Below are 57,671 nucleotides of genomic sequence, written 5' to 3'. Positions count from 1 at the left end.
GATTTTTTATCAGACGAAGATTTTGAATTTTATAAAACTCACATTCCTATCTATTTTCAACATGTTTCTCTATATGTTTATAGAAATCAGGAGGGTATCATTAAAGGATTTCTAGGTATAAGTGATGATAGCATAGAAATGCTTTTTGTAGAGAATGAAAGTAGGGGAGAGGGTATAGGTAAAATCTTGATGGACTATGCTGTAAACACACTGAATGCTCGAAAAGTGGATGTAAACGAACAAAATACACAAGCCTTGGATTTTTATTATCATTTAGGTTTTAAAGAAGTGGGCAGAGACGAGTATGATGGAGAGGGAAAAGGCTATCCCATATTACATTTAGAGAAAAGCTAATATTTTAAAATACGAATCATTAACATTTATTTTTATGAAAAAACTACTAATTGCCTTAACACTAATTTTAATATGTTCTCACACTGCAAATGCGCAGCTGGGAGGACTAAAAATTAATAAAAAGCATCTTGACGCAGCTACTAAAACAGCAAAGGCATTAACACTTACCGACGAACAAATAGCTACCTATTGTCAGGAATATATTGACTGGATGGATGCTCATAACCCGGTTTGTAAAACAACCGACTCTGATCCCGGAATGAAAGCCGTAGCAGATCGTCTCGAAAAAATAAAAGCAACAATGCCTTCAGATGTAAAACTTGATATTCAGGCTTATTATGTTGTAGATCAGAATGCTTTTGCTTGTGCAAACGGAAGTATCCGTGTATTTGCGGGCTTAATGGAATTGATGACAGATGATGAAATATTGGGAATAATAGGTCATGAAGTAGGTCATATCGTTAATAAGGATTCTAAGGAAGCATTCAAAAAAGCATTGCTTACTTCTGCTCTTAAAGATGCAGTAGGTTCTACCGGAGATGTAGCAGCCACACTGACCGACTCTCAGTTGGGTGAACTTGGCGAAGCACTAGCCGGTGCTCAATTTTCACAGAAGGCAGAGTATGCCGCTGACGATTATGGTTATGAATTCTTGAAAAAGAGTGGTAAAGATCCGATGGGAATGGTAACAGCTTTACGCGTTATTCAAAAATTGTCTGACGATGCAGGTGTAGACAAAAGCAAGGCTAAACAATTGTTTTCTACTCATCCCGAAAGTGGCAAAAGAGCAGACAAACTTGAAGCCAAATATAAGAAGGAATATAAATAAGAAATTATAGGCTACGATATCTTAAAAACGGGGACATCATCATGTTTCCGTTTTTATTTTATGATGATATATAGCAGGATTCCCAATAAAATTATCTTACTTTGTTCAGTTTTTATTATTAGCTAATAGTATTAATAAAATAAAATGGCAAAAAGTAAAATAACAACCGTACTGTTTGGTTTAGATGGTGTTGTCGTAGACACAGAGCGCGCTTATGATGAGTTTTGGAGTAAGATAGCACAAGAGAATGAGTTGAAAATTAATAACTTTTCGGACGTAATAAAGGGAATGACATTGAGTTCTATCATTGAACTTTATTTTACGATTTCAACTCTCGAAGAAAAACAAGCTATAAGAGATGCATGTTCGAAAATGGAACAAGCCATCGATTATAAAAAAACGGTTATTCCTGGCGTTCTTGATTTTATCAAATACCTTAAAGATGAAGGTTATAAAATAGGGCTTGTTACCAGTTCTCCTTCTAGCAAAGTAAAGGTTGTATTAGACCAGTTGTCTTTAGGCGATACTTTCGATACAATAATTACATCTGATAGTATAAAGAAAGGAAAGCCCGACCCGATGGGATATGTATTGGCTAAGACAAATCTTGGAGTACAATCGGGAGAGTGCATCGTATTCGAAGATGCATTTACCGGTATCAAAGCTGCTACTTATGCATTTATGCGTGTAATAGGTGTATCTACAACCTTATCTGTCGATTTCCTGAAAGACTATACATACGGTGTGATAGCTGATTTTACTGATACAGAAAAGCTAAAAAGTTTGATGGCTTAAATAGTCTATAAAAATATAATAAAGAAGAGAGAGCATCTGAATGATGCTCTCTTTTTGTTAGTTTTCAATAAATAGCAAGTTTGGAAAAGTAACAATATTGCACTATATATAATTTTGTAACAGAAAGTTATAAGTATGAAGCAGAAAATATCAACTAGGGAAGATTATGCGAAACGTATTAATATCATTATCGAATACATAGGCAATCATTTGAATGATGAAATGGATTTGAAAGAATTAGCAGAGATATCAAATTTTTCGGAATTTCATTTTCATCGTATTTTTAAAGCTATAATTGGAGAATCTGTAGGAGCATTTGTTGTAAGAATGCGCATCGAGACTGCAGCTCGTTTATTAAGATATTCCAATCTTTCGGTACAAGATATTGCATATAATGTAGGATATAATACCCCTTCTTCTCTTACAAAAGTTTTTCGCCAGTACTATAATATTTCACCATCAGATTATAGAAATAACAAAAGTTATAAAATTATGAAACCATTGCAAGTATCTTCTGATATACAACTCAAAAATCCAAAAATAGTGGAGCTCGACTCCAAAAAAGCTATATACCTGCGTCTTCAGGGTGATTATCGTACTCTTGATTACGGAAGTGCATATAGTAAACTATGGTCTTTTGTAAAAGAAAATAAACTGTTTACCGCAGGCATCGAACATCTTGCTATGTCTCATGACGACCCTCATGTAACGGATTCGGATAAGCTCATAACAGACGTTTGTCTTGTAATCCATAAGAAAGTGTCACCAAAAGGAGAAATAGGCGTAAAAAACGTTTTAGGGGGTAAATTTTTAGTATTTACTTATATTGGACCTTATAATAATTTGTCCTCTGTGTTTGACACTATTTTTAGATGGCTTCCTGATAATGGATATGAATTACGCATCGATCAGGGGTTTGAGAAATATTTAAATAATCCGGATCGTACAACTCCGGATAAATTGAAAACAGAGATTTATATTCCTATTCAATAAGTAAAAGAGCAACTTTAAGGAAGTTGCTCTTTTATTAATATACTCTTTTTATAATATAATCTACTGTGGCTTCGAGTGCTTCACGCACATCAGAATCAGGAATAGTTTCTATAATTTTTTCGGCTTGTTCCTTAAATTCTTCTATTTTCCTGTATGCATAATCTATTCCTCCATGCTCTTTGGCATAGTTGATCAGATGCTGAATATTTTCGTCTGTATAGTTATAAGAATATACGATAGATAGTATTTCCTTTTTTTCTTCTTCCGAAGCATTTTTAATAGCATACAGAAGCGGTAAAGTTATTTTCCCTTCACGTATATCATTTCCTGTTGGCTTGCCAATAGCATCGGTAAAATAATCGAAAATATCATCGCGTAATTGAAAACACAATCCAAATAATTCTCCCAAGCGGGTAAATTTTTCTATTTCTTCTTCCGAAGCACTTACAGATATTGCGCCTATACGCATACATACCGACATTAGAGAGGCGGTTTTTTTCTTTATTACCTGAAAATACTCATCTTCGTCAATAATTAATTCTTTTACCAGCGAAAGCTGATTAAGTTCTCCTTCGGCCAAGTCGCGCCCTAAGTCAGATATATTGGATATGATTTCTATATTGCCTGTCAACACGCTCTTTATAAGAGCAGTAGATAAAAAGTAATCACCTGCCAGAACTGCCATTTTATTATCATAAATAGCGTTCAACGAAGCTTTTCCCCTTCTTATTTTCGATTCGTCTACCACATCATCGTGTATAAGCGAAGCTGTATGCAAAAGTTCTACAGTGATAGCAGCGTTGTAAGTAATATTATTGATCTCGCCACAGGCTTTAGCAGCCAGAAGTAGTAAAATGGGACGGATTCTTTTACCATCCGATTTCATAATGTGATCTATAATTTCCTGAATCCTTACATTATTGCAAAAAACAGAATCTTTGTAATAAGTATTGAATATTTTTAATTCTTCCGCTACAGGTTTAGCTATTAAAAGCTTTTTATCCATATCTTGTTTTGTTGAGTTGCAAATTTAAGAATATTTCGGCTTTAAGCATTATATATGCGTAACTTTACATACATATAAGGAATTTTTTAAAGAATAATTGCATTTTTATGTTTTTGAATTCTTTTTTAATACTTAGTATCCTCAAATAGTCCTTGATATTTGGTTCTATTACTCTGTTTTTTTACTTTTTTGTAAAGAAGAATATCAATAAGTAAAGCTGTTTATTTTTTTCTTTCCCCCTCGGTTACGGATAGAGGGTCTTACGGTGAAGATTGATTATCTATTTTAATTTGTCTCTTTTGTAGTTCATCAGTTTTTCCTTAACTTTCCACTGTTTTATAATATAAATATATTCCCCAATGAAATTATTCCTATTAGACGCGTATGCGCTCATATACCGTTCTTACTATGCATTTATAAAGAATCCGAGGGTTAACTCTAAGGGTCAGAACACATCTGCTGTGTTTGGTTTTGTGAATACATTAGAGGAACTTCTTCGCAAAGAAAACCCGACACATATTGCCGTCGCATTCGATCCTCCGGGAGGAACGTTCCGTCATGATGCTTATGAGAAATACAAAGCGCAGCGTCAGGAGACTCCCGAAGATATAAGGGCGGCCGTTCCTATTATCAAGGAGATTATTGCAGCTTATAATATCAAAGAGTTGGAAGTTCCTTATTATGAGGCTGACGATGTAATTGGTACTATTGCGAAGAAAGCAGAAAAGGAGAATATAGATGTTTATATGATGACTCCCGACAAGGATTATGGTCAGCTTACATCCGATCATATATTCATGTACAAACCAAAGTTTGCAGGATCGGGATTTGATGTATTAGATGCTAAAGCCATCATGGAGAAATATGAGCTATCTTCTCCCGACCAGATGATCGATTTACTCGGTCTTATGGGTGATGCTTCAGATAATATACCGGGATGCCCGGGAGTGGGCCCTAAAACTGCTCAGAAACTGTTAGAGGAATACGGAACTATCGAAAACCTCCTTGAACATACATCGGAGATTAAAGGAGCATTAAAACAACGACTGGAAGATAATAAAGAGCAAATTATATTCTCAAAATTTCTGGCTACCATCAAGACCGATGTACCTGTCGATTTCAACAAAGATGAATTTGCTCGTAGAGAAATAAACGCTGAAAAAATAAGTGCTCTTTTTGAAGAGCTTGAGTTCAGAACACTTATCAGCAGGGTTCTCAAGACTGATGGTATCCCATCAAACCCTGTGAGAAATACGACAACGCATGAAGCTATACAGGGTGATTTATTTGCCGAATTATTGCCACCTGTAGACTCTTCTTCAGATAATACAACCGTTAACTATTCAGCCTTACAGGAGCTGAAAGATATACCCCACTCTTATCATCTTGTGGAGGAAGAGAAAGAGATTTTGGAACTGATAAGTACTCTTTCTAATCAGGAATCTTGCTGTTTCGATACCGAGACTACAGGTCTCGATCCTATAGTGAGCGAACTGGTAGGGATGTCCTTTGCCTTCAAAGAGGGAGAAGCTTATTACGTTCCCGTTTCTGCCGACTTTGACGAAGCGAAGAAACTGATAGATAAATTCCGTCCGTTTTTTGAAAATGAGAAGATACTGAAAATAGGACAGAATATAAAATACGATATTATTGTTCTCAAAAAATATGATATTCATGTGCGAGGCAAATTGTTTGATACAATGATTGCTCATTACCTTATCAATCCTGAGTTGAGACACAATATGGATTATATGGCAGAAACATATCTGAAATACAGAACAATACATATTGATGAGCTGATAGGGGCTAAGGGTAAAAATCAGTTGAATATGCGTTCTTTGCGTCCTGATCAGATTAGTGATTATGCATGTGAGGATGCGGATGTTACATTGAAGCTGAAAAGTATACTTGAAAAGGCGATTGAGAAACAGGATTTAAGTAAATTATTTTACGAAATAGAGTTACCTCTTATCTATGTTCTTGCAGACATGGAATTTATAGGAGTAAGATTGGATACGGTTGCTTTAGGAGAGTATTCTAAGACTCTTACCTTCGAATTGCAGAATATCGAATCGGAGATATATAAGCTTGGAGAAACAGAATTTAATATAAATTCGGCGAAGCAGGTAGGAGAGGTGCTTTTCGACAAATTAAAGATTGTAGACAAGCCCAAAAAGACTAAAACAGGACAGTATGTAACCAGTGAAGAGACATTGGAAAGCATTAAAGACACGCATCCGATTGTAAATAAAATATTAGAATACAGAGGTCTTAAAAAACTTCTGAGTACTTATATTGATGCACTTCCGCTGCTTGTTGACCCCAAAGACGGGAAGATACACACATCATTTAATCAGACAGTAACAGCTACCGGAAGACTAAGTTCTACGAATCCCAATCTTCAGAATATTCCTATACGCGATGCACAGGGAAGAGAGATTCGGAAATCATTTATTGCCGATGAGGGATGCTTGTTTTTCTCTGCCGACTACTCTCAGATCGAGCTCCGTATTATGGCACATCTTAGCCAAGACCCATCGATGGTAGAAGCTTTCAATAGCGGGGAAGACATACATGCTGCAACGGCTGCCAAGATTTATAAATTGAAGATAGATGAAGTAACGAGTGATATGCGTCGAAAGGCAAAAACAGCCAACTTTGGTATTATATACGGTATTTCTGTTTTTGGATTGGCCGAACGACTTACCATTCCAAGAGGAGAAGCCAAAGAGCTTATTGACGGTTATTTCGAGACTTATCCGAAGGTGAAAGAATATATGGATAAATGCATAACTGATGCACGCGAGAAGACCTATGTAGAAACTGTTTTTGGACGAAAAAGATACTTACCAGATATCAACTCACGAAACGCAACTGTACGTGGTTATGCCGAGCGAAATGCCATAAATGCTCCTATACAAGGGAGTGCGGCTGACATCATAAAAGTGGCGATGAATAATATTTTTAAACGCTTCGATAAAGAGAATATCAAATCGAAGATGATTCTTCAGGTACATGATGAGTTGAATTTTAATGTTCTTGAAAATGAACTTGATAAAGTTCAGAAGATAGTAATTGAAGAAATGGAAAATGCATATAAACTGGCTGTTCCACTAAGAGCTGATTGCGGAAAGGGAAAGAACTGGCTGGAAGCGCATTAAAGTATTATATGGTTTTAATAATAAAGAGGTTCTTGGTTTTTTACTCACAATGACAATTTAGATGTATAAAATAGTGAAATAAATCTTTCTGATTATCTTTACCCAAATTTACTTGGTTTATGAATAATCTTTTAGAAAAAATAATGCAAAGCAAAAGGTATCAGTTTTTGGTATTTTTTGCTTTGTTGGTTTTTCTGTCTTTGTTGATGATGTATTTTTATCAGCCCTTATGTCCGGGGCAGGATTTCTTTTTTCACTACAGGAGGCTACAGGCATTGATGGATGGCATGAAAGATAGTCCGTGGCTTATTTATCTCGACTATAGTGCCATCGATGGTTATGGCTATCTTACAAAGGCTTTCTATCCCGACTTTATACTTATACCTTTTGCTTTGATTGGTAATCTTACCGATGCTGCGTTTGCATATCAGTTTATGATATTTACCATGACTATTTTGTGTGGTGTATTCACTTACATAACAGTCAATACCATTTATAAAAGTTCGTATGCTGCTGCAATAGCAGCACTGTTATATACATTTGCTGCTTATCGGTTGCTTGATATATATCACAGGGCTGCAATAGGAGAGGCCTTGTCTTTTACTTTTGTACCTATTGTCTTTTTGGGATTGTACCATATTATCAAGGGTGATTATAAGAAATGGTACGTTTTGGCTATAGGTTTTAGCCTGATGATATTTACGCACCTTATATCATCGGTTCTGATGTTTGTGGCTATACTTATCTTTTTAGGGATTTACTATAAATCATTGCTAAGAGAGCCTAAACGTATAAAATATCTTGTTTTGGCTGGCGTTGCAACTTTGATTGTAACCGCTTACTATATTTTCCCGATGATGGAGCAAATGCTTTCCAATACGTTTTATTATGAGAGCAGGGGATTGATGTCTAAAGCTCAGGATTCTGCGCTCGGACTGCATTGGATTATCTGGGGAATGTTTGTAGGAATAATTATTCCGGAGCAAGCTCTTATTCCCGGTGTAGGTCTCTTGCTTACATTTGGTATCATTTTGCGGTTGTTTGTATATGAAAAGTCGAAAGAATTAAGGAGTCTTGATATCGCCGTTATTGTAGGTTTTATCTATATTATTGCTTGTCTGCCGATATTTCCCTGGTCGGTATTTCCTTTCAGCTTGTTGAACTTTATTCAGCTGCCATGGCGTTTGCTTGAATTTTCGTGTTTCTTTTTTGCAGTGGGAGGGGGATATTATTTATCACGAATTTTAAAGACGAATAAGCGATTTTTGGCTGGGGGGATAATGATTGTTGCCGGAATAGCTTTGGTGCTTGTAAATGATGCGCAATCATACAAAAACTATCGTTGTGGGCGACCTGTTACTCAGAGTGCAGATATTTCGAATGATTATCATTTAGGAGGACTGGAATATATTCCCGATAGAATACCTTCTGTAGAATATCTTCATCAGAGAGGGGACAGTGTGAAGTCAAATTATGGAGGGATGCAGATATCTGACTTTAAACGGTCAGGAAGAGTAACGGCTTTTAACCTGAATGCAACCAATGGAGAAGCTCTGGAATTGCCATTGATTTACTATAAAGGTTATACCGCCCGTCTTGATGGGAAGGCTATTCCTGTTTCGGAAAGTTATAATGGATTAGTTCAATTATCAGGTAATCAATCGGGTAGGATAGAAGTATATTATGGGGGAACTATTATACAGAGAATAAGCCTGTGTATAACAGTTTTGAGTATATTGAGCTTGTGTATTTTTATATTTTTACAGAAAAGAAGACAAAATGAAGCTGGATAGCCTTATAGCAGATAAGAAATATCACTTTTGGATTTTCTTCTCTGTTTTATTATTTCTTTCTGTTTTGTGTTCTTTTGCATACGGAACTCAGTTTTTGGGTGGCGATGACTATTACTTTCACAATGCTCGCTTCGAGGCCTTGATGCAAGGATTGAAAGACGGAACATTTCCTTCCTATATAGACTATCAGGGGCTTTATGGCTATGGCTACCTTGTAAAAACATTTTATTCCGATTTTATTCTCATTCCATACGCTCTATTAGCTAATTTGACGAGTAAGGATTTTGCCTATTGGTTCCTTTATTTTTCTATGACAATGATGTGCGGAACTTTTATGTACATTTTTATTCGTAGAGTTTATAAGAGTGCGTATGTGGCATCTATGAGCTCGATACTGTATACTTTTTGCTTATATCGTCTGCTCGATTTATATTATAGAGGAGCATGGGGCGAAGCCTTTTCATTTACTTTTCTGCCGATTGTTTTTCTAGGACTTTTTTACATCATTAAGGGTGATTATCGGAAGTGGTATGTTATTGCCATTGGATTTTCTTTGATGATTTTTACGCATGTCCTTTCCACTTTGCTGTTGTTTATTACAGCAAGTATCATACTGTTTGTTTATTATAGAGACATGATAAAAGAGCCCAAACGTATATACTATTTGATTTTGGCAGGCGTGGTTACAATCGTTTTGACGAGCTATTATTTGTTTCCGTTTTTTGAACAGCTCTTATCCGATACGTTTTACTTTCAGAAGTTTAAATACTCGCCTTACACTACTGCACAGAGCAGGCTCGATTGGTTGACCATCTTGAGAGGTTCAGTTGAAGGCTTTACGCTCGGTCAGAAATCTACAGGGATAGGGTTGTTGCTCCTTGCTCCGTTATGCTTGCGCTTTTTTGTGAGAGGAAATAAGGAACAAAAGAAATATATAAGAAGTATCGATATCGGGGTTCTTATCGGGTTGTTTTATATTGTTCTCAAATCCACTTTAACACCCTGGACACGCTTCCCTTTGTCTTATCTGAGTCTGATACAGTTCCCGTGGAGGCTATACGAGTTTGTTGTTTTCTTCTTTTCTGTGGCAGGAGCTTATTACATATACTTGCTGTGTAAAAAAAGGAATATTCAGCTTGCGGCGTTTTTATTATTGGTCGTTTTAACTTCGGTTGTTATTGTAATTGATGCTTCAACGTATAAAGAAATAAAGGTAGAGGCTCGTTTATCCGATAAAGATTATTTGAACGAAACCACTCATTATACAATGGCGGGAATGGAATATTATCCTTCAAGAATGCCCTATCCTGATCCATTTATCCTACAACGTGGAGATAGTGTGGCGTCTCAGCTAAAGGAAATAGAAGTATATAACTTTGAAAGATTTGATTATATTACCCGGTTTGATATAAAAACCAATGTGAAAGACAGTATCGGATTACCTCTCATTTACTATAAAGGATATGTTGCGTCCCTCGACGGAGTAAGTATTCCTGTTACAGAGAGTAGCCAAGGTCTTGTGCAGATCCCTATCGATCGATCGGGTAGGGTAGAGGCTTATTATAAAGGAACTTTGGTACAAAAACTAAGTTTTTATATTACTATTCTAAGTATATTTGTGCTGTGTTCATATATTTTTCTTCAAAGAAGAAAGGACAAACATTTTAAATAATAACGAGTATGCGTAATTTTATTTATCTAGATCTCTTATATCCTGTCTTTATGTTTATTTTCGGTATTATAATGATATCGAGCCCTCGCTCTTTGATGCGTAAAGCAAAATACGACGAAGAAAGCCTCAAAACCGAGTCGTGGGTAAAGAAACTCGGGATAGGACTGTGTGTATTTGCTGTTGGTTTTGGGATATACATATTCTATAAGTTGAAATATGCTTGACGGATTTGTAGAGTATGGCTACATAGGTCTGTTTTTGGCATCCTTTCTTGCGGCTACTATATTACCTTTCGGTTCCGAAGTCGTTTTTGTAGGTCTTATTGCAGCCGGTCTTAACGGTTGGTCGTGCGTTCTCATCGCTTCTGTGGGAAACTGGTTAGGGGGAATGACTAATTACTATTTAGGACATCTCGGAAAGGTAGAATGGATAGAGAAATATCTGAAAGTAAAGAAAGATAAAATAGATAAAATGCAGCGATGGTTGGAAGGGAAAGGTGCGGCGATGGCATTTTTTAGTTTTCTGCCCGTTGTAGGTGATATTATAGCCCTTGCCTTAGGCTTTATGCGTGCCAATGTTTATATCGTAAATGCAACCATGTTTGCCGGTAAGTTTGTGCGCTATGTACTGATAATGTATGGCGTAAATTGGATTATCTAATTCTGTAGATTCCTATTTTTTCATGTTGAATAAAATGCCCCGTTAAGTAAACAGAATTCCTCTCTATTTCTGTTTATTCTCAAAAATTATCTATTTATATCTATTCTCTTATCATGCTGAGGATGGAAAGATCAATTATTATAAATTATATGAAGGAGAATATAAAGTGACAAAATAAAGCAGCTAAATAAGTGTCACTTTTGTCACCTTTTTATATTTAATATGCATTATATCAGTTTATTATGTATATTTCTGGTTGTCACCTTTTGAAGCAAAATATTGTTGTTCTTCGTTTCATGTGGAACAAAAAATGGAATTTGTTAATTTTTAGGTCTTTATTCTCGCTGTATATCTTATTTCTGTTAAAACTCCAAGATTGTAGAACTGAAAAATCAATATGTTTATGTTGCAGAGAGTGATAAAGCAGTAACTTTGTATATTATTAAAAATTAGAGCTTAGAATAAAATAATATGTCGACAATATTGTTTCATGAAATAGTGTTTGGTCCTATACACAGTCGTCGTTTAGGGTCATCTTTGGGTATGAATTTGCTTCCGTACGATGGCAAGTTATGCTCGTTCGATTGTATCTATTGTGAATGTGGGTATAATGAAAATTTCAGGACAAAGACTAAATTGCCTAGTCGTGAAAATGTTAAAGCTGCTCTGGAAGACAAGCTGATGCATTTGCAAAAAGAAGGAACAGCATTGGACGTAATCACTTTTGCCGGAAATGGAGAACCGACGATACATCCTCAATTTGCTGAAATTATTGATGATACAATCGAACTTCGGGACAAGTATTACCCTCAAACTAAAATCAGTGTGCTTTCGAATGCTATGCATGCCGGAAAGGAGAAAGTGTTTAATGCACTGAAAAAGGTAGATAATAACATACTTAAGCTTGACTCGGCCTGTATTGATACTGTGCGGTTGATAGATCGTCCTAATTCGCCTGAGTATAGTATAGAAAAGCAGATAGAACTTTTTAAACGCTTCGAAGGCAATTTTATTATGCAAACAATGTTTGTAAGAGGTAGTCATAAGGGTAGGGTAGTGGATAATACAACAGAGGGTGAAGTTTCGGCTTGGTTAGAGGCTGTTAGAGCGACAAAACCCCGTGAGGTAATGATTTACACTATCGATAGAGAAACCCCTGAAAAAAACCTTGAAAAAGTGCCTGTGGAAGATTTAAGAAAGATAGGAGACCGTGTGGAGGGGCTTGGTCTTGGTATTGAAGTTTTGGTTACGGCATAAATTTGAATTATATAAATAAAAAGATATGGTAACAATCGTTTTTGCTCATCCTTGGCATGGTAGTTTTAATAAAGCAATATTGGATGCAATTATTGACGAATATGATAATAATAATGTGGCTTATGAGGTATTAGATCTCCATAAAGATAACTTTAATCCGGTGTTTACAGAAGATGAATTGTCTGTATATAACAAAGGAAAAGTACTTGATCCATTAATTCTTAGATATCAGCAAGTGATAAAAAAATCTGACAAAATGATATTTATTTTCCCTAATTGGTGGAATACTATGCCTGCTATTTTGAAAGGTTTTTTTGACAAAGTGCTGTTGAAAGATTTTGCTTTTAATTACGAAGGAGGCTTCAATGCTCTTTTAGACATAGAGCAATCCCTTATTATTACTACGTCTGAGCATCCGAGCCCTAACTTTAAAAATACGATCGAAAATGGCCTTATTGGGGATATGCTCAAGCCGGTTGGTATCCGTAACAGTGTTTGGTTGAGCTGTGAAGGAACATCAAAAGGAACTGACGAGATGCGAAAATCCTTTATTGATCGTGTAAGACAAGCGATTAGGTAATGCTTTGTCGGACTTTTATAGGCTACTATTTTTACTTTTGATAGTAGATTTTGACATTTTGATCTAATTATATGTTAAATTAAGTTTTTTTCAGATTTTTTGATTGATACAGTATCTATTTTTATTTTGTAAACAGTGCATTTGTATACCTTTTAAACGAAGAAAATATTCTTTAGTAATACTTACACAAAGTGGCTTTTTTTTTAACGCGGTTTAACCTGTGTTAATTCAAAAACCAGCATACATTTGTTGCGTATTTAAACAGTATAGTTTAACACTTTTAATTAAGTATTATTTATGAAAAAGATTATTCTTTCAGGTATCATGGCTATCGCATTAATCGCCTCTACCAGTGTAATGGCTCAAGATGTAAAAACAGCTAATCAAGCAAAAAAAGCCCCTAAAACAGAAGTTAAGGAAGCCAAACAAGCAGCTAAAACTGAAGTGAAAGAAGCTAAAGAAACTGCAAAAACAGAAAAGAAAGCAGCTAAGACAGAAGTGAAAGCAAAAAAGGAAGAAGCTAAAGGTAACGTGAAAGCAGCAAAAGCTGAACTGAAAAAGTAAATAGCTCACTGTGAACCTTTTCACAGTTATCAGAATCTTATTCTGAAAATAAAAGATCGGTACGATTTTCGTGCCGATCTTTTTTATGTGTCTGGTGATAGGTATGGCCTACTTAATACTTTCCAATAGGTTGTTAGCTAATCTGCTTGCTCCTATACGGAAATATTCTTTATTCAGATATTCATCGCCCAGGACTTCTCTTACTATCGTATAGTACTTTACGGCATCTTCTGTTGTAGAAATACCTCCTGAAGCTTTAAATCCGGCTTTATTCCCTGTTTTCTGGTTATATTCTTTAATTGCAGTACACATAACGTATGCTGCCTCGAGAGTAGCACCTTCATATACTTTTCCTGTTGAAGTTTTTATAAAATCAGCACCTGAGTATAATGCAAGAATAGAGGCTTTCATAATATTCTTAGCGCTTTTTAGTGCTCCTGTTTCAAGTATTACCTTTAGTTTTGCTTCACGGCATGCGTTCTTTATTTCGTCTATTTCTTCACAAACGTCTTCGTAATTTTCTTCCAGGAAGTATCCTAGATTGAGTACAATATCTATTTCATCGGCTCCACTTGCAACAGCAAGTCCTGTTTCTGCTATTTTAACTTCGGTAAATGTTTGAGATGAGGGGAATCCACCTGCTACTGAGGCTATATTTACATTTGCCGTTAAAGCTTCTTTTACTGTTTCTACAAAATTGGGGAAAACGCATATTGCTGCTACATTGTCTACATCGCTTGATCCTTCGAAGTCGTTTACTGTTTCTGTAAAATTCCAGATTTCTTCGCGCGTATCTGTTGCATTCAATGATGTGAGATCTATGCAGGAATATATCCTCTTATATACCTCTTTGGTATTATTCTGATCGAATTTCTTACTGATTATCTCATTCACTTTCTGAGTGATATCAGCATCCTTAATGTCTGTTTTATATTTTTTTAGAGTATCTCTGTATTTATCTACTTCTGCCATTCTATTTCAATTTTTCGTTGTTTATATGCCTGTCTTTATCTCTGTTAGTCTTTTTTTCAATATTCTTTTTTAGAGCGTCTGTGAGATCTATCCCTGTTTGATTTGCGAGGCAGATAAGTACCCACAGTACATCGGCCATTTCGTCACCAAGATCTTTGTTCAGATCAGACTTCTTGAAAGATTGATCGCCGTATGTACGCGCCATGATGCGGGCTAATTCGCCCACTTCTTCGGAGAGGATAGCCATGTTGGTTAGTTCGCTGAAATAGCGTACGCCCACGGTTTTTATCCATTGGTCTACCTCCTGTTGTGCTTCTTTTATTGTCATGTTATTCTTTTACTTTCGAGTCGATCCATATAGTTACAGGACCGTCATTTATGAGTTCTACCTTCATATCTGCTCCAAATTCGCCTGTTTGTACCGGTTTACCTAGCTTGTTCCCTAAAACGGCACAAAATTCTTCGTACAAAGGTACTGCAATTTCGGGTTTGGCTGCATATATATAAGATGGACGATTTCCTTTTTTAGTCGAAGCATGTAAGGTAAATTGCGATACTACAAGCATTTCTCCGTTGATATCTTTTATTGATAAATTCATTACACCTTCCTTATCATCAAATATACGAAGATTTACAGCCTTGTTGCAGAGCCATTCTATATCTTCCTTATTATCTGAATTTTCTATACCTACAAGGATAAGAAGCCCTTGATTTATTGCTGATTTTATACTGTCGTTGATTGTAACTGATGCTTTACTTACTCTTTGTATTAATATCCTCATGTTTGATAAAATAGAGTCGCATAATTAGATATGGACTTTAAAATTAGGGATTAATTTGCAAATATACCTAAGTTGCTTCATTTATTACTAACACAAGTTGAGGTTAATAATTATTTGTATAATCCACTGTATTACTATTGATATACTTTAGCAGCTTCCCACCCGATCATAGATGTCTTGCGGATATGTCCCCAATGATAGTCTCCCAGAGCCCCTGTAGACTGTATTATTCGATGGCAAGGGATGAGATATGCTACGGGGTTTTTCCCCACAGCATTTCCCACTGCCCGACTAGCTTTAGGATTGCTTATTAGATTAGCAATATTCTGGTATGACGATAATTGCCCCATCGGGATATTTAGTAAGGCTTGCCACACTTTAAGCTGAAAATCAGAACCTTTGATGTGTAATTTGATTTTATCAAGACTCTCCCAATCCAGATTAAATATCCGTATTGCATTCTTTTGGATTTCGTCTGCTGAATTCTGATAATTTGCTTTAGGAAAAATACTTATGAGGTTCTTAATTGCTTCTTCATGGTCTTCTGCAAATGACATGTGGCAAATTCCTTTTGGGGTTGAAGCCACAATTATTTCTCCAAATGGACTGAGAGCAAAGCTATAGTTTATAGTAAGATAGCTTCCCTCATTTTTGTATCCGGCAGGGGTCATTCCTTCTATATTTATGAATAGATCATGCAACCTGCTCGTGCCTGATAAGCCAACTTCGAATGCGGTATCGAATAGTGTTGCTTGTGTTTCTCTTAAGATCTGTTTTGCATGTTGTATGCTTATATATTGTAGGAAGCGTTTAGGGCTGACACCCGCCCATTCTTTGAATAATCGCTGAAAATGGAAGGGACTAAGATGGATATGTTCTGAAATCTTATCCAAACTAGGCTGATATTTGTAGTTTTCACTAATATATTCTATTGCCTTTTTGATGCGATTGAAATCTAATGATTCTTGATTAAGCATAGTTTTGGTTTTTTATTTTACAAAGCTACATAGTAGTTTATAATTATAGAATCCATTTCTTGCTGAATTTGTTCGCTTTTAGTCTAATTACTTTTCCTCTATAATAGCAAGAAATGGATTTTAGGCGACTGTATGACAGAATATATTTGTACTGTTTAATTAAATAGAACAAATATGAAAAAGCTAGAAGGAAAAGTAGCCTTTATAACAGGAGCTACAAGCGGTATAGGTAAGGCGACAGCTATCGATTTTATTGAGAACGGAGCAAAAGTAATTTTTACAGGACGCTATCAAGATACAGTAGATAAAACAGTGGCTGAATTAGGAAATCAGGCTATAGGTTTCGTTTCGGATAGTGGGAATATGTCTGACTTATTGGCTATTAATGAAAAGATCAAGTCGATTTCACCTCGGATAGATATCCTGTATGTAAATGCAGGTTTTGGGAAATATGCGCCTATTGAGGCAGTCACAGAAGAGCATTTCGATGAGATGTTTAATGTGTTGGTAAAAGGGACTTTGTTTACGGTACAACAAGTATTACCATTGATGGGAGAGGGGAGTTCCATAATATTGAATTCTTCGAACGTGACAAAGATGGGAATGCAGAATTCTGCTGTTTATTCTGCTGCCAAATCAGCGATTTTATCCTTTGTGAAGACATTTGCGGCAGAATTATCTTCGAGAAATATTCGTGTAAATGCAGTAAGTCCCGGGCCGGTAAGTACAAATTATTTCGATCGATCTAATCTTTGTAAAAATCAGATAGATAGTATTGTAGAATATGTGTTACCTCAAGTTGCACTCAAGAGGTTTGCGCAGCCTTCTGAAATTGCTAAAGTGGTAACATTTCTTGCCTCTGATGATGCCTCTTTTATACAAGGTGCAGAAATATCTGTCGATGGCGGTTTTCCGGAAGTTCGGGTATAATCTATATATGATTAGAGGTGTCTTAAAAGTAGACACCTCTCAATCTTTTGTTCCAAAAAATTAAATGCTATCCCATTCTACTTACTCGTTATGTATTTCTTTTTCAATATTTTCCATTTCCTTGTGAAGAGATTTTAATCTCATCCCAAGGTATATTCTAAAGAAACCATAAGAGATGAACGAAATACTAATGAGTGCTACTATAAATCCTGATGTCAAGACCGGGCTCATTATGAAAATAAATGACAGGATCACACCCAAAACAGCTAATGTAAGCAGCCATCCCCATCCTTTAGCTCCATTTCTCTGTAGTTCTACAGCTCCTCCTATTCCCCAGATAGACTGGAACATTACCCAGAACCCAACGAAATATGAGAGTACGATTGCGATTACTTCAGGAGACATTGATATCAGAATGATACCGAATAATAAGTCTATAATACCACTTACTAAAGTCCATCCCCAGCCTTTGAGTGTATTTCTATTTGACACAGCAAATATTATTTCGAAAACACCACTAACAAAGAAAGTTACGGAAAATACAATTGATAATGCTGTAATTGTAGTCCACGGAGATGTTAAGCACCAAATTCCCAGCATTATAGCTAGTAGTCCGATTAACAATGAAACCCACCAGTATTTGACGGCTTGTTTTACAGAATAAAATAAATCATTTCTCATGTGTACGTTATTTTTAATTAGTTTATGTGTTATAATATTATAACGTCTACCGACTTATTTAGTTTCGAGAAAGTTAAATGTTTAAATGTGATGAATGATTATGCGCTATTTTAAAGCGAATCTTTTTATGTATAATTTATTTTATTCTTTCTTACAAGTGTAAAGTTTTATTGTACAGCTATTTAGGTTTATGACTCTTTTTCTTCGGTAAAATATTTCTCAATTAATGTAGCTTTGTGTTTACCGACTACTTTTTCGATTTCCTCGTTAGACGCTGATTTTATTCTTTTTACACTTTTGAATTCTTTCAGTAGAAGTCGTTTAGTCTCTTCACCAATGCCTTTGATATTATCTAATTCAGATTTTACCTGTCCCTTACTTCTTTGGTTTCGGTGAAATGTAATTCCAAACCTATGTGCTTCATCTCTAAGGTGTTGTATAATCTTTAAAGATTCACTGTTTTTGTCCAGATAGAGTGGGATAGAGTCTTCCGGATAGTAGATTTCTTCAAGCCTTTTCGCTATTCCGACAATGGCTACTTTGCCATAAATACCAAGTTCTTTTAACGATTCACAAGCTGCACTTAGCTGACCTTTGCCTCCGTCGATAACAATAAGCTGGGGTAGGGGGCTTCCTTCTTCTATAAGTCTGTGGTATCTCCGATATACAACTTCTCGCATTGTTGAAAAATCGTCAGGCCCAACTACTGTTTTAACATTGAAGTGGCGATAGTCTTTTTTTGAAGGTTTTCCCATTTTGAAGACTACGCATGCCGACACGGGGTTGGTTCCCTGTATGTTAGAGTTGTCGAAACATTCAATGTGTGATGGCAAGTCTTTGAGGTTCAGATCTTTTTGCATTTCTTTGAGAATGCGAGTACCCCTTTGTTCGGGATTTAGACTTTCTGCTCTTTTTAATTTGTCTAGTTTGTATTGCCTTACGTTCTGAGTTGAAAGAAGCAATAGTTTTTTCTTATCGCCTCGTTGAGGAATATTAATTTCTACGCCATCTAATTTCAGGTCGGGGAGAAATGGCACAACAATTTCTTTCGCTGTAGAGCCAAATCTTTTTCTTACTTCAACAATCCCCAAAGCAAGCAATTCTTCTTTTTCTTCTTCTATCCGTTTTCTATATTCGAATGTATATGCCTGTATAACAGCACCATTATATACATTCAAATAATTTATATATCCTGCATCTGCATCTTCATCATAGCTGAATACATCAATGTTATATTTGATTGAACTTACTACGGTTGATTTATTTTTGAAATTCTCAATTAATATAAATTTTTCTTTCAGTTTATTTGCCTCTTCAAATTCTTGCTTCTCGGCTAGCGCCTGCATTTCTGAATAGATAGATTCGCTTACAAGATTGGTATTCCCTTTTAAGATTTCCTGAATAGCATTTACATTTTTAATATATTCTTCAGAATCCTGTAAACCAACGCAAGGACCTTTACATCTTTTTATATGATACTCTAGACAGACTTTATATTTTCCTTCTGCAATTTTCTCCGGCGTAAGATTTAATGAGCATGTACGAATAGGATACAATTTGTGGATCAACTCCAGGAGAGTCTTTACACTCAGCACATTAGAGTATGGACCAAAATATTTAGAGCCATCTTTTAATATTTTTCTCGTTATTTCTATCCTAGGAAAATATTCATTCCTAATAACAATAGACGGATATGATTTGTCATCTTTCAGCATTACGTTGTATCGCGGCTGAAATTCTTTGATCAGGCTATTCTCGAGTAAGAGAGTGTCTTCTTCCGATTCAACAATGATATATTTGATATCTTTTATCTTGCTGACCAGTATTCTTGTCTTTGGACTGTCCTCATGGTTTTTTGTAAAATATGAAGAAACCCGTTTTTTTAGATTTTTTGCTTTCCCTACATATATGATTACTCCCTTGTCGTCATAATATTGATAACAACCAGGCTTCTGGGGAATATTTCTAATGATATTTTTTAAATAATCATTAATCATCGTGCTATTTTCTTTACTTATTGTATTTTACGTGAAATTATTAATTTGTTTTCTATACTACAAATGAATATCTATTTATAATCAAAAAGAAAGGGAAGAATTCTTTTTTCTCCCCTCCTCCTAAATTTTTTGTAGAATTTAAATCTCGTAATGAATCAAAGAATTAATATCAATCTCTGCAGGAAATAGCTTCCTACCTTCTAGTGCATCTAGCTCAATGATAAAGTTGACATATATTTTTTTCACTCCCATGTCCTTTACTAATTTGTATGCAGCATACATTGTGCCTCCTGTAGCTAATAGGTCATCATGGATCAGAACCACGTCGTCTTTTGATAGAGAGTCTTTGTGTATTTGAATTTTATCTACTCCATATTCTTTTTCATATTCCTGTTCGAATACTTCTGCCGGTAATTTTCCGGGTTTTCGAATTGGGACGAAACCGGCTCCAAGTTCTAAGGCCATAATTGGCCCCATGATAAAACCTCTCGATTCTATACCAACAACTTTTGTTATTCCTTTATTCTTGTATTCGTCTAAAAGAACTTCTGTAAGATTCGATAAAGATTCTTTTGTTTTAAATAATGGAGTGACGTCCTTGAATTGAATTCCGGGTATCGGGAAGTCGGGTATGTTTCTTACCGTTTCTCGGAGAGTTAAAAGCTTTTCTTCCTTTTCTTTTTTGTCCATTTTTTTGTTTAGTATTAGTCGTGTTTCACGTGGAACAATTTTTATTTTAGCATACGTTCCACGTGAAACATGTTCATTTATCTGCCTAGTAGCACAAGAAGAATAGATATGTCGTTGGGTGAAACGCCGGGGATTCTGCTTGCTTGAGCAATTGTTTCTGGGTTTATTTTTGATAATTTTTGTCGTGCTTCTGTTGATAGGGAAGAGATGTTTTCGTAATCAAACTTGTCTTTGATTCGAATGTTTTCCAGTCGTGTTATCTTTTCTGCTATCGTTTGTTCACGTTTTATATAGCCGTCATATTTGATTATGATCTCCGCTGCTTCGATTATTTCTTCCTTTCTGTTCGGGATTTTATCAAGTTCTGCTTTGAAGGCAGGGATGTATTCTGCGATGCTTTTTATTGTGATTTGTGGACGTGTGATTACATCTTTTAGCTTCATGCCTTGCTTAAGAGGGTTGGTTCCCAGGTTGGATAATCCTTCGTTGATGTATTCCGGTTTCAGGGAGTAATTAGCCACGAAGTTTATTATCTTTTGAACCTCTTCTTTTTTCTCATTTAATAGAGCAATTCTTTCTTGTTTTGCCAGACCTATGTTGTATCCTTTTTCTGTTAGGCGTACATCAGCATCGTCTTGACGAAGAAGAATTCTATACTCTGCCCTTGATGTAAACATCCTATAAGGTTCGTCTACGCCTTTTGTTACAAGGTCATCTATCAGTACACCTATATATGCTTCATCTCTTTTTAAGACAAATTCGTTGCCTCCATGCGTATTGATATGCGCATTTATTCCGGCTATTAATCCTTGTCCTCCCGCTTCTTCGTAACCTGTAGTTCCATTGATTTGACCGGCAAAAAAGAGGTTCTTAACGAGCTTCGTTTCCAACGTATGTTTTAATTGAGTAGGGTCGAAGAAATCGTATTCTATTGCATATCCGGGTCTATATATATGTATATTTCTGAAGGCCGGTATTTTCTGTAAAGCCTCAATTTGGGTATGGAGTGGGAGAGAGGATGAGAACCCATTTAAGTAGTATTCTTGTGTGCTTTCTCCTTCCGGTTCGAGAAATAGTTGGTGAGATGTTTTCTCTTCGAAAGTAACTATCTTTGTTTCTATACTTGGACAGTAACGTGGTCCGATACTTTTTATCTGCCCGTTGTATAGTGGAGAATCATCCAATCCATCGCGTAATGTCGAATGGGTATCATCGTTTGTATACGTTATCCAGCAGCTAAGTTGTTTCAGTGTGCGTGGCGCATAATCAAGGTATGAGAACTTGTGGAAGTCATCATCTCCTTTTTGCTCGTCCATCAGGCTAAAATCAACGCTTCTTCCGTCTATGCGGGCAGGGGTTCCTGTTTTCATCCTGTCGGTGGTGAACCCAAAATCCCTCAATTGTTCGGTGATTCCGAATGAAGCGGGTTCAGAAACACGTCCTCCTCCGAGCTGTGTTTTGCCAATATGCATTAACCCATTCAAGAACGTTCCGTTGGTAAGAACTACCGCTTTGGCCGAGAATTCCACACCCATCGCCGTTTTTACTCCTGTTATTGTTTTGTCTTGAATGATGAGTGAAGTGACAGTGTCTTGCCAAATAAAAAGATTATCGGTGTTTTCAATAATCTCTCTCCACTTCATAATAAATCTGGCTCTGTCACTCTGAGCTCTCGGGCTCCACATTGCCGGCCCTTTCGATTTATTAAGCATGCGAAACTGTATTGCTGTCTTGTCTGTGACGATACCCATTTGCCCTCCAAGCGCATCGATCTCTCGAACGATTTGTCCTTTTGCTATTCCCCCTACTGCAGGGTTACAGCTCATTTGAGCAATCTTATTCATGTCCATTGTTATGAGCAAAGTCTTCGAGCCCATATTGGCTGCCGCTGCGGCTGCTTCGCAGCCTGCATGACCTGCCCCAACGACAATTATATCATATTTGAAATTCATCTTATTTAAAAGGGGATAATAATTATTTGCACTGCAAAGTTAGTACTTTTTGTTTTCTTTTTTATGTGCTAGTTTACAGTACAATATAAATTAACAATATTCTTTATGCTTTGTTGGCATTTTCTATTGCTAATTTTATTTTTTCAGCATCTGATAGTAATATCGAATACTCTTCGTTGAAGTTGTCGAAGGTGGGAGATTGGTATTGCATTTCTCCTGTATATCGACTCCTGAAAGAACCGTGGAACTCTTTCAATCCTGTTTCTTTTGCAAGATCTGCGATGTTATTTTCTGTAATCCCTCCACCCGGCATAATGATGATACGGTTGTTTGCTTTTTCTATTAATTGCTTTAAAATATCTTTTCCTTCAGGGGCTGTTTTCTTTCCGCCGGAGGTAAGTATTCTATCGCATCCCAGTTCGATAATATCTTCGAGAGATTTATTCAAATCAGAGCATCTGTCGAATGCTCGATGGAAAGTAGTGCTCATGCCATATTGGTGAGCAATCTCAACCAGTTCTTTATTTCTTACTTTGTCTATGGTTCCATCAGTATTCAAGATCCCAAAAACTACTCCGTCACATTTAGCTTGTCCGCAATGATGGATGTCTCTTTTCATCATTTCAAACTCGAGATCATTATATAAAAAATCACCTCCGCGTGGACGTATAATTACATTCACCTGTATATTCAAATTTTTCCGTGTGAATTCTATTTGCGAAAGAGCAGGGGTTGTTCCTCCTTCTTCGAGATTATCACATAATTCTACCCGAACAGCTCCTCCTTTTTGAGCTTCGATTGCTGATTGTGCTGAATTTGCACAAACTTCGGCTACTATATTCATTGTAACTTTCTTATTATTAGTTGATTATTCTATTTTTTCTTTTTGAAGTTCCAAATATAAAGAATAATTTATTATTTAAACAAATATTCAGATGCTTTGGTTATGTGATGCTTAATTGTCTTAATTATTATAATTTTTTTGAATTTGTATTCGCAATTATCTTATAACTAGCTAAATAAGTGTATTTGTGATGGAGTGTTATATAAAATATAATAACAATGAAAATGAAATATTAACTTTGCTGACTTTCGCACTGAAAATATAATGAGTAAATCAAAAGGAATTGCATTAGCGTTGATATCATCCGGAACCTTCGGGCTGATAGCATTTTTCTCTATTCCCTTGTTAAAATCAGGGATGCATATTCCTTCTATATTGTTTTATCGGAGTTTGTTGGCGGCAGCTTTTCTGGGCATTGTATGTCTTATTCGGAAAAGAAACTTTAGAATCTCTCCTAAATTGGCTACTCAGCTGTTATTCTTGGGGTTGCTTTATACGATGACATCGATGGGTTTAATTTACTCTTATAATTTTATCTCCAGCGGAGTTGCTACTACTATCCATTTCCTTTATCCTGTGGTAGTTGCGTGCATGATGATCATGTTTTATAAAGAGAAATTATCTCGTAACTTATTGCTTGCAGCCGTCTTGGCTTTAGTTGGAGTTGCTTTGTTGTGTTGGAGCGATACAGGATTTATTAATACCAGGGGGCTTTTGTCTGTATTAATGACTGTTTTTACATATTCAGCTTATATTGTCAGCTTAAACAGAAATAGTATAAAAAGCCTTGATCCGGAGGTGTTTACTTTTTATGTGATGCTTTTTGGAGCATTTATTTTCTCTGTGTTTTCATATTCTACCACAGGTATAGAAATTGTCCCGGATGCCATGTCGTGGTTTAATCTGATAGGATTGGCCTTATTTGCGACCGTTCTTTCGGGATTGGCTTTGGTTTCGGCTGTTAAGTATGCCGGATCTACCATTACCTCCATACTCGGATCGATGGAGCCTGTAGTGGCTACTTTAGTTGGCATATTACATTTTGGAGAACCATTCGGGTGGAATAGTTTCTTCGGGCTCGCTCTTGTAATAGGTGCTGTTACATTGGTAATAGTTACAAGCAAGGAAAAATCCTTAGAAGATTGATAATAAAAGGGCGTCTATTGCTTTTACTATCTCGCTGCGTGATCCCGTAAATTTATTTACCATAATTGTAAATGCATACTTTTCGTCTCCGTTTATGTAATAACCCGCAAAGCATTGCACTCCTCCGATACTCCCGCTTTTCATGGATATTTTCCCTTCTAATGAGGTGCCTTTCAATCTATTTCTTACTGTCCCGTCTTTTCCTGCTTTTGGCAGAGATTCTAAGAAGGCATCAGCATATTTGCTTTTTGTCTGCATATAAACGAGAAGGTCACACATCAAGCTGGGGCTTACAGCATTAGCCGGAGATAATCCGCTTCCATCGTACATTATTAGTGCCTCTGTATCTAATCCTTTGCTTTTCCACAGATCGTTTACTCCTTCTATCCCTGAATCGAGAGCCGAATAATAAATATCTTTGTTTTTATCTCGTCCTATTGTGCGTATCAGGTGTTCAGCATAATGGTTATTACTTCTTACATTAGTATCTTTTATAATGTCTTTCATAGGGAATGAGAGGTGTGTATAGAATACCTTTTCATCGAAATATTTCTTTTCTTTCTGATACTTCTTACTAAAATATTTTTCATAGGTAGTATTCACCGTACCCACTTCATATTTGTTTTCCTGCAATAGTTTGCTTATTGCCTGACCTAAATAGAGCCCCGGATTGGGGATATCTCCCTTTATGCTGAATGATGCCTTTCCTGCGGGGATATCTCCTGTTAGAAGCCTTTTATTTGACATCGGAGACCCATGTATGTATCCGTTATCTGCATCATTATTATTCAGCTTGAGTCTATTTTGGAAATCGATGTTTATTTCCGGTTCAGTTTTTACAATCAGGGGGCAGGTATCCGCATTTAGCGTATTGAAGTAAAGTTTATATGTATTGTCGAAGATACTTATTCCGTATGATCCTGAAGCATAATAATTTCCCATATCCTGATATGTCCATTGCTCCGAAATACCGTCATATCCAAAATGATCATCTATAACGGTGATATCGATTTTGTCGTTGGAATGAAAGTTTTCTTTTATTTTGTCTATCCACTGAGAAAGAAATATGGAAGGAGTATTATCCAAAAATTCTGTTCCTAAGGTAGGATCTCCATATCCATGAATGAGCAAACCATTTTTATTCTTTTTATCCTTTGCCAATGTTGTTTTATATCTATAGTTAGGTCCGAATACTTCGAGTGCGCTGGCCGTAGTTACCACTTTGAGTATCGATGCCGGAGTATAAGCTTTATCCGGATCGTTTGATATTATTTCTTTTCCCGAAAAATCTTTTACGCAAATTCCAACAGAAGCGTGTTTTAAACCTTTGTTATTTAAAAATTGTTGTAGGCTTTGTTCTCTTGTTTGGGCTGACAAAGTGTAATGTGCTAGAACAAAGAATATTAATAAATACCGGATTTTCAAATTCTTCATGAGCAAAATGCTGAAATTAAATTAGAAAAATAAATATCTTTGTAAAGATATATAAATAAAATAATTAAGAAGCTAAACAGATTATGAACCAGCCTTTTGAAAAACCTTTTACATTCGACAGGACCATCCGTATGCTCATTAGTGTTATTGCAATAGGGGGAGCTTTATATTTTCTGTATATTTTGAAGGATGTTTTGCTACCCTTTTTTATTGCATGGCTATTGGCGTATATGCTAAATCCTTTGGTTCGATTCTACCAAAAAAGGTTAAGGTTGGCTCACTCTTTGGCTGTTGTTCTAACGCTTCTTTCCGTTGCCGGATTTATTACTCTATTGGGCTTTATATTAGTTCCGCTTATAGAGAATGAAATATGGCAAATAAATGGTCTTATCGCTACTTATGATTTGTCTTCTATCAGCCATGATGGTATTCCTATGAGTATTGCAGATATATTTTCACGTTATGTAGATTTTAAAGAAATACAAGATAGTTTATCCAGAGACAACTTGATAGAAATTGTTCAATACCTGAGCCCTGCTGTTGAAGCGATATTCTCCAATACTATTTCTTTCTTAGTTGGTCTTACTGTCGTTTTTATCGTCCTGTTGTATTTAATATTTATTCTTCTCGATTATGATAAAATAAATGAACTGTGGAGATACCTCATTCCTCCCAAATATCGTCCTGTCGTAAATCGCATTACTTTGGATGTGGAGACCAGCATGAATAAATACTTCAGACATCAGGCCTTTATCTGTGTGATTCTTGCTATTCTGTATGCTACGGGATTTCAGCTTATCGGATTACCGTTGGCTATTATGTTTGGTATTATTGTTGGGCTTGTACACATGATTCCATATTTGCAGGTTATCACCTTCCCTCCGGCAATATTGCTTTGCTGGTTGCGGGCATCACAAACAAACGATAGCTTTTGGATGATGCTCGGACTAGTCGCACTTATATATATTATTGTTCAATGTATCATGGACTTGTTCCTTGTGCCTCGCATAATGGGTAAGGCGATGGGATTGAATCCTGCGATCATTCTTCTTTCACTTTCGGTGTGGGGATCATTACTCGGTATCGTGGGAATGATTATCGCAATACCTCTTACAACTTTACTTTTGTCATACTATAAAGAATTTATAGCTTCCGCCGAAAGGATACAGGCAGAAGAGAATGCAAAGCACAATATCCCTACGGATGAAACTTGATAGATGCGGATTTTTTTGTACTTTTATGCTCCAATTTGAAAAATATAAAAGAAACTAACTATAATGCAATTAACAGCGAAATTGATTCAAGTGATGCCTGTACAAACGGGTATGGGTAAGAACGGAGAGTGGAGAAAACAGAGTATAATACTGGAAACAGACGGAATGTACCCTAAAAAAGTATGTGTTACATTGTGGGGTGATAAAATTAACGAGTCTGTTTTACAGGTTGGCAATATTCTCGATGTATCGTTCGATATAGAAAGCCGCGAATATAATGGTAACTGGTATACAGACCTGCGTGCATGGAAGGTTGATCCGGCAGGAGCAGGTGCTCCCGAAGCTCCTCAGGCTGGATACGGTGCTGCACCCCAACAATCGGCTCCTTCTACACCTGTAGATTTTAGTAGCGGTGGCGATGGTGACGACCTGCCATTCTAAGTAGAGAAATATAGAATATATATAATTTAAGTGTGTAAAAGCTTGTTATCCATTTTGGATAAGTCTTTTACACATTTTTGTCTATATTATTATAATACCCCTATTCGTTTGATTGTATTTGACTTATCATTTTTTTTAAATAGGAACTTGCGAGTAAAGGATAATTTTCATTAATTCAGAACTTCAAAAATAAGGAGTATTGAATATCAAGTTTTTATTAAAAAATAATAATAAAAAGATAAAGCTAATTCTTTGTCTGTCAAAAAATAAATCATATCTTTGCACCTCGTTTATAAATAATTAAATAATTACTATGTATTTAGATTCAGCTAAAAAGCAAGAACTCTTCGCAAAGTACGGAAAGTCTAACACTGATACTGGCTCACCAGAGGCTCAGATAGCATTGTTTTCATACCGTATTTCGCATTTGACTGAACACTTGAAGTCAAATAAGAAGGACTATAACACAGAGAGATCACTTAAACGCCTTGTAGGTAAACGTCGTCGTTTACTTGATTATCTTACTGCAAATGATATTGAAAGATATCGTGCGATAATCAAAGAACTAGGTATCAGAAAGTAATTCTTTCCAGCGAAATTTTAAAGAGATTGTTTCATCCGATTCAATCTCTTTTTATTTTTGTGTGCTCTGGACGAATTTTCTCTATTATTTTGATGAAAAAATATCTAATATTGTAATACGTTCTGTAATCGGTATAAAAAGTAACACCTAAAATAAGGGACAAAAAGTGTCACTTTTGTCACCTTTTTGGGAATAAAGGTTGAACAGCATAAATTATTTAATTGAAATGGATAAGCTTACGATTATAAAAGTTGGAGGTAAAATTGTAGAAGAAGAACAATCTTTACGTCAGTTATTGAAAGATTTTTCTCTGATAGAAGGTTACAAAATCCTTGTGCATGGGGGAGGGCGTTCTGCTACCAAACTGGCGGAGAAGCTAGGTATAGAGAGCCGCATGGTAAATGGAAGGCGTGTAACTGATCGAGATACATTAGAGATTGTAACAATGGTATACGGAGGCCTTGTAAATAAAAATATTGTTGCCGGGCTGCAAGCTCTAGGAGTAAATGCTTTAGGTCTTACCGGTGCTGATATGAACATCATACGATCAGAAAAACGACCGGTGAAAGAGGTTGATTATGGCTTTGTTGGTGATGTGAAAGAGGTAAATGCTGAAACATTGTCTTCGCTTATTCAGCAAGGAATAGTGCCTATTCTTGCCCCGCTGACTCACGATAAAGAAGGAAATATACTAAATACCAATGCTGATACTATAGCCGGAGAAGCAGCGAAGGCTTTGGCTCTTAAGTTTGATGTAACCCTTATTTATTGCTTCGAAAAGAAGGGTGTACTCATGAATGAAAATGATGATGAGAGTGTGATTCCTGATATAAATAAAGCTATGTTTGAGCAATTGGTTAAAGATGGAATTGTACAAGGAGGGATGATCCCCAAATTAGAAAATGCCTTTCAGGCGATAGAAAAAGGAGTGAAAGAAGTGATTATTACAAGTGCATCCGAATTTGGAGAAAATACGGGTACACGAATTTGCTAATACTCAGTAAAGCAGATATTTTTCATAGAATATCCTTTTTTTAAGAAAAATTAATTATATTTACATCTGTAATACTATATTAAACTAAAATAGAGTTAAATTATTTAGTCATTCTTAAACTTTCATTACTATGAAAAAATTATTACTAGTTGCTGTTTTGGCAGTATTCAGTGTGAGTATTAGTGCGCAAGGGCTTAAAGGGACTTGGTTTGCGGGTGGAGAAATCTCTTATTCAGATGTTAATGATGTTAAATCAACAATGATTCTACCTGTTATTGGAACCTTTGTTTCTCCTAGTGTAGCTGTTGGTATAGGAGCCGGCTACCTAAGTGTAAAAGAAGATGGAGAAACAAGTGATGCTTTTGTTGCAAAGCCATTGGTTCGTAAATATTGGAATATAACAGGTCCCGTTTATCTGTTTGGACAAGTTGCCGCCCCATTGATGTTTTCTGATGGTGTAAATAGTTATGGTTTGCAAGTTTCTCCAGGTATCGATATTGTCGTGACATCTTGGTTGACATTCGAAACATCATTTTCAATTTTTGGTCTTAATGTTATTGATTCTGATGGATCTACAGATTGGAATATAGGTGCAAATCCATTCAATTCTTTGACAGACAGGAAAGTCGGTGATTTACAGGTTGGTGTTAAATTCCTATTCTAAGGATTGGATAATCAAAAATAATTATACAATAAAAGTCTCACATAATGTGAGACTTTTGTTTTTGTTACAATAGCAGGGTATATTAAAAAAGAGTATATTTGTTTTGATCTTATTTAATTTACAAACTTAACTTAATTAACTTATGAAAATGATCGTAAGAACGACCTTGATTGTGGCTGCAATTTTGCTTACTATCGGAGTAAGTGCTCAAGACAAACCCTTGACTTTTGGTGTAAAGGCCGGAATGAATATTTCTAACTTCAGCGGAGACTTTGAAGATACAAAAGCAAAGATTGGATTTAATGCCGGGGTAACACTGGACTTCGCTTTAACTAACGATCTTTATTTACTTACCGGCTTGGAGTTTACATCAAAGGGTGCGAAAGTAAATGAGGATACTAATCTAAAAATGAACTTGTCTTATCTACAATTGCCTGTTCATGCGGGATATAAACTAACTGTAGCAAACGGCACGCGTATTGTTTTTCATGCAGGACCATATATAGCTTATGCTGCAGATGGTAAATGGAAAGTGAAAGGAGTAGAAGATAGTGTAGGGGTTTTTGGTGATGAAGCAGAAGCGGCAGGTCTAAAAATGAAAAGATTTGATTTCGGATTAGGTTTTGGCGTTGGTGCTGAGTTCGGTCAGTTTAATGCAGGGCTTAATTGTGATTTCGGCTTAGTAAATATTGCTGATTTTGGAATGATTGATCTTGAAGATTTGGGTAAATTGGATGCTAGCAGCGTATCAGTGAAAAATATGAATGTGGGTATTTCTCTTGGATACAAGTTTTAATAAACTATACCCATTATATACACAAATAAGCCCGATAAAATCGGGCTTATTCTTTTTATTTCAATAGATATTCTTTTAACTCTTCAAATGTTTTTCCCATACTGATGCTTTTCTTTTCACCTTTCATAAAGGCTTGCAATTTTTCCGGTATGGCAACCGATTTCTCGATAATGGCTTCTACCGTTTCCAGAAATTTTGCAGGATGAGCCGTTTCTAAAAAAACGCCCGTTTCGTCAGCTGCAAGTGAGTCTTCTAGTGCTGAATATCCACATGCCCCGTGAGGATCGAGGAGATAGCCTGTTTTTTCGTATGTGTCTTTCACCACTTTCCTGATTGTATCATCATCATACCATTCCCCGGTAATTTCTTTTTTTATCTTGTCCCAAGAATGTTCGTAAAGATCAAGTACACGTACAAAGTTACTGGGATCGCCTACATCCATTGCATTTGCGATAGTCTGTACAGATGGGCGAGGATTATATTTTCCTGTTTGTAGATATTCATAGAAAATATCATTACTGTTATTTGCCGCAATAAATCGCCTTACAGGCAATCCCATGCGTTTGGCTATAAGTCCTGCCGTAATATTGCCAAAATTGCCGCTAGGGACGCAAAAAACGATATTGTCAGCCTTTCCTTGCTTCTTCAGCTGAGCGTAAGCATTGAAATAATAGAACGCTTGCGGAAGGAAGCGAGCAACATTGATCGAATTAGCAGATGTGAGATTTAGCTTTTTATTTAATTCATCGTCTAAAAAAGCAGTTTTAACCAGAGCCTGACAGTCATCGAAAGTGCCATCTATCTCAATGGCTGTTATGTTTTGTCCCAGTGTGGTAAACTGACTTTCTTGTATCGCACTTACTTTTCCTTTGGGATACAGTACATATACATGTATTCCGTCAACGCTTAAGAATCCGTTTGCAACCGCACTGCCCGTATCTCCGGATGTGGCAACAAGAACTTTTACATCCTTTTGTCCTTGTTTTTTGATAAAATATCCTAGCAGGCGAGCCATAAATCGACCTCCTACATCTTTGAAAGCGAGGGTAGGGCCATGAAATAGCTCGAGGCTGTATATATTATCATTTACATGTACAACTGGTGTATCGAAGCTTAGCGTGTCATATACTATTTCTTTCAACGTTTCGGCCTCTATATCTTCGCCAAAAAATGCATCGGCTACGGTATACGCTATTTCCTGAAAGCTCATATTGCCAATATTATCGTAAAAAGATTGCGGCAATATTTTTATTTTTTCAGGCATATAGAGCCCTTTATCGGGGGCCAAACCTTTTACTACCGCTTCCTGTAAACTGACATCAGGAGCAAGTTTATTTGTGCTGTAATATTTCATATTCATCAGGTTAATGAAAGGCGAAAGTAATAAAATGAAAGGAAAGAATCAATTAAAAGATTTTTTTATTTGTAAAAGGACTATAAATAGGTTAATTTGTATTCATAAAAAAAGCAGTGACTAATCACTGCTTCTTCTTATTCTTTCTTTATCTATTTTCTTAAAAGGGTTAGTATAGAATAGCTCGAACCTGTCTTATAACGCACGTCCCTTAAATACATTCGAATCTTCTTCCTGATAAAGGCTTCCGCGGAAACTTATTCTATTACTGTTGAAATTAGGGGTTACTACCGCATCACATTTATTGTCTCCTTTATATATTCTGATGAAGACATTCGCTGACACTCCTATGCCCTGCACCATCATGCTGAATGTAACAACTCCTTTCTTATCGGTCTCCATCTTTACGCTCGAAACCCTTCCATCTACAGTAATTCCACCTATTCCATTTGGACCTGCATACGGTGAGTTGAATGCCATTTGGATAGTTGCTTTGTCTCCATTCATGGATATGAAATTGGTATTAGGTGTTACATAGGCAAAATTTCCATGTTTAAAGTCAATTCTGTCTGCCTCTAATACAAATTTCCTCTCATTTAAAGCCTGGATTGCTTTTTCTCCCCAATAAGCTCTTTCACTGTCTGCTGCTGCCTTTTGTGCAGGATCCTGCTGTGTTTTACACCCTGTGAAAAACAACATGCTTGTAACTAAGATAAATACAATTTTTCTCATAGCATTTCTTTATAATAATTATATAACGCTATAGAATAAAATTAAGTTTTGTCTTTTTGAAATAATCACTCCCAATCTATATTAATTTAGGATTATTGCCTAAGTTATTAATATAGAATGATCTGTTTATTTCTGTCGATTTTTATTTGCAGTCTTCTCTCGACTTCTGACCTAAATACCCGCCATGATGACGTTTTGCATAGTCAACCTTCGTAAACCCTATTCTTTTCATGGTTCCCACTACAAGGATATCTCCTATAACGGTCATTACTGTCGTTGAGGTAGTTGGCGTTAAACCTAGTGTGCAGACCTCCTCAGGGCGTCCTGTGTGAATAAATACGTCTGCTTTCTGAGCAAGCAGACTTTCCGAATCACTGGTTATGACAATAAATTTTATGCCCGGAATCAGATCTTTTGCCAATGTAATAAGCTCAATTATTTCTCTTGTCTTCCCCGAGTTGGAGATAGCTAATACAATATCATTTTCTTGTAGGATACCTAAATCTCCATGTTGAGCCTCGCTTGGATGTAGAAATACAGCCGGTGTTCCGGTCGAACTGAATGTCGTGGCAATATTCTGCGCTATCTGTCCGGCTTTGCCCATGCCGCTTGTTACAAGCTTGCCTTTTTTCTGATTAACTTGTTCTACAATAAGGTCTATGGCTCTACTATATGCATCGCTGATAGGAATATTCAATATGGCAGAAGACTCATGTTCTAAAATAGAGCGTATTTCGTTTGTATCCATTTAAATTTTTTTTGCCAAAGATACAATATTATCCCGACTTTTTACAATAAGTGCTCAGGCTGATTATAAGCCCAATCTTACAATTTAAAATAAGAAAGCATGGATACTATCCATGCTTTCTTCTCTATGTTTTTACTTACCGGAAAGAATCCAAGAAAGGGTATCTTAGTTTGTCTTGAATTTAAACTGAATTTTTGACAAGTCTTCGTTTGCCTTTTCAATTTTTCCTTTCAGATTTTCTTTGTAAGCAACCAGCTTATTATACAAAGCTTCGTCTCCTGTGGCAATCATCTGCAATGCAAGAATTCCCGCATTTAATGAGCCATTTATACCTACAGTAGCAACCGGTATTCCCGGAGGCATTTGTACGATAGCCAGCAACGCATCCATACCATCTAGCGAAGCATCGATAGGAACTCCGATTACGGGAATCGGTGTCATAGATGCAATCACCCCGGGTAAATGGGCAGCCATACCGGCAGCAGCGATAATTACTTTTATACCTCTCTCTTTTGCTCCCTTAGCGAAAGCTTCTACACGTTCGGGAGTACGGTGTGCAGACAAAGCGTTGATCTCGAATGGAACTTCCATCTCGTCAAAAAACTTTGCTGCTTTTTCCATTACGGGAAGGTCTGATGTACTTCCCATAATTATACTTATAACAGGTTTCATTTTTTAATTATTTACCAATTAGGTTTTTGTAATCAGAAGCAGAAAGCAATGTATCTAATTCAGAAGCATCGCTTACCGCTATTTTAATAATCCATCCTTTTCCGTATGGATCTTCATTTATTAGTTCGGGTTTTTCTTCCAATTCAGCATTTACCTCCAAAACTTCTCCGGATACAGGCATCAAAAGGTCAGAGACTGTTTTCACAGCTTCTACACTTCCGAATACACCGTTTTGTTCTATAGTTTCACCTTCGCTGGTTACATCAACATATACGATTTCGCCCAACTCACTCTGAGCAAATTCGGTGATACCTACAAGGGCAGTGTCGCCTTCTACTTTTATCCATTCGTGGTCTTTGGAATACTTCAAATTCTCAGGAAAGTTCATAATTCTTTTATTTTTAGTTTATATATTATAAGTTTCTCAGAAACAAAATCAAACTCCAGTATGTGCCGATATATACCCACAGATAGGAAACAACCGATCCGACCAGAAAACCCACATATACCTGTGCCGGAGTACTTCTGTTGAGCATCAGACGCGATACCCCTAAACACCCTGCTAAGATAAACAAAATCATGAATAAAACAGGTAGGTTGAGTCCTTTTATATTGTAGCAAACTGACAAGATGCAACCAACCATTCCTCCTATAGCCATCATATACGCGCTTATCTTCCAAAATCGTGAAATAATAGCATATATAACCAGCAATATTAAAGGAGTAAGGATAACCGCAAGGAACCAGATATACAATTTGGCAGAGAAGAAATAATAGAACAAAAGGGCATAAGAGAGGAAGAATACACTGAGAGGTAAAATCCACTCGCTCCTGTTGTCCAGATGATAATCCTTGATAACATGTGTCAATCGCAGAAAGTAAATACCCGAAACCGGAATAATGCACGAGAAAAAGATTACAGGAGTCATGAATCTTATAAACTGATTGGCAAAAAGGAATGTAAAATCAGTAGATAAAAAGATAATAGCCACACTGTATATAACCATGAAAACAGGATTCAGCACAAACGAAATTATTTGTGGTAGAATAGGCTCTTTCTCTTGTGGTGGATTGTATATAATAGATGCTCTCTGCTCTATATGGTTATTTTCTTCAACTAACGTGTACTCCTTTTCTTCTTTCATATTTCTTTTCTTAGTCGGGCGACAGGCAGATTCATCTGTTCCCTATATTTTGCTACAGTACGGCGTGCTATGATGTATCCTCGTTCGTTTAATATTTCTGATAGCTTATCGTCTGTCAAAGGTTTCTTTTTATCCTCATTTTCGATACATTCCTTTAGAATTGCTTTTACCTCGCGGGAAGAAATTTCCTCTCCTGTGTCGGTTTGCATAGACTCCGAAAAGAAATACTTCAACGGGTATATTCCAAAGCTTGTTTGCACGTACTTGCTGTTACTAACCCGAGAGATTGTAGATATGTCATAGCCGGTTCGCTGCGCAACATCTTTTAGTATCATGGGTTTCAGCTGCGATTCGTCTCCCGTAAGGAAGAAGTCATATTGCATATCCATTATTGCTTGCATAGTCCGTTGTAGAGTATCTTGTCGCTGTTTGATGGCGTCAATGAACCAACGGGCTGAGTCTAGCTTTTGCTTTACAAACAATACTGTATTCTTACTGTCGACAGACATACTTTCTTTGTTGTCCGAAAAACCTTTGAAAAGTTCAGAATATTCGCGGCTGACTCTCAGATCGGGTATATTTCGGTTATTCAAACTCAGAAATAGTTCTCCTCCATACGAGTCTATCGTAAAATCGGGTACAATCGTGCTGAGAGTAATAGACAATGAATCGCCCCAATTATTTCCCGGCTTGGGGTTCAGGGTTGTGATTTCCTGAATCACTTCTTTGAGTATCTCTTCGTCTATATTCAGTTGTCTGATTATCTTATCATAATGCCTTTTGGTAAATTCATCGAAAAGGTTGGTTATGATATTTATTGCATAATCTACAATCTCTGATTTTTCTTTTCTTCCCAGCTGTAGCAGCAAGCACTCTTGCAGGTTGCGTGCAGCAATTCCCGCAGGTTCAAAGTCTTGAATCACTTTAAGTATCTCTTCCAGCCTTGAAACGGGGATATCTATATTTTGCTGAAAAATAAGGTCATCCGAGATTGCCGATAAAGAGCGGTCGAGATAGCCGCTTTCGTCAATGTTGCCGATAATATATTCTGCTACCTTTTGGTTTTCATCGTTCAATTCGCATTCTCCAAGTTGTTCGATAAGGTATTCATGTAGAGATGCTGCTACTGAAAACGGAATTTCTTCTTGTTTTCCTACTCCTTGTCTGTTGTTGTCGCGGAGTTGGTAATCAGGGATTTCGTCTTCGTTCATGTAGTCGCCTAGCGTGAGGTCTTCCTGCGAGATATTTGTATCGTCCTCCGAACCATATTCATCGTCATATTCGGAGTTATCGTTGGGTTCGAGCCCTTCTTCCAACGCAGGATTTTCTTCGAGCTCCTGTTTTATTCGTTCTTCCAATTCAAGTACAGGCAATTCGGTTAGTTTTATAACCTGCATCTGCATAGGCGAAAGCTTCTGCTGTTGTTTGAGCTGTAATTGTTGTTTTAGAGCCATAAATACTACTGAATTCTATTAAAACAAAGATAATAATAAAAACAATATTACATTATCGATAGTTTTCTATATAGTAAGAATTCACAATCTCTGCCAATATTTTCCATTTTTCTATTTTCTTATCCAAAGTCATTCTTGCATTCGCCGAACTGGGAGAGGGTAGGGTGATGAATTTCTTTTTTGTATCGAAACCTACATATTTTTTGTAAAATTCTTCCGCTTTTTTACTGGTGAAAAATATGTGTTCGATTTGAGGATATTCTTTGAAAAATTTCTTGAAATTGTTAGGCTTTTCATTTTTGATGCTGCTGTCTAAGCTTCCCTTTCCTTCACACGATTCGAGGACATCCCATATTGCTATATTCTTCTTTATCAGGAAATCGCTTTTTTCTTTGTAGCTATCCGGTAATTCTTCTCCGAAGAGGGTGAAAATTATTTTCCAAAACTGATTGCTTTTGTGTCCGTATCTTTCTTGTTTGCGTAGAGATTCCTCGCTCGGCATTGTTCCAAGAATCAATACCTTGCACTCTTTATTTACGATAGGGTCAAATGCAATTTTTCTCATACCTCATTATTTTATGCCATGCATCATTTTCAGCAATCTTCTGGAGAGGAAGAAAAGAATAACTGACGCTGCTCCTGCCATGAATACGAATAACATGAAGAAGTCGTAAAGATTTGATATCTGATAGCCTATGAATGTTTTTGGATTTTCCAGTTGTTGCTTTTCCAAATTTCGTTGTACTTCAGTTTTCAGATTCTGATTTTCTATTTTAGAAAATGTTATTCGATCGAATGGAATAACCGCTGTCCCGTCTTTTTGAGTTACCAACTCCTTAAAATCTTCAGGTAATAAAGTTAATGAATTTTCTTTTTCTACCGATTGTACCAACGAAAGCTCGATAATTGGCTCAGGATAATAACTGCTTAATGTCCCTGCAAACTTATTCGCTGCAGCCGTACTCAAATACCAAACAGCCATAAGTAGCGAAGCAAATCGGAGTGGAGCCAGCTTGTTTACCATTGATAATCCTATTGGCGATAAGCATAACTCTCCGAAGGTATGTATCACATAGAGGCTGATAAGCCATAGCATACTTACTTTTACTCCCGGAGCGAGCCCTTTTACTCCAAATGCGATAATCAAATATCCTAATGCTAATAGAAATAAGCCGATAGCCTGCTTAATAGGCGATGCCGGTTCTTTTCCTCGTTTGCCCAGCTTTGTCCATAAAAACACAAACACAGGAGCAAAAACAATGATGGAAAGAGCATTTATTGCCTGAAAGTAGGATGTAGGAACAGTCCAGTTGAATAGTTGAATATGTCTTTCGGTCTGTTCTTCGGCAAAATAGGTAAGAGATGCTCCTGCCTGTTCGAAGGCAGCCCAGAAGAAAATTACGAAAAATGCGATGATATAGATTACCCAGATACGTGACTGTTCTATTTTTGTAAGTGAAGAGTCTGAAATAATATATCCGGGTGCTGCGACAGCTATAGAGAAAATGATAGCTCCGATAATATCTGTTTCGAGAACAGAATAAAGCAGGAAGAATAATAAAATCCACACCATCCCCCAGATTATTATCTGTCTCGCATTCCCTTTTTTGTTTTTTGTTTCAGAGATGTCAGATTCTTTTACTTTTGTCTTCAGTAGGTCTTTGTTGTTTGGGATCACCCCGATGGCCTCTCCTGATGGAGTTACCAGATATTTATTTTTGAAAAAGATGAAAACTACGATACCTAAAAGCATGCCTATACATCCTGCAAGAAAACCCCATTTGAAGTCGGACGGATGTCCCGTATCACCGAAGAAACCGCAAACTAATGGTGCAAAGAACGAGCCTACATTTACTCCCATATAGAATATCGTATATGCCGAATCTTTGCGACTATCTCCGGCCTCGTATAGTTGCCCAACCATCGAAGACATATTTGGTTTAAAAAAGCCGTTGCCTAAGATGAGGAATCCCAATCCCGAGAACATTAACATGGTGGCTATGTCTATACTCTCGAGGAAGCTGCCCGATAGAAACAATAAAAATTGTCCGATAGCCATCAGCGAAGCCCCTACGATTATAGAGCGTCTGTTGCCCCAATAGCGGTCGGCGATATAGCCTCCAATGAGGGGTGTGAGATAAACAAGCCCTGTATAACTTCCGTATATCTGCCCGCTATATGCTTTGTCGAACAATAATGCTTTGAGCATATATAGAGAAAACAATGCCCGCATGCCGTAATAGCTGAAGCGCTCCCACATTTCGGTGGCAAATATGAGATAGATACCTTTAGGATGCCCTTTGGGTGAAGCGGCTAATTCTGTCTCAGAATTCATGGATAGTCTAAAATTAAAAATGATTATTATTAAAATGAATAGACCCGGATTTTTGTTTATCCGGGTCTAATTCTTTATTTCTTTATGTTTGGTAATTCAAGCCCGTAGCCCTTTGCCTTATCCTCTCGTTTGAGTAATATGGCGACTATAAGTGCCAATATCCCAAAGGAGGTGAATATTATCATGGGTAGGGTATAGTCGTATGTGAAACTTCCATCAGGTCGCTGTCCTGTAACACAATACTTTTCTAATACTTTTCCGATCAGGTAAGGAACACCCATTAATCCCCAATTTTGTACCCAGAAAATCAACGCATAAGCTGTACCCAATTTATTTTCAGGAATTATTTTAGGTACAGAAGGCCACATAGCTGAAGGCACAAGTGAAAATGCAATACCTAACAATACCATCAAGGCTGTTGCAAACCACCATACATTAAGGAATGGAATAGCAAATAAGAAATGGACAACGATAAGCAAAATAGCGCCTATCATCATTATAGATGCGCCTTTTCCTTTTTTGTCATATACACCTCCAAAGAACGGAGTTAAGAATATTGCTCCAAGTGGAAGTATTGCCGGAATGTTTCCTGCAAATTCAGGCTCCACGTTGTACTTGTTTATCATAAGGTCAACAGCATACTTCAGGAATGGAAATACTGCCGAGTAGAAGAGTACACATAATAATGCGATTAACCAGAAGCCTCTGTTTTTTACAATATACAGAATATCTGATGCTTTGAAAGGATCTTCCTGACTTTCGCTTGTCTGAGCAATTGAAGCATCCAGCTTTCTGTCCATTACGCTGAATACGAGAAATGCGATTAATCCGATACAAAGTAAAACAAGTCCGAATAAGATAGGTGCAGAAATACTATTGAAATATTTAGCAATAGGTATAGCTCCCGATAAAGCCAAAGTTGTCCCTATACGTGCAACCGATACTTGCAGACCCATTGCCAGAGCCATTTCATAGCCTTTAAACCATCTCACAATTATTTTAGTGACAGTAATACCGGCGATTTCGACTCCCATGCCAAATATTGCAAATCCAATACTTGCCACCATAACCTGGGAGCTAATCCCGAAGATAGAACCCTCGAAAGTTTTTCCATAAGCTACTGCGTAGTATTTCAGGGCACAGCCAACAACCATTAGTATGCATGCTCCCAGACCGGTAAAACGCACTCCCATTTTATCGAGAATAATACCTCCGAAAATGAGCATAAGCAAAAACACATTGAACCATCCGTATGCACTGGTGAAAAATCCGTAGTCAGAACTATCCCATCCTAGCTGGCTTTCAAGCATTGGTTTCAATGGAGCCATAACGTCAGTAATGAAATAGCCACAAAACATAGTGAGAGCAACAACTCCCAATACGGTCCATCGGGCTGCTTTGGAGTCACTCAATTTTTGCCTTAGTATTTCGGTCATAATTAATTGATTTTTGAGTAATAAATATTCGGTTTTTGATTTTTTTTGTGCAAAAGTATCGAAAAGAATTATAATAAAGTGGCAATCTGCTAAAAAACATAGGTTAAAACTAGTTAGCAAGTCAGCCTTTTAGTACTTACACAAGGTGCGAAAAGGAGGGAGGGTGCAACTTATCTTTCGTAATGGGCTACTTATTATCCAAAAAATGTATCTTTGTTTCTAAAAATAAAACGAAGGATATGACCTTAAAGGATAAACATATTGTATTGGGTATAACCGGTAGCATTGCAGCATATAAGGCTGCTTCGCTTGCTCGTTTGCTTATAAAAGCAGGAGCCGAAGTGCAAATAGTTATAACACCTGCAGGAAAAGAATTTATCACTCCTGTTACATTATCCGCGTTGACAGGTAAACCTGTCGTTAGCGAGTTTTTCACGGCAAATGATGGTACATGGCATAGTCATGTTGATCTGGGACAATGGGCCGATCTGATGCTTATTGCTCCGGCTACTGCTTCTACACTTGGCAAGATGGCAAATGGCGTTGCCGATAATATGCTTATCACCACCTATATGTCGATGAAAGCACCCGTAATGATAGCACCCGCTATGGACTTGGATATGTTTGCTCATCCTGCAACTACTCGCAATTTGGAGATTCTTCGCTCTTATGGCAATATTATTATTGAGCCTGCTGCCGGAGAGTTAGCAAGCCATTTGATAGGCAAGGGACGGATGGAAGAACCTGAGAAAATATTATCTGTTGTTGAGGACTTTTTCAATCAGCAAGAAACTCTTTCAAAAAAAAAAATACTGATAACGGCCGGACCGACTTATGAAAAAATAGATCCTGTACGTTTTATAGGGAACTATTCATCGGGTAAAATGGGTTTTGCCTTGGCTGAAGAATGTGCACGTCGTGGTGCAGAAGTCGTTTTGGTTGCAGGCCCTGTTTCACTAAAAGTAAATCACCCCAATATAAAAAGAATTGACGTGGAGTCGGCAGAGGAAATGTATAATGCCTCGATAAAAGAATTTCCGGGAATGGATGCCGCTATTCTTTGCGCTGCCGTGGCTGATTTTCGTCCATCGGAACAGTATTCTCAAAAAGTAAAGAGAGGAGAAGATTTATTGACGATCTCTCTTGTTCCTAACAAAGATATTGCTGCATCGCTTGGCAAAATGAAGAAGGCAAACCAATTGTTGATAGGCTTTGCCTTGGAGACAAACGACGAAGAGACAAATGCTCTGAAAAAAATGGCAAAGAAAAATCTCGACTATATCGTACTTAATTCGCTTAATGACGCAGGAGCCGGATTTAAGTATGATACGAATAAAGTTGCTATTTTGAAGAAAAATGGAGAGCGAAAAGATTTCGGATTAAAGTCTAAATACGAGGTTGCCTCTGATATTATTGATCACACTATGCAATAACCTTATTCCGCACATTATTTTTTTGATATATAATTATCTAATATAAGAAGGCTTTACAGAGTATGTAAAGCCTTTGTTTTTAATTTTTTAAGTAGAAAGTGACAATGTAAAAACGTATTTAAAAGTGTCACTTTTGTCACTTTTTAGGAACAATCTATATTTATATGTGTTTCATAATTAATATCTTGGAGACAAGAAATGTTGATATAAAATGAATACATTTATACGGATATTGTCACTTTCTTATTTGCAACTTGTGTGAGATGGCTAAAAGTAGACACAAAATATTAAAAATTTCACTCTTTGCACTTGCTCTGCTTGTTGTGCTTGGCCTTTCTGTGAACTGGTATATGACTTATCGCCTTAAAGACAAGTTGAATAAAACGTTGGCGGAAGCAGTATCAAATGCAACAAATGGTTTTTATCGCTTTTCCTTCGAGAAGCTCTCTGTAGGGTTTCTTTCGGGAGAGCTTTCTATATACGGTCTACAACTTGTTCCCGACTCTCTTGTATTTGATCAATGGCAACAGGGAGATAGCCTTCCCAAAGTATATTATAAAATTAATGTTGAAGAAATTCACTTCAAAGGTGTTAACCTGACTTGGCGCCGAGATTATAAAAAGTTGAAGTTTAATCTCTTTGAGGTAAATTCGCCGGATATAAAAGTTTTTGAACCTACATATTCAACAGATACTCTCGATGAGCAGCATAAAAATAGAAAGTCGCAAACACTATATCAAATTGTATCTCCTTATATAAATCGACTTGCAGTAAGTAGGATCAACCTCACCAATATGAATGTTTCATATACTGTGGTCGATTCTGTATCACCTGTTGTCTACGGATTGAAGGAAGCTAACTTTTTTGCATTTAATTTCTTGTTGGATGAAAATTCTTCAGAATCGGGAAAGCTTCTGTTGTGCGATAATTTTGAGTTCTCGGCAAGTACTCCGCAATCTCTTTTGTATAGCGACGAAATTATTCTTAATACGAAGAATATTCAACTGAGTACGATCGATTCCATTATTCAAATTGACGGTGTGGATATTCATCCTAAAGATGAATTTTGGGCACGTCGTCTTGAGAAAACGGGAGATTACCTAAAAGCTACAGTGGATGAGGTGAAGGTGAAAGGGGTTGGATTTGAAAGGAGAAAAGGATTAAATCACCTTCATGCCCGTACCTTCGATATCAGGTCTACAGATATACAGTATCACAGCGTACAGGGAGCATCGGACGACTCTATCCCTGTGGAAGAGAAGAGTCTGCAAGATGAGCCTTGGTCTTTATATACAATACTGTCTCCTATTCTTTATCGTACATCTATAGATATGATAAGTGTAGAAGAAACCAAATTTAATTATGTACATACTCAAAATAACATTACGGATGTTTATACGCTGGGAAAGTTTGATTTTCATGCCAATGATTTTCTTGTAGATTCTCTTTCCGAAAAGTTGAGGAAATTCTGGTATGTGGATAACTTCACGATGATAGCAGATAATATTAATGGAACACAAAGGAGTAATAATTCTGAGTTAAATGTAAAACGCTTGTATTTAGATACAAATACTGAAAAGTTTGAAATATCAGATATAAAGATCAAACCTTTATCTACCAATACTAAGAAGGATTATTTGTTCGGAGATGTGAAGTCTATAAGTGTTGATGGACTCGAATATACCGCAGGAGTTTCTGCTGAGCTTCTTAATATTGAATCGCCTAATATTGAATATTTTAAATTAACGGAAAAAAATAAAGGTAAATCGAAAGATAAAAAGAAGGTCTCACCCGAAAATGTCCTTGATTTTTTTACACCGTATTCCGATTTCTTATCTGTAAAAAGAATAAACCTGAAGAATGCAAATCTGATATATCATAATAAGGAAGACGATGAAACCTTTCGTCTGAAAGATCTGAATTTCCATGCATCCAAATTTCTTATCAGTAAAGAGACCCGGGTGACTTCACCCTATTTATTTACAAGTGAAGATATAAGTCTTTCCTTTAGGGATTTTGATAATCTCCTATTCGGTAAGAAATATCAATTGCAAATAGCTGCTGCTGATGTATCTACCAGCACGGGGGAAATGGTGTTGAAGAATATAAAGCTAACTCCACAAGCCAAATCTTGGAAAGAGGCTTCCGTAGTTTATGATATTGCTTCGCCTCTCATACAGATTACAGGATTTGATAATATTGACTACTTCAAAGGTAAAACAATTGCTGTTAAAGACTTCTTCGTAGAAGCTCCTCAGATAAAGGTCATGAAAACAAAAATAGATGGAGGTGATAATAAGAAGAAAGCCCTGTCTCCGGAAAAGTCTTCTTTTTTAACGAAGCTTTCTGTCGATAATTTGTCTGTAACTGACCCCAATTTTACTTATATAGGTAAAGAAGAAGATAGTTTGAGAGCTGAATTGACTGCGTTTAAATTGGATTCTTTGAAATGGAATATTCATCACAATTTGAATATCGCAGAGTTAATGTTGCAGTCTCCACAGGTATATTATGCGAATAGTAGCAACAAAGAAAAGTTAGACAAAGAGGCAAGTCGTAAAATAGATCTTGAAATCCTCGGTAGAAACATTAATATAGGCAAACTTGTCGTTTCGAATGCAAGTGTTAATCTGAATCGGCCTTCAGATACGCTTGATTTCAAGATTGCACAGTTTGATTTTTCAGGCCTTAGCTGGATTATGAAGGAAGATGGTTCTTCGTTGGATTTGGCTGCTATCAATTTTTATAAACCGACTTTGGATATACGCAAGCACTCTATAGAAAAGCAGAATATAGATTCGCAAACTGTCTCTTCACGAAAGGATATTTATTCTTTTATTGCACCCTATCTTCATAATCTGTCAGTGGGAGAGTTCAATCTTACGGATGCCAATCTCAATTACTCTAATTCTAAAACAGACAACAAAGAAGAAAGGCAAAAGCTGAACGAGACTAGCCTCTTTCTTCGTGGTCTGACTTTAGATACCCAAAAGAAGAAATTTGACCTCGCTGATATTCGTTTTAATACCAAAGACCTTTCTTTTCCAATCATGGATGGATTCTATACTCTTAGTTTTGGCAATATCAATATAGATAAGAGAGGTCAGATAGCGGAAGTGTCGGATGTAAAGATGAAATCTACTTATCCTAAATTTGAATTTGCATACAAACATCCGAAGCATAAAGACTGGTTCGATTTTACAATGGGTAAGTTTCAGCTTTCAGGGCTCGATTATTCAGCACTGACTGCCGATAATAAGATAAAGGCTAAGCATCTAAAGATAGATGATGTTGTTTTGTTGAACCTTAAGAATCAGCAAATAAAGATAGAGCATAATATTATGCCGCTGATTTATGAAAAAATACAGAAACTGCCTGTTCAGCTAGATATCGATTCGGCAAATGTTAATAATTTCTCCGTGCTGTATGAAGAGTTGCCAAGAAACGGCAATATGTCGGCTGAGATTCACTTTGACAATATGAATGGTAAAATAAGCGGCTTGACAAATATAGCTTCTTACCCCCAGCAATTTATTCGTTTAGATGTAGATGGTAAATTTATGGGAGGTCCTTTTACCGCTCGCTGGGATATTCCCGTAAGTGCTGATTATGATTGTTTTGTATTAGAGGCAAATATGCAGCAGTTTGATATGACGAGATTGAATGGTGTATTTCTCCCTTTAGCAAAAGTTGAGTTGCAGAGTGGTATATTGCAGGATTTCTATTTCAGGACAGAGGCTTCCAGTATAGATGCCAGAGCCAATATGCTGTTTCGGTATAATGACCTTAAATTAACCATATTCAAAGATATAGAAATTGAAGAGCAAAATAAGCTTTTGTCACGGATTGCCAATATTCTTGTAAGATCTAATAATCCGAATAGTAAGCGGTCAAAGCCTCGTGTGGCTGATGTAACACTCGATCGTGACCCTTATCACTCCACATTCAATTACTTTTGGCAGATATTGCAGCCTGCTCTTGCTGAGTCGGTAGGTGTTTCGCAACAAAAGCAAAACATGGCGAAAAAAGTAACTCAGTTTTTCTCAAAGGTCAAGAATTTCTTTACCGGAAAAAAGGAGAGTAAAGAGAAAGAAGATAAAAAGTAATTATTTACGATACAACCGTCCCTGCCACGTCTTTCTTTCCTCAAACTTTTTCAATACTTTGGCGGTGAATTCGAAGTTTTTCAACCCCCAATCAGGTGCTATCAGTAATTGTTTCGGCGATTGAGAAATGAAACGCTCTATGATAAAGTCGGGATTAAGCTTTTCGGCAAAGTCGATACATAGGTCGATGTAATCGTCTACTTCGAACAGATTGAACCATTCGGGATGTTCCCGATATTGCCTTGACATTACTGTGCCTTTTATCAGTTGTAGCTGGTGAAGCTTTATAGTTGTCAGTGGAAGCTTGGCTACTACGTCAGCATGAGCCAGTACCTGCTCACGGCTTTCATGAGGTAGCCCAAGAATAAGATGTGCTCCTGTATATATCCCTTTTGCTGCTGTTTTAAGTATGGCCTCTTCACTTTCCTGATGCGTGTGTCCACGATTGATAAATTCAAGAGTGGAATCAAGCGTTGATTCCAAGCCGTATTCTATGATGAGGAAAGTTCTTTTATTTAGCTCAGCGAAATAATCGAGTAGCTCATCTGGCATGCAGTCGGGGCGTGTGCCGATAATCAACCCCACAACATTGGGATATGATAATGCCTCTTCATACAGCTCAATCAGCTTCTCGATACTATCATAGGTATTTGTGTATGACTGAAAGTATGCGAGGTATTTCATTTCAGGATACTTGTAAGAGAAGAAAGCAATGCCATCTCTGAGTTGGTCGCTAACACTGCGTTGCTTTCCTCCATACCCCGGGCTAAAGCTTTGGTTGTTGCAATATGTACATCCTCCTACGGCTTTCGACCCATCCCTGTTTGGACAAGTAAATCCCGCATTTATCGATATTTTCTGAACCTTATATGGGAAGTGTTTTGTAAGAAGCTCTCCAAATTCTCTATAGAATTTATTTTCCATTCGTCTTTTTTATTTTGGATGCAAAGGTAATGATATGCGAAATGAAATTATTATAAAGCTCATATTTTAACCACTTGGCGTATATCATTACCCTATTCCCTTAATCGCTTTTAATGGATTGCGTGATAAGCTTTCTTAGAAATTTACATGATCCGGATCTGGTCCTATACGCAAATTTTTATTTAGCGAATTTATGCTTTTGATTTCATCATCGTTCAGACTAAAGTCAAATATATTCAGATTCTCGACCATGCGTTTCTCGTTTGATGACTTAGGTATGGTTACTACTCCACGTTGGTAATCCCAACGGAGTATTATCTGAGCCGGAGATTTCGAGTATTTGTCTGCGAGGTCAGTCAATATCTTTTCATTGAACAATCCCGTCTGATTCGCCGCAAAAGGACTCCATGCTTCTACACGGATACCTGCTTTCTTGCAATAGCTCAAATCATTTTCTTGTACAAGATATGGGTGCAATTCTATCTGATTTACGGCAGGAGTTATGGTCGATTCTTTCGCCAATGCCTCCAAGTGGTATTGCTTGAAATTGCTGACGCCAATTGCTTTCACTTTACCAGTTTCATATATTTCCTCAAACTTTTTCCATGTTTCTATAAACTTCCCTTCTACAGGCCAGTGAACAAGATATAGATCGATGTAATCGAGATCAAGCTTTCTTAAGCTGGTCTCAAAGGCTTCTTTTACCTTGCCGCTTCGCTGGTCTGAGTTCCACATCTTTGTGGTTACGAATATTTCTTCCCGAGGAGTACCCGAGTTTTTTATTGCTTTTCCTACAGCTTCTTCGTTGTGATAATACATGGCTGTGTCGATATGCCTGTATCCAACTGACAATGCGGTTCCGATCACCTTTTCAGCTTCCTTGTTGTCTTCCAAGCGGAATACGCCTAGTCCAACCCATGGTATATCTATACCATTATTCAATTTTACTTTTTCCATTTTTTGTGTAATTTATATTTTATATTTATACATTATTCGGGGAGTAACTAATTTAACAAATAAAGCAAGGGAATTGTTCCTTTTTAAAATTATGACTATTTGTTTCAAAAAAGAAATTAAAACGAATAAATTTTGCTTATTAGCCACTTCCTTGCGTCTTTTTCATTTGTTTATCAGATATTTATTTATAAATTGCGAAATCTAATTTTTAGCATTACTATAAACTAATATCATGTCAGAAAACTCTTCTAAGATTAAATTCTACAGTGGAGAAAGTATTCCGCTGGAATTGCACAAGGTGCGTGTTGTACAAAAATTACATTTAGTCCCAATTGAACGTCGTTTGGAAGCTCTTTACGAAGCCGGATTCAATACATTCAGGCTCGACACAAAAGATGTTTTCCTGGATATGCTTACCGACAGCGGTACCAATGCATTGAGTGATCGCCAGATGGGTGCTATGATGATAGCCGATGATGCTTACGCCGGATCGCAAAGTTTTGTCCGCTATCAGAAAGCTGTGGAGGAAGTACTCGGTAAAAAATATCTTCTTCCCGTACATCAGGGACGCGCAGCGGAGAATATCATATCCAACGCTTATATTCGTAAGGGAAGCATTGTGCCTATGAACTATCACTTCACTACAGCAATGGCACACATTACCCAATATGGCGGTAAAATCGAAGAATTGCTCTATGATGAAGCCTATGTAATCAATAGCAAGCATCCCTTTAAGGGGAATATGAACCTTGAAAAGTTGGAGAAATGCATCAACAAACATGGTGCTGCCAATATTCCTTATATCCGCATGGAAGCATCTACCAACCTTATTGGCGGACAGCCTTTCTCGATGGAAAACTTTCGGGGTGTGCGTGCTATTGCCGATAAATACAAAATACGCCTTGTCCTTGATGCTAGTTTGCTAGGAGAAAATGCATGGCTGATCAAGCAACGTGAGGAGGAGTTTAAGAACAGCTCGATGGCTGAGATTATCCTTGCAATGACCGATCTTGCTGACTTGGTTTACTTCTCGGCACGAAAGCTGAGCTCGTCTCGTGGGGGTGGTATCTGTACCAATGATTATGCCATCATGAAGGAGTTGGAACCGCTTGTTCCTCTGTTCGAAGGGTTTCTTACCTATGGCGGTATGTCGGTTCGTGAGATAGAAGCTATTGCCATCGGACTGTATGAAACATTGGATGAGGGTATGATATGCCAAAGCCCGCAGTTTATTGAATATTTGGTTAATGCTTTCGAAAAGAAAGGCATTCCTGTAGTGACACCTCCCGGTGTATTAGGCGCACACGTCAATGCGATGGAAATTTGTTCTCATATCCCTCAGAAAGAATATCCGGCGGGTGCTTTAGCCGCTGCGTTTTTCCTTATCTCGGGAGTACGTGGTATGGAGAGAGGGTCGGTATCTAACCAGCGTGATGAATATGGCAACGAGACCTATGCAGATATGGAATTACTTCGCTTGGCTGTTCCTCGCCGTGTGTTTACCCTTTCACAAATCAAATATGTGGAAGATCGAATGACATGGCTGTATGAAAATCGCAACCTGATAGGAGGGCTGAAATTCGTATACGAACCGCCTGTTCTTCGCTTTTTTATGGGAGGGCTCGAACCGATAAATGATTGGCCGCAGCGATTGATGGCTAAATTCAGAGAAGATTTTGGCGATAGCTTATAGAAAATACGATATAATATCATCACGGCATGGGTCTTATGGCTTATGCCGTTTTTGTTTTCTATGCTTTTTATTCGGATAGGAATTGTTAAAAGGTGACAAAAGTGACACTTTTATCCTGTTTTTTAATGTCACTTTTCTTTATTGTGCAACTACCTAAAATATCCCATTATATCAAAGAGCTCTTTATAATGAGATAATTTTAATAAAATGAAATACGGGCTTTCTATGAGAAAATTTTTGAGGAATATGTAGAGGCTATTAAGTCATATATTGAGAAATAAAACTCTTTTGCTAACTAATTAATTTACAATTATTTTTCTTAGTTTTGTATTCAAAGCAAACTATCAAAAAAAATAATAGCATGAAAAACATCTTTACGTATGGCATTCTATGTGCCCTTATTTTCTCTGGTTTCTGTTCGTGTGGCAAGAAGTCAAAGGCATCAGGTGAATCTTCACGCCCGGTTATTATCGCTTATGTGGGAGGATATAATGGTTTAGTGGATGTAGACAAAATCTCACCTAACAAAATTACGCATATCAACTATGCCTTTGTCGATGTAAAGGATGGAAAAGCATTTCTTACGAATGAGGCGACCGATACGACCAATTTCAGGAAGCTAAACGAATTGAGGCAGCAAAACCCTGATCTCAAAATCTTGATATCTATCGGAGGCTGGTCTTGGAGCCGTAATTTTTCGGACGCCGTGCTGACTACTGAAGGACAGAAAACATTTGCTAAATCTGCGGTGGAAATTATGAAAAACAATAATCTTGACGGGGTAGACATCGATTGGGAATATCCTGCTCTACCGGGTGATGTGGGGAATGTATACCGTCCCGAAGACAAGCACAATTATACGTTGATGTTTGCTGCTATCAGAGATGAACTTGATGCTTTGGAAAAAGAGACTGATAAGAAATATCTATTAACAACGGCTGTTGGTGGTTTTCAGCAGTTTGTAGATAGCACCGAAATGAATAAAGCACAGGAATATCTCGATTATGTAAATATCATGACCTACGATTCGCAAAGTAATGAACAAGCAATACACCATACCAATCTCTATCCTTCCGAAAAATATCCGCAAAAGCAAGGGGCTGATGTTGCCGTAAAAGCTTATTTAGCCGCCGGTGTTCCAGCTGAAAAGCTAGTGATGGGTATTGCTTTTTACGGACGAGCTTTTAATCTGAAGAAAGGAGCGTCTAAAGGTATTGGCGATCCTGTTGCAGAACAGATAAGGGGTAGGGGGTATACTTACATCAAGGATAGCCTTGTAAATCAGAACGAGTACTATCGATATTGGGATGAGAGTGCACGTGCACCATACTTGTTCAATTTCTACAAAGGAGTATTTGTTACTTACGACGATGAGGAGTCAGTAAAAGAAAAATGTCAGTATGTATTGGATAATAAAATGGGAGGAGTGATGTTTTGGGAATATAGCTCCGATCCTAAAGAATATTTGTTGAACGAAATAAACAAGGTACTGAAATAATAAAGTTTAACAGTATCAAATTTTCATATTGAACTTCTGTTTGTACTTTTGAGAATAAAGTGCAACGAATGATATAGCAAGCCACTTTATCTTCAAATAATGTGGTTTGCTTTATTTAATAGATTATAAATGAGGAAAAGACGGATACTTTGGGCTGACGATGAGATTTATATGCTACGATCGCATATCCTTTTTTTAGAAGAGAAGGGATATGAAGTCACCCCTGTAAATAGTGGTCAGGATGCTATTGATAGTATAAAAAGCGAATCTTTCGACATTGTTTTTCTTGACGAGAATATGCCCGGTGTTTCGGGGCTTGATGCATTAAGCATCATCAAAGAGATCAACCCCAATATTCCCGTTATTATGATTACAAAAAGCGAAGACGAAGGGATTATGACTCACGCTATTGGGAAAAAGATAGCAGACTATCTTATCAAGCCCGTCAATCCCAATCAAATCCTCCTTTCCATCAAGAAAAACCTGCACAAGGACGATATTGTTTCAGAGGTTACAGTTGAAGGTTATCGTGAGGAATTTAATAAAATCAGTGCACAGATAAATGATTCGAATACGTACGAGCAATGGGTTGACATTTACAAAAAGCTTGTTTATTGGGAGCTTGAGCTGGCAGCATCAGACAGCCCCTTGATGGACTTGCTTCGGATACAAAAAAATGAAGCTAATAATAGTTACTGTAAGTTTGTAAAGAAGAATTATGAGTCGTGGGTACAAAATCCGGATAAGAGACCTTTGATAAGCCCTGAGCTTTTTTCGCAGAAAGTATTTCCACTTTTGGATAATGGCGAAAAATTATTCTTTATCCTTATTGATAATTTTAGGCTCGATCAGTGGTCTGATATAAAAGACCTTTTGGCAAATGATTTTACAATTTCCGAAGACGAATATCTAAGCATATTACCCACTGCGACTCAATATGCACGCAACGCCATTTTTTCGGGGTTGATGCCTTCCCAAATGGCCAAATTGTATCCCGATCTTTGGGTGGATGAAGATGAGGATGAAAGTAAAAACCTGAATGAAGAAGCCTTACTGCAGACTCAGATTGAGCGATACAGAAAAAATTATACTTTCTCATACAATAAGCTATTATCCTCTTCATCGGGAGAAAAGCTGCTGCAAGGGATGGATCGGCTAAGCAATAAGCAACTGAATGTAGTTGTTATCAACTTTGTGGATATGCTTTCCCATGCCCGTACAGAATCGAGAATGATACGGGAACTTGCATCCGACGAAGCCGCCTATCGTTCTTTGACTCGGTCTTGGTTTAAGCATTCGAGTACAATGGATATTCTGAAGAAGGCTAAAGCAATGGGATATAAAATTATTTTGACTACCGATCACGGAACGATACGGGTAAAAAATCCGCTCAAGGTAATTGGCGATAAGACGGTGAATACGAATATTCGTTATAAGGTAGGGCGCAATCTGGATTATGACCGCAAAAAAGTATACGACATTCATTCTCCTGAAAAGATAGGCTTACCCGCATTGCATATCAGCTCTAAGTATATCTTTGCTACAGGCGACGATTTTTTTGCTTATCCGAATAATTATAATTACTACGTGTCTTATTACACAGAGACCTTTCAGCATGGGGGCATTTCGCTCGAAGAAATGATTGTTCCTTTTATTACTTTGATCGGGAAATAACAGAAAATTTGTTTTCCAAAATATATCTTTGCAATCAGAAGTTACATTGTAGAATAATTTTGAATATGAATATAAAGATAGAATCATTAGATAAAATAGACGAGGCGGCTCTCGAGTTTATCCGTGCTATGGGCGATAATACTGTATTTGCTTTTCATGGAGATATGGGAGCAGGCAAAACGACATTTATAAAAGCTATTTGCGAGAATCTCGGAGTATCTGATACCATCAACAGCCCTACGTTTGCTATCGTAAACGAATACCGTTCCGACAGTGGAGAATTGATCTATCATTTCGACTTTTATCGTATCAATAAAATTGAGGAGGTTTTTGATTTTGGCTACGAAGATTACTTTTATAGCGGCAGCCTTTGCTTTATTGAATGGCCTGAGAAAGTTGACACTTTACTGCCAAAAGATACGGTAAATGTTTATGTCAAAGTACAAGAGGATGGAAGCCGGGAGGTAAGTCTGAGTATTTAATTGTATTCGAGTTCATCTATATCGCCATCATTACTTTTCCCCTTACTCTTGATAATATTAAACTTATAAGAGAAACTAAACATGAAGTATCGGTTGATACTATTCGTGCGCGAGTCTGACATGTAGTTACTGCTTACATAACGTGACAGATTATTTCTGTCGTTCAGTATATCATAGAATTCAACCTTCAGTGTACCTCTTTTCTTTTTCAGGAATAGTTTTGAGACAGAAGCATTCCAAAGTATTTCTTTCTTCTTAAAATCATTGCCATACCCTGCATAATATGTCATATTGAGGAAGTTCTGTATCGAAAAATCGTAGGGTAGTTTCCATAACACAGAATGTTGGATATTGTAGTTGGATGTGTTTCTATCCTGCACATTCGATAAGTTATTCTTTGTTATGTTATATGTCATACCCAGTTCGAGGCGTGTTTCAAGTTTGTCAACCTTAAACTTTCCTGAAACTTTTTCGCTAAGTACTATATTATGCGTTTTCGCTTCTTCACCGTTCGTGTAGCCAATATTCTTGTAATAGTTGGCATAGGTGCTATTGTCGATCGTGAATTTCTTGTTTCGTAATGGGGTATTGAATATAAAATTGATATTTGCGCCCATATTACCGCTTACATTTCTATATGTATTCTTACTATTCCCCAAATCATCTATCAGAGTATAGTCTACAATGTTGTTGAATGTATAATTGAATCCTCCCGAAAGCATCATATAACGATTTGAGGCGTAGTCAGATTTCCTATAATATACATTGAAGTTGTTGCTATAGCTTGGTTTCAAATTTGGGTTTCCATAATATTTAGATAATGCACTAACGATAACGGTATCGGCAGATAGTTGAGTGATCCCCGGTTGACTGGTCGATCCTGAGTAGCTTATATCTAGGTTGGTGTGATCGTTTGGTTGGTACGAAAAGTTTAGAGTTGGCGAAAAGTTTATGACATTCTGTTTCAGATTTTCGATGATAGAATCGGCAATGCTTACTTTACTTCGCGAATATGATGGATCGATGCTTAATCCTATCGTATAATTGTACTTTTCCTTAGTCGTCTGGAAGTTCAAACTTATATTTTGGTTCACATATCTATTCTCGGTATTTCGTGCATAAGCTGTATCCAGAACAGTATAATTGCCTGCACCATCTTTTTTGCGGACATCACGCATCCGCTCCGAATTATTTACCCCATACGAGTATGCAAACTGCAATCTATGGTCTTTTCCCAACGGCTCTACATACGATAGGGATAAAGTGTAGTTACTGGTATTATTATCCGTCTTGTTTTGCTGGTCTATTATTTTGTCTTCTTTTCCTTCGCTATAGGTCGTTTGAGAATAATTAGTTCCTTTACTGTTATCCTTTCTGATAGAATTATTGAAAGTAAAGCTGACTGTCCTCCCTTTATCATTTAATTTTCGGCCGATAGTTACAAAATTATTTATGTTGTAACCATCACCTTTCGATTGACTATTCGAATATCCCGACGTGGTATCCTTTTCGGCTACGTAAGAAAGATTGGTCGAACTTTGAATATTCTTTGTGTTGTTAAGGCTGATGTATGACCGTGCAAAAATCGTAGTGAGCGAATCGGGCTTCCATTGCAGGTTCATTCCTAAGTTTGCATTTTCTCTTTTGCTGCGGTACGATGCATCCTGTTTGGAGAAACGATCACCCGAAGATAAGAAAGTCTGAGTATTGGTTTTTGTTTCCATCAGGTTGTCGTTATTTGCATAGCGGATACTGCCACCTACTCTGATTTTTTCTGAAGGTTGGAGATAAATATTTGCGCCCAGATTTTTATTCTTCTCAATCCCGTTGTCCATCCCCATCGGATACCCATTGTCATTGGTATTACTCATTTCTCCGACTAAAGACACCTGATTGTCGTTGCGCATGTAGTTTGTTATTGCTTTATTGGCGTATCTGTCGTCACTCCCATATCCGGCTTTTACTTCTCCAAAGATGCTTTGTTTCAGTTCTTCTTTTACAACCAGATTGAGTACCTGATCAGGATCTTTATCTTTAAATCCGGTTACTTTTGCTGCTTCAGACTCCTCTTTATAGAGTTGGAGCTTTTTTATCATGTTTGCGGGAAGGTTTGCCAATGCCATCGGAATATCATTTCCGAAAAATTCTTTTCCGTCTACCAGAATTTTTTTCACAGGCTTCCCATTTGCCGATATATTGCCCTGTGCGTCTATCTCTACTCCGGGCATATTTTTTATTATGTCTTGCAGCATATCACTCTCCTGAGATGTGTATGATGTGGCATTATACTCGATGGTGTCGCCTTTCACCAATATATCGGGTACCTTCGCTTCTACAATGGCATCTTTGAGCTGAATGGTATTTTCTACGAGATAGATATTCCCAAATGAATAGCCGGGATTTTGTGTAGAAATATTAAAGTTTTGTAAAAATCTTTTATATCCTAAAAAAGAAGCTTCCAAAATGTATTTTCCTGTCGTAACCGATAGTTTGAAATTACCTTTTTCGTTGGTTGCAACCCCTTTTATGTAGCTGCTATCTGCCTCATTAAGCAATCTGACGGTGACAAATGGGATAGGATCTTTTGTTATTGAGTCATATACAGAGCCTTGCACATATCCTGATGAGTTGCCTTCAACTGTTTGAGCCACAGTTGAAAGGGTTGTAAAGATGAATAGTAAAAGATATAAATATCTCATCAGAATACATTTGTTTTAGTGACAACGAAGATAAGTTTTTTTATATAGAGTGTAAAATCGATGGAATTCGTTAAACACCCTTCTGTTTTATATCAAAAAAAAATGCTTACTTTGTGCAACTTATTCATTTTAGGTCAGATCTGTTTATTGCCTATTTAAGTATAATCTCTTTCAGAATGATTATAACTTACAATATAAGGCATTAGATATGTTCTGTTTGTTTATTTATTAGATAACGTAAAAAAGAGTCATAGGAATATGTCAGAAGATGTTTTTAAGAAGATAGTTTCCCATTGCAAGGAGTATGGTTTTGTTTTTCAGTCTAGTGAAATATATGATGGGCTAAGTGCCGTATATGATTATGGGCAAATGGGTGTAGAATTAAAAAACAACATCAAAAAGTACTGGTGGGACAGTATGGTGCTTTTGAATGAGAACGTTGTTGGTATTGATTCTGCTATCTTTATGCACCCTACTATCTGGAAAGCATCTGGACACGTTGATGCGTTCAACGATCCTTTGATTGACAATAAAGACAGTAAAAAGCGTTATCGTGCAGATGTTCTGATCGAAGATTATTTGGCTAAGATAGACGACAAAGTAAATAAAGAAGTAGAGAAAGCAGCAAAACGATTTGGTGAGAGTTTCGATGAAGCTATGTTTCGTCAAACCAATCCTCGTGTATTAGAAAATCAGGCTAAGCGTGATGAAGTGCATGCTCGTTTTGCAAAAGCATTGAATGATAGTAACCTGGAAGAGCTACGTCAAATCATTCTCGATTGCGAGATCGTTGACCCTATCAGCGGAACACGTAACTGGACTGAGGTTCGTCAGTTCAATCTTATGTTTTCTACAGAAATGGGATCTACTGCCGATGGTGCAATGAAAGTATACCTTCGTCCTGAGACTGCACAGGGTATTTTTGTAAACTTCCTGAATGTGCAAAAAACAGGGCGTATGAAGATTCCTTTCGGTATTGCGCAGATTGGTAAAGCATTCCGTAACGAGATTGTAGCTCGTCAGTTTATCTTCCGTATGCGTGAGTTCGAACAGATGGAGATGCAGTTCTTCGTTCGTCCGGGAGAAGAGCTCGATTGGTTTGCAAAATGGAAAGAGTTTCGCATGAAATGGCATAAGTCGCTTGGATTCGGCGATAACAAGTATCGTTTCCACGACCATGACAAGCTTGCTCACTATGCAAATGCAGCTACTGATATCGAATTTGAGATGCCATTCGGATTTAAAGAAGTAGAAGGCATACACTCTCGTACCGATTTTGACTTGGCAAGCCATGAGAAGTTTTCTGGTAAAAAATTACAATATTTCGATCCTGAACTCAATAAATCATACACTCCTTACGTTATTGAAACGTCTATCGGTGTAGACCGTATGTTCTTATCTACACTTTCGGCTGCGTATGCCGAGGAAGTATTAGAAGACGGAGAAACTCGTGTAGTATTAAGATTGCCGGCAGCACTGGCTCCTATCAAGCTTGCTGTATTACCTTTGGTAAAAAAAGACGGCCTTCCTGAGAAAGCTCGTGAAATTATTGATGCTCTGAAATTTGA

At 37.1% G+C, this 57,671-nt stretch carries 51 protein-coding genes (2 of these 51 cut by a window edge); 27 read left to right on the top strand and 24 right to left on the bottom strand.

Translation table 11 applies throughout. The features are described 5' to 3' along the window. From BGO84_RS00855 to BGO84_RS00840, 4 genes are all read left to right on the top strand, one after another. A protein-coding gene (locus BGO84_RS00855; RefSeq protein WP_135105337.1) for a GNAT family N-acetyltransferase crosses the window boundary here: on the top strand, positions 1-354 show its 3' portion. Its footprint begins 75 nt before the window's first position; the window shows 354 of its 429 coding nt (coding positions 76-429); its start codon lies beyond the left edge, outside the window; it ends in the stop codon at positions 352-354. A gap of 34 nt (positions 355-388) precedes the next feature. Beyond that, positions 389-1,183: a M48 family metalloprotease gene (locus BGO84_RS00850; RefSeq protein ID WP_291026759.1), complete on the top strand. Its 795-nt coding sequence runs from the start codon at positions 389-391 to the stop codon at positions 1,181-1,183. 144 nt (positions 1,184-1,327) lie between these two features. Further along, entirely contained in the window at positions 1,328-1,978 is a 651-nt protein-coding gene (locus tag BGO84_RS00845; protein ID WP_135105339.1) for an HAD family phosphatase, read from the top strand. A gap of 135 nt (positions 1,979-2,113) precedes the next feature. Further along, positions 2,114-2,971, top strand: coding sequence for an AraC family transcriptional regulator (locus BGO84_RS00840; protein WP_291026757.1), 858 nt, complete (start codon positions 2,114-2,116; stop codon positions 2,969-2,971). Between the two features lie 34 nt (positions 2,972-3,005). Here the strand turns inward: BGO84_RS00840 and BGO84_RS00835 are convergent, their stop codons facing one another. Continuing rightward, complete coding sequence (locus BGO84_RS00835) at positions 3,006-3,977, bottom strand: polyprenyl synthetase family protein (protein WP_135105341.1); 972 nt, start codon at positions 3,975-3,977, stop codon at positions 3,006-3,008. A 359-nt stretch (positions 3,978-4,336) separates the two neighbouring features. On the opposite strand from BGO84_RS00835, the gene polA reads away from it, so the two are divergent. The 8 genes from polA to BGO84_RS00795 all read left to right on the top strand — a co-directional run bounded on the left by polA (position 4,337) and on the right by BGO84_RS00795 (position 13,664). Continuing rightward, complete coding sequence (gene polA, locus BGO84_RS00830) at positions 4,337-7,138, top strand: DNA polymerase I (RefSeq protein ID WP_291026755.1); 2,802 nt, start codon at positions 4,337-4,339, stop codon at positions 7,136-7,138. Between the two features lie 119 nt (positions 7,139-7,257). Further along, a complete protein-coding gene (locus tag BGO84_RS00825; protein WP_291026753.1) occupies positions 7,258-8,931 on the top strand; it encodes a hypothetical protein in 1,674 nt (557 codons plus the stop codon). Beyond that, positions 8,918-10,603: a hypothetical protein gene (locus BGO84_RS00820; RefSeq protein WP_291026751.1), complete on the top strand. Its 1,686-nt coding sequence runs from the start codon at positions 8,918-8,920 to the stop codon at positions 10,601-10,603. The genes BGO84_RS00825 and BGO84_RS00820 overlap by 14 nt, the downstream gene beginning before the upstream one ends. A gap of 8 nt (positions 10,604-10,611) precedes the next feature. Next, positions 10,612-10,827, top strand: coding sequence for a hypothetical protein (locus tag BGO84_RS00815; protein ID WP_135105345.1), 216 nt, complete (start codon positions 10,612-10,614; stop codon positions 10,825-10,827). After that, the gene (locus tag BGO84_RS00810) at positions 10,820-11,263 is read left to right on the top strand and encodes a YqaA family protein (protein ID WP_135105346.1); all 444 of its coding nucleotides are present in this window, start codon (positions 10,820-10,822) and stop codon (positions 11,261-11,263) included. Before BGO84_RS00815 ends, BGO84_RS00810 begins: the two co-directional genes overlap by 8 nt. Positions 11,264-11,734: 471 nt before the next feature. After that, positions 11,735-12,520: a radical SAM protein gene (locus tag BGO84_RS00805; RefSeq protein WP_135105347.1), complete on the top strand. Its 786-nt coding sequence runs from the start codon at positions 11,735-11,737 to the stop codon at positions 12,518-12,520. A 25-nt stretch (positions 12,521-12,545) separates the two neighbouring features. Beyond that, a complete protein-coding gene (locus BGO84_RS00800; RefSeq protein ID WP_291026748.1) occupies positions 12,546-13,100 on the top strand; it encodes an NAD(P)H-dependent oxidoreductase in 555 nt (184 codons plus the stop codon). Between the two features lie 297 nt (positions 13,101-13,397). After that, complete coding sequence (locus BGO84_RS00795; protein WP_006841609.1) at positions 13,398-13,664, top strand: hypothetical protein; 267 nt, start codon at positions 13,398-13,400, stop codon at positions 13,662-13,664. A gap of 108 nt (positions 13,665-13,772) precedes the next feature. Here the strand turns inward: BGO84_RS00795 and deoC are convergent, their stop codons facing one another. The 4 genes from deoC to BGO84_RS00775 form a co-directional block, all read right to left on the bottom strand. Further along, on the bottom strand, positions 13,773-14,636 hold the full coding sequence (deoC, locus tag BGO84_RS00790) for a deoxyribose-phosphate aldolase (RefSeq protein WP_291026746.1): 864 nt from the start codon (positions 14,634-14,636) through the stop codon (positions 13,773-13,775). A gap of 1 nt (position 14,637) precedes the next feature. Beyond that, entirely contained in the window at positions 14,638-14,964 is a 327-nt protein-coding gene (locus BGO84_RS00785; RefSeq protein ID WP_291026744.1) for a nucleotide pyrophosphohydrolase, read from the bottom strand. Position 14,965: 1 nt separating this feature from the next. Continuing rightward, a complete protein-coding gene (gene dtd / locus BGO84_RS00780; protein ID WP_291026741.1) occupies positions 14,966-15,418 on the bottom strand; it encodes a D-aminoacyl-tRNA deacylase in 453 nt (150 codons plus the stop codon). A 134-nt stretch (positions 15,419-15,552) separates the two neighbouring features. Then, on the bottom strand, positions 15,553-16,395 hold the full coding sequence (locus tag BGO84_RS00775) for a methylated-DNA--[protein]-cysteine S-methyltransferase (protein ID WP_291026738.1): 843 nt from the start codon (positions 16,393-16,395) through the stop codon (positions 15,553-15,555). A gap of 174 nt (positions 16,396-16,569) precedes the next feature. Here BGO84_RS00775 and BGO84_RS00770 point away from each other — a divergent pair, with 174 nt between their 5' ends. After that, positions 16,570-17,325 carry an SDR family oxidoreductase gene (locus tag BGO84_RS00770; protein ID WP_291026735.1) on the top strand — a complete coding sequence of 252 codons (756 nt, stop codon included), beginning with the start codon at positions 16,570-16,572 and terminating at the stop codon, positions 17,323-17,325. An 81-nt stretch (positions 17,326-17,406) separates the two neighbouring features. Here BGO84_RS00770 and BGO84_RS00765 read toward each other — a convergent pair whose 3' ends face one another. From BGO84_RS00765 to BGO84_RS00745, 5 genes are all read right to left on the bottom strand, one after another. Further along, positions 17,407-18,006, bottom strand: a complete 600-nt coding sequence (locus BGO84_RS00765) for an HdeD family acid-resistance protein (protein WP_291026732.1) — start codon at positions 18,004-18,006, stop codon at positions 17,407-17,409. Positions 18,007-18,194: 188 nt separating this feature from the next. Then, positions 18,195-20,003 carry an excinuclease ABC subunit UvrC gene (uvrC, locus tag BGO84_RS00760; RefSeq protein ID WP_291026730.1) on the bottom strand — a complete coding sequence of 603 codons (1,809 nt, stop codon included), beginning with the start codon at positions 20,001-20,003 and terminating at the stop codon, positions 18,195-18,197. Positions 20,004-20,141: 138 nt separating this feature from the next. Further along, positions 20,142-20,693 carry an adenine phosphoribosyltransferase gene (locus BGO84_RS00755; protein WP_135105355.1) on the bottom strand — a complete coding sequence of 184 codons (552 nt, stop codon included), beginning with the start codon at positions 20,691-20,693 and terminating at the stop codon, positions 20,142-20,144. A gap of 77 nt (positions 20,694-20,770) precedes the next feature. Next, on the bottom strand, positions 20,771-22,645 hold the full coding sequence (mnmG, locus tag BGO84_RS00750; RefSeq protein ID WP_135105356.1) for a tRNA uridine-5-carboxymethylaminomethyl(34) synthesis enzyme MnmG: 1,875 nt from the start codon (positions 22,643-22,645) through the stop codon (positions 20,771-20,773). 103 nt (positions 22,646-22,748) lie between these two features. Continuing rightward, positions 22,749-23,489, bottom strand: a complete 741-nt coding sequence (locus BGO84_RS00745; protein ID WP_291026726.1) for a copper homeostasis protein CutC — start codon at positions 23,487-23,489, stop codon at positions 22,749-22,751. 264 nt (positions 23,490-23,753) lie between these two features. Between BGO84_RS00745 and BGO84_RS00740 the strand changes: the two genes are divergently transcribed. Beyond that, positions 23,754-24,635 (top strand): DMT family transporter, encoded by an 882-nt coding sequence (locus tag BGO84_RS00740; RefSeq protein WP_291026723.1) that lies wholly within the window; start codon positions 23,754-23,756, stop codon positions 24,633-24,635. Here the strand turns inward: BGO84_RS00740 and dacB are convergent. Then, complete coding sequence (dacB, locus tag BGO84_RS00735; RefSeq protein ID WP_291026720.1) at positions 24,624-26,069, bottom strand: D-alanyl-D-alanine carboxypeptidase/D-alanyl-D-alanine-endopeptidase; 1,446 nt, start codon at positions 26,067-26,069, stop codon at positions 24,624-24,626. The two genes, BGO84_RS00740 and dacB, sit on opposite strands and share 12 nt — an antisense overlap. An 83-nt stretch (positions 26,070-26,152) precedes the next feature. Between dacB and BGO84_RS00730 the strand changes: the two genes are divergently transcribed. The 6 genes from BGO84_RS00730 to BGO84_RS00705 all read left to right on the top strand — a co-directional run bounded on the left by BGO84_RS00730 (position 26,153) and on the right by BGO84_RS00705 (position 30,761). Next, positions 26,153-27,283 (top strand): AI-2E family transporter, encoded by a 1,131-nt coding sequence (locus BGO84_RS00730; RefSeq protein ID WP_291026717.1) that lies wholly within the window; start codon positions 26,153-26,155, stop codon positions 27,281-27,283. Positions 27,284-27,346: 63 nt separating this feature from the next. Beyond that, entirely contained in the window at positions 27,347-27,724 is a 378-nt protein-coding gene (locus tag BGO84_RS00725; RefSeq protein WP_135105361.1) for a DUF3127 domain-containing protein, read from the top strand. Positions 27,725-28,037: 313 nt separating this feature from the next. Further along, on the top strand, positions 28,038-28,307 hold the full coding sequence (rpsO, locus tag BGO84_RS00720) for a 30S ribosomal protein S15 (protein ID WP_006841625.1): 270 nt from the start codon (positions 28,038-28,040) through the stop codon (positions 28,305-28,307). Positions 28,308-28,533: 226 nt separating this feature from the next. Then, a complete protein-coding gene (gene argB / locus BGO84_RS00715) occupies positions 28,534-29,301 on the top strand; it encodes an acetylglutamate kinase (RefSeq protein ID WP_291026714.1) in 768 nt (255 codons plus the stop codon). A 130-nt stretch (positions 29,302-29,431) separates the two neighbouring features. Continuing rightward, positions 29,432-29,965 carry a hypothetical protein gene (locus BGO84_RS00710; protein ID WP_135105364.1) on the top strand — a complete coding sequence of 178 codons (534 nt, stop codon included), beginning with the start codon at positions 29,432-29,434 and terminating at the stop codon, positions 29,963-29,965. A 142-nt stretch (positions 29,966-30,107) separates the two neighbouring features. Continuing rightward, positions 30,108-30,761 (top strand): porin family protein, encoded by a 654-nt coding sequence (locus BGO84_RS00705; RefSeq protein WP_291026710.1) that lies wholly within the window; start codon positions 30,108-30,110, stop codon positions 30,759-30,761. A 55-nt stretch (positions 30,762-30,816) separates the two neighbouring features. Here BGO84_RS00705 and thrC read toward each other — a convergent pair whose 3' ends face one another. From thrC to BGO84_RS00655, 10 genes are all read right to left on the bottom strand, one after another. Continuing rightward, positions 30,817-32,115: a threonine synthase gene (gene thrC, locus BGO84_RS00700; protein WP_291026707.1), complete on the bottom strand. Its 1,299-nt coding sequence runs from the start codon at positions 32,113-32,115 to the stop codon at positions 30,817-30,819. Between the two features lie 195 nt (positions 32,116-32,310). Next, complete coding sequence (locus BGO84_RS00695) at positions 32,311-32,847, bottom strand: DUF4251 domain-containing protein (protein ID WP_135105367.1); 537 nt, start codon at positions 32,845-32,847, stop codon at positions 32,311-32,313. A gap of 142 nt (positions 32,848-32,989) precedes the next feature. Beyond that, the gene (locus BGO84_RS00690; RefSeq protein ID WP_006841631.1) at positions 32,990-33,595 is read right to left on the bottom strand and encodes an SIS domain-containing protein; all 606 of its coding nucleotides are present in this window, start codon (positions 33,593-33,595) and stop codon (positions 32,990-32,992) included. A 165-nt stretch (positions 33,596-33,760) separates the two neighbouring features. Further along, on the bottom strand, positions 33,761-34,267 hold the full coding sequence (gene purE / locus BGO84_RS00685; RefSeq protein WP_006841632.1) for a 5-(carboxyamino)imidazole ribonucleotide mutase: 507 nt from the start codon (positions 34,265-34,267) through the stop codon (positions 33,761-33,763). 7 nt (positions 34,268-34,274) lie between these two features. Beyond that, a complete protein-coding gene (gcvH, locus tag BGO84_RS00680; RefSeq protein WP_135105369.1) occupies positions 34,275-34,655 on the bottom strand; it encodes a glycine cleavage system protein GcvH in 381 nt (126 codons plus the stop codon). A gap of 25 nt (positions 34,656-34,680) precedes the next feature. Then, positions 34,681-35,412: a hypothetical protein gene (locus BGO84_RS00675; protein WP_291026704.1), complete on the bottom strand. Its 732-nt coding sequence runs from the start codon at positions 35,410-35,412 to the stop codon at positions 34,681-34,683. After that, the gene (rpoN, locus tag BGO84_RS00670) at positions 35,409-36,866 is read right to left on the bottom strand and encodes an RNA polymerase factor sigma-54 (RefSeq protein ID WP_291026701.1); all 1,458 of its coding nucleotides are present in this window, start codon (positions 36,864-36,866) and stop codon (positions 35,409-35,411) included. Before rpoN ends, BGO84_RS00675 begins: the two co-directional genes overlap by 4 nt. 52 nt (positions 36,867-36,918) lie before the next feature. Continuing rightward, entirely contained in the window at positions 36,919-37,431 is a 513-nt protein-coding gene (locus tag BGO84_RS00665; RefSeq protein ID WP_291026698.1) for a DNA-deoxyinosine glycosylase, read from the bottom strand. A 6-nt stretch (positions 37,432-37,437) separates the two neighbouring features. Beyond that, on the bottom strand, positions 37,438-39,201 hold the full coding sequence (locus BGO84_RS00660; RefSeq protein WP_291026695.1) for a peptide MFS transporter: 1,764 nt from the start codon (positions 39,199-39,201) through the stop codon (positions 37,438-37,440). A 74-nt stretch (positions 39,202-39,275) separates the two neighbouring features. Beyond that, positions 39,276-40,637 (bottom strand): MFS transporter, encoded by a 1,362-nt coding sequence (locus tag BGO84_RS00655; RefSeq protein WP_283685547.1) that lies wholly within the window; start codon positions 40,635-40,637, stop codon positions 39,276-39,278. Positions 40,638-40,876: 239 nt separating this feature from the next. Between BGO84_RS00655 and coaBC the strand changes: the two genes are divergently transcribed. After that, positions 40,877-42,070 carry a bifunctional phosphopantothenoylcysteine decarboxylase/phosphopantothenate--cysteine ligase CoaBC gene (gene coaBC / locus BGO84_RS00650; protein WP_291026692.1) on the top strand — a complete coding sequence of 398 codons (1,194 nt, stop codon included), beginning with the start codon at positions 40,877-40,879 and terminating at the stop codon, positions 42,068-42,070. Positions 42,071-42,333: 263 nt separating this feature from the next. Then, a complete protein-coding gene (locus BGO84_RS00645) occupies positions 42,334-46,176 on the top strand; it encodes a hypothetical protein (RefSeq protein WP_291026690.1) in 3,843 nt (1,280 codons plus the stop codon). Here BGO84_RS00645 and BGO84_RS00640 read toward each other — a convergent pair whose 3' ends face one another. Both BGO84_RS00640 and BGO84_RS00635 read right to left on the bottom strand, forming a co-directional pair. Then, positions 46,177-47,100, bottom strand: a complete 924-nt coding sequence (locus BGO84_RS00640) for a TIGR01212 family radical SAM protein (protein ID WP_291026688.1) — start codon at positions 47,098-47,100, stop codon at positions 46,177-46,179. Between the two features lie 135 nt (positions 47,101-47,235). Further along, on the bottom strand, positions 47,236-48,057 hold the full coding sequence (locus BGO84_RS00635) for an aldo/keto reductase (RefSeq protein ID WP_291026686.1): 822 nt from the start codon (positions 48,055-48,057) through the stop codon (positions 47,236-47,238). A gap of 232 nt (positions 48,058-48,289) precedes the next feature. On the opposite strand from BGO84_RS00635, the gene BGO84_RS00630 reads away from it, so the two are divergent. The 4 genes from BGO84_RS00630 (at position 48,290) to tsaE (ending at position 53,404) form a co-directional block, all read left to right on the top strand. Further along, the gene (locus BGO84_RS00630; RefSeq protein ID WP_006841644.1) at positions 48,290-49,750 is read left to right on the top strand and encodes a tryptophanase; all 1,461 of its coding nucleotides are present in this window, start codon (positions 48,290-48,292) and stop codon (positions 49,748-49,750) included. 361 nt (positions 49,751-50,111) lie between these two features. Beyond that, entirely contained in the window at positions 50,112-51,248 is a 1,137-nt protein-coding gene (locus BGO84_RS00625; RefSeq protein WP_291026683.1) for a glycoside hydrolase family 18 protein, read from the top strand. A 129-nt stretch (positions 51,249-51,377) separates the two neighbouring features. After that, positions 51,378-52,922: a PglZ domain-containing protein gene (locus tag BGO84_RS00620; RefSeq protein ID WP_291026681.1), complete on the top strand. Its 1,545-nt coding sequence runs from the start codon at positions 51,378-51,380 to the stop codon at positions 52,920-52,922. A 65-nt stretch (positions 52,923-52,987) separates the two neighbouring features. Further along, positions 52,988-53,404 carry a tRNA (adenosine(37)-N6)-threonylcarbamoyltransferase complex ATPase subunit type 1 TsaE gene (gene tsaE / locus BGO84_RS00615; protein ID WP_135105381.1) on the top strand — a complete coding sequence of 139 codons (417 nt, stop codon included), beginning with the start codon at positions 52,988-52,990 and terminating at the stop codon, positions 53,402-53,404. Here tsaE and BGO84_RS00610 read toward each other — a convergent pair. Further along, entirely contained in the window at positions 53,401-56,103 is a 2,703-nt protein-coding gene (locus BGO84_RS00610) for a TonB-dependent receptor (protein ID WP_291026679.1), read from the bottom strand. The two genes, tsaE and BGO84_RS00610, sit on opposite strands and share 4 nt — an antisense overlap. 258 nt (positions 56,104-56,361) lie before the next feature. Between BGO84_RS00610 and BGO84_RS00605 the strand changes: the two genes are divergently transcribed. Further along, a protein-coding gene (locus tag BGO84_RS00605) for a glycine--tRNA ligase (protein ID WP_291026677.1) crosses the window boundary here: on the top strand, positions 56,362-57,671 show its 5' portion. It continues 229 nt past the right edge of the window; 1,310 of the gene's 1,539 nt are visible here — the first part of the coding sequence; its start codon is at positions 56,362-56,364; its stop codon lies beyond the right edge, outside the window.

The sequence above is a fragment of the Dysgonomonas sp. 37-18 genome (genome assembly GCF_001899125.1).
Taxonomy (GTDB): Bacteria; Bacteroidota; Bacteroidia; order Bacteroidales; family Dysgonomonadaceae; genus Dysgonomonas.
Note: the sequence above shows the minus strand (reverse complement) of the source record. Positions and strands in the feature narration are given on the sequence as shown.

What these genes read in the sequence shown, in the direction of transcription:
- BGO84_RS00765 (WP_291026732.1), bottom strand. Translation starts at nt 18,006, where the DNA reads ATGAGAAATGATTTATTTTATTCTGTAAAACAAGCCGTCAAATACTGG.
- BGO84_RS00695 (WP_135105367.1), bottom strand. Translation starts at nt 32,847, where the DNA reads ATGAGAAAAATTGTATTTATCTTAGTTACAAGCATGTTGTTTTTCACA.
- BGO84_RS00820 (WP_291026751.1), top strand. Translation starts at nt 8,918, where the DNA reads ATGAAGCTGGATAGCCTTATAGCAGATAAGAAATATCACTTTTGGATT.
- BGO84_RS00755 (WP_135105355.1), bottom strand. Translation starts at nt 20,693, where the DNA reads ATGGACAAAAAAGAAAAGGAAGAAAAGCTTTTAACTCTCCGAGAAACG.
- BGO84_RS00805 (WP_135105347.1), top strand. Translation starts at nt 11,735, where the DNA reads ATGTCGACAATATTGTTTCATGAAATAGTGTTTGGTCCTATACACAGT.
- BGO84_RS00675 (WP_291026704.1), bottom strand. Translation starts at nt 35,412, where the DNA reads ATGAAAGAAGAAAAGGAGTACACGTTAGTTGAAGAAAATAACCATATA.
- polA (WP_291026755.1), top strand. Translation starts at nt 4,337, where the DNA reads ATGAAATTATTCCTATTAGACGCGTATGCGCTCATATACCGTTCTTAC.
- rpsO (WP_006841625.1), top strand. Translation starts at nt 28,038, where the DNA reads ATGTATTTAGATTCAGCTAAAAAGCAAGAACTCTTCGCAAAGTACGGA.
- BGO84_RS00630 (WP_006841644.1), top strand. Translation starts at nt 48,290, where the DNA reads ATGTCAGAAAACTCTTCTAAGATTAAATTCTACAGTGGAGAAAGTATT.
- BGO84_RS00610 (WP_291026679.1), bottom strand. Translation starts at nt 56,103, where the DNA reads ATGAGATATTTATATCTTTTACTATTCATCTTTACAACCCTTTCAACT.
- BGO84_RS00710 (WP_135105364.1), top strand. Translation starts at nt 29,432, where the DNA reads ATGAAAAAATTATTACTAGTTGCTGTTTTGGCAGTATTCAGTGTGAGT.
- BGO84_RS00620 (WP_291026681.1), top strand. Translation starts at nt 51,378, where the DNA reads ATGAGGAAAAGACGGATACTTTGGGCTGACGATGAGATTTATATGCTA.
- dacB (WP_291026720.1), bottom strand. Translation starts at nt 26,069, where the DNA reads ATGAAGAATTTGAAAATCCGGTATTTATTAATATTCTTTGTTCTAGCA.
- BGO84_RS00745 (WP_291026726.1), bottom strand. Translation starts at nt 23,489, where the DNA reads ATGAATATAGTAGCCGAAGTTTGTGCAAATTCAGCACAATCAGCAATC.
- BGO84_RS00705 (WP_291026710.1), top strand. Translation starts at nt 30,108, where the DNA reads ATGAAAATGATCGTAAGAACGACCTTGATTGTGGCTGCAATTTTGCTT.
- BGO84_RS00770 (WP_291026735.1), top strand. Translation starts at nt 16,570, where the DNA reads ATGAAAAAGCTAGAAGGAAAAGTAGCCTTTATAACAGGAGCTACAAGC.
- BGO84_RS00800 (WP_291026748.1), top strand. Translation starts at nt 12,546, where the DNA reads ATGGTAACAATCGTTTTTGCTCATCCTTGGCATGGTAGTTTTAATAAA.
- BGO84_RS00795 (WP_006841609.1), top strand. Translation starts at nt 13,398, where the DNA reads ATGAAAAAGATTATTCTTTCAGGTATCATGGCTATCGCATTAATCGCC.
- BGO84_RS00730 (WP_291026717.1), top strand. Translation starts at nt 26,153, where the DNA reads ATGAACCAGCCTTTTGAAAAACCTTTTACATTCGACAGGACCATCCGT.
- rpoN (WP_291026701.1), bottom strand. Translation starts at nt 36,866, where the DNA reads ATGGCTCTAAAACAACAATTACAGCTCAAACAACAGCAGAAGCTTTCG.
- tsaE (WP_135105381.1), top strand. Translation starts at nt 52,988, where the DNA reads ATGAATATAAAGATAGAATCATTAGATAAAATAGACGAGGCGGCTCTC.
- gcvH (WP_135105369.1), bottom strand. Translation starts at nt 34,655, where the DNA reads ATGAACTTTCCTGAGAATTTGAAGTATTCCAAAGACCACGAATGGATA.
- BGO84_RS00635 (WP_291026686.1), bottom strand. Translation starts at nt 48,057, where the DNA reads ATGGAAAAAGTAAAATTGAATAATGGTATAGATATACCATGGGTTGGA.
- BGO84_RS00690 (WP_006841631.1), bottom strand. Translation starts at nt 33,595, where the DNA reads ATGGATACAAACGAAATACGCTCTATTTTAGAACATGAGTCTTCTGCC.
- BGO84_RS00640 (WP_291026688.1), bottom strand. Translation starts at nt 47,100, where the DNA reads ATGGAAAATAAATTCTATAGAGAATTTGGAGAGCTTCTTACAAAACAC.
- thrC (WP_291026707.1), bottom strand. Translation starts at nt 32,115, where the DNA reads ATGAAATATTACAGCACAAATAAACTTGCTCCTGATGTCAGTTTACAG.
- BGO84_RS00835 (WP_135105341.1), bottom strand. Translation starts at nt 3,977, where the DNA reads ATGGATAAAAAGCTTTTAATAGCTAAACCTGTAGCGGAAGAATTAAAA.
- BGO84_RS00665 (WP_291026698.1), bottom strand. Translation starts at nt 37,431, where the DNA reads ATGAGAAAAATTGCATTTGACCCTATCGTAAATAAAGAGTGCAAGGTA.
- dtd (WP_291026741.1), bottom strand. Translation starts at nt 15,418, where the DNA reads ATGAGGATATTAATACAAAGAGTAAGTAAAGCATCAGTTACAATCAAC.
- mnmG (WP_135105356.1), bottom strand. Translation starts at nt 22,645, where the DNA reads ATGAATTTCAAATATGATATAATTGTCGTTGGGGCAGGTCATGCAGGC.
- BGO84_RS00775 (WP_291026738.1), bottom strand. Translation starts at nt 16,395, where the DNA reads ATGCTTAATCAAGAATCATTAGATTTCAATCGCATCAAAAAGGCAATA.
- purE (WP_006841632.1), bottom strand. Translation starts at nt 34,267, where the DNA reads ATGAAACCTGTTATAAGTATAATTATGGGAAGTACATCAGACCTTCCC.
- BGO84_RS00810 (WP_135105346.1), top strand. Translation starts at nt 10,820, where the DNA reads ATGCTTGACGGATTTGTAGAGTATGGCTACATAGGTCTGTTTTTGGCA.
- uvrC (WP_291026730.1), bottom strand. Translation starts at nt 20,003, where the DNA reads ATGATTAATGATTATTTAAAAAATATCATTAGAAATATTCCCCAGAAG.
- BGO84_RS00840 (WP_291026757.1), top strand. Translation starts at nt 2,114, where the DNA reads ATGAAGCAGAAAATATCAACTAGGGAAGATTATGCGAAACGTATTAAT.
- BGO84_RS00725 (WP_135105361.1), top strand. Translation starts at nt 27,347, where the DNA reads ATGCAATTAACAGCGAAATTGATTCAAGTGATGCCTGTACAAACGGGT.
- deoC (WP_291026746.1), bottom strand. Translation starts at nt 14,636, where the DNA reads ATGGCAGAAGTAGATAAATACAGAGATACTCTAAAAAAATATAAAACA.
- BGO84_RS00785 (WP_291026744.1), bottom strand. Translation starts at nt 14,964, where the DNA reads ATGACAATAAAAGAAGCACAACAGGAGGTAGACCAATGGATAAAAACC.
- BGO84_RS00815 (WP_135105345.1), top strand. Translation starts at nt 10,612, where the DNA reads ATGCGTAATTTTATTTATCTAGATCTCTTATATCCTGTCTTTATGTTT.
- BGO84_RS00825 (WP_291026753.1), top strand. Translation starts at nt 7,258, where the DNA reads ATGAATAATCTTTTAGAAAAAATAATGCAAAGCAAAAGGTATCAGTTT.
- BGO84_RS00845 (WP_135105339.1), top strand. Translation starts at nt 1,328, where the DNA reads ATGGCAAAAAGTAAAATAACAACCGTACTGTTTGGTTTAGATGGTGTT.
- BGO84_RS00645 (WP_291026690.1), top strand. Translation starts at nt 42,334, where the DNA reads ATGGCTAAAAGTAGACACAAAATATTAAAAATTTCACTCTTTGCACTT.
- BGO84_RS00740 (WP_291026723.1), top strand. Translation starts at nt 23,754, where the DNA reads ATGAGTAAATCAAAAGGAATTGCATTAGCGTTGATATCATCCGGAACC.
- BGO84_RS00625 (WP_291026683.1), top strand. Translation starts at nt 50,112, where the DNA reads ATGAAAAACATCTTTACGTATGGCATTCTATGTGCCCTTATTTTCTCT.
- BGO84_RS00655 (WP_283685547.1), bottom strand. Translation starts at nt 40,637, where the DNA reads ATGACCGAAATACTAAGGCAAAAATTGAGTGACTCCAAAGCAGCCCGA.
- BGO84_RS00660 (WP_291026695.1), bottom strand. Translation starts at nt 39,201, where the DNA reads ATGAATTCTGAGACAGAATTAGCCGCTTCACCCAAAGGGCATCCTAAA.
- argB (WP_291026714.1), top strand. Translation starts at nt 28,534, where the DNA reads ATGGATAAGCTTACGATTATAAAAGTTGGAGGTAAAATTGTAGAAGAA.
- BGO84_RS00850 (WP_291026759.1), top strand. Translation starts at nt 389, where the DNA reads ATGAAAAAACTACTAATTGCCTTAACACTAATTTTAATATGTTCTCAC.
- coaBC (WP_291026692.1), top strand. Translation starts at nt 40,877, where the DNA reads ATGACCTTAAAGGATAAACATATTGTATTGGGTATAACCGGTAGCATT.